This is a genomic window from Galbibacter sp. L-19 (assembly GCF_056857615.1).
The window spans coordinates 1-42,332 of record NZ_JBSXNL010000051.1 but is presented as its reverse complement, the minus strand read 5'-3'; the positions used below and the strand labels follow the sequence as shown (position 1 = coordinate 42,332).

The 42,332-nt window shown below is 33.9% G+C and carries 34 protein-coding genes and 1 tRNA gene; 18 read left to right on the top strand and 17 right to left on the bottom strand.

What is annotated here, in order from left to right; all coding sequences use genetic code 11:
- Positions 1–269: 269 nt before the first annotated feature.
- Positions 270–1,619 (top strand): Trk system potassium transporter TrkA, encoded by a 1,350-nt coding sequence (gene trkA / locus AC13CQ_RS08555; RefSeq protein WP_335588552.1) that lies wholly within the window; start codon positions 270–272, stop codon positions 1,617–1,619.
- Between the two features lie 5 nt (positions 1,620–1,624).
- On the top strand, positions 1,625–3,118 hold the full coding sequence (locus tag AC13CQ_RS08550; protein ID WP_335588553.1) for a TrkH family potassium uptake protein: 1,494 nt from the start codon (positions 1,625–1,627) through the stop codon (positions 3,116–3,118).
- Positions 3,119–3,181: 63 nt separating this feature from the next.
- Here the strand turns inward: AC13CQ_RS08550 and AC13CQ_RS08545 are convergent, their stop codons facing one another.
- A complete protein-coding gene (locus AC13CQ_RS08545) occupies positions 3,182–4,690 on the bottom strand; it encodes a serine hydrolase domain-containing protein (protein ID WP_474507386.1) in 1,509 nt (502 codons plus the stop codon).
- A 972-nt stretch (positions 4,691–5,662) separates the two neighbouring features.
- Here AC13CQ_RS08545 and AC13CQ_RS08540 point away from each other — a divergent pair.
- From AC13CQ_RS08540 to AC13CQ_RS08525, 4 genes are all read left to right on the top strand, one after another.
- Entirely contained in the window at positions 5,663–8,950 is a 3,288-nt protein-coding gene (locus AC13CQ_RS08540; RefSeq protein ID WP_474507566.1) for a SusC/RagA family TonB-linked outer membrane protein, read from the top strand.
- A gap of 18 nt (positions 8,951–8,968) precedes the next feature.
- Entirely contained in the window at positions 8,969–10,681 is a 1,713-nt protein-coding gene (locus tag AC13CQ_RS08535; RefSeq protein WP_474507567.1) for a SusD/RagB family nutrient-binding outer membrane lipoprotein, read from the top strand.
- Positions 10,682–10,695: 14 nt separating this feature from the next.
- The gene (locus AC13CQ_RS08530; RefSeq protein ID WP_474507568.1) at positions 10,696–11,721 is read left to right on the top strand and encodes a hypothetical protein; all 1,026 of its coding nucleotides are present in this window, start codon (positions 10,696–10,698) and stop codon (positions 11,719–11,721) included.
- Positions 11,722–11,874: 153 nt separating this feature from the next.
- Positions 11,875–13,296, top strand: coding sequence for an amidohydrolase (locus AC13CQ_RS08525; RefSeq protein WP_456865235.1), 1,422 nt, complete (start codon positions 11,875–11,877; stop codon positions 13,294–13,296).
- Between the two features lie 70 nt (positions 13,297–13,366).
- Here the strand turns inward: AC13CQ_RS08525 and AC13CQ_RS08520 are convergent, their stop codons facing one another.
- Together AC13CQ_RS08520 and AC13CQ_RS08515 are read right to left on the bottom strand one after the other, a co-directional pair.
- Positions 13,367–14,554: a pyridoxal phosphate-dependent aminotransferase gene (locus AC13CQ_RS08520; protein ID WP_008612163.1), complete on the bottom strand. Its 1,188-nt coding sequence runs from the start codon at positions 14,552–14,554 to the stop codon at positions 13,367–13,369.
- Between the two features lie 15 nt (positions 14,555–14,569).
- Positions 14,570–15,679 (bottom strand): fatty acid desaturase family protein, encoded by a 1,110-nt coding sequence (locus AC13CQ_RS08515; protein ID WP_008612164.1) that lies wholly within the window; start codon positions 15,677–15,679, stop codon positions 14,570–14,572.
- Between the two features lie 236 nt (positions 15,680–15,915).
- Between AC13CQ_RS08515 and rsmG the strand changes: the two genes are divergently transcribed.
- Positions 15,916–16,554 (top strand): 16S rRNA (guanine(527)-N(7))-methyltransferase RsmG, encoded by a 639-nt coding sequence (rsmG, locus tag AC13CQ_RS08510; RefSeq protein WP_337901613.1) that lies wholly within the window; start codon positions 15,916–15,918, stop codon positions 16,552–16,554.
- Here rsmG and AC13CQ_RS08505 read toward each other — a convergent pair whose 3' ends face one another.
- The 5 genes from AC13CQ_RS08505 to AC13CQ_RS08485 all read right to left on the bottom strand — a co-directional run bounded on the left by AC13CQ_RS08505 (position 16,555) and on the right by AC13CQ_RS08485 (position 21,582).
- Positions 16,555–16,818, bottom strand: coding sequence for a hypothetical protein (locus AC13CQ_RS08505; RefSeq protein ID WP_008612166.1), 264 nt, complete (start codon positions 16,816–16,818; stop codon positions 16,555–16,557).
- 297 nt (positions 16,819–17,115) lie between these two features.
- Positions 17,116–18,744, bottom strand: coding sequence for an L-glutamate gamma-semialdehyde dehydrogenase (gene pruA, locus AC13CQ_RS08500; RefSeq protein ID WP_335588954.1), 1,629 nt, complete (start codon positions 18,742–18,744; stop codon positions 17,116–17,118).
- An 86-nt stretch (positions 18,745–18,830) separates the two neighbouring features.
- On the bottom strand, positions 18,831–19,217 hold the full coding sequence (gene apaG, locus AC13CQ_RS08495; RefSeq protein ID WP_008612169.1) for a Co2+/Mg2+ efflux protein ApaG: 387 nt from the start codon (positions 19,215–19,217) through the stop codon (positions 18,831–18,833).
- A gap of 5 nt (positions 19,218–19,222) precedes the next feature.
- A complete protein-coding gene (locus AC13CQ_RS08490) occupies positions 19,223–20,311 on the bottom strand; it encodes a DUF3667 domain-containing protein (protein ID WP_335588953.1) in 1,089 nt (362 codons plus the stop codon).
- A 14-nt stretch (positions 20,312–20,325) separates the two neighbouring features.
- Positions 20,326–21,582, bottom strand: coding sequence for a type IX secretion system plug protein (locus AC13CQ_RS08485; protein WP_040879599.1), 1,257 nt, complete (start codon positions 21,580–21,582; stop codon positions 20,326–20,328).
- 159 nt (positions 21,583–21,741) lie between these two features.
- Between AC13CQ_RS08485 and AC13CQ_RS08480 the strand changes: the two genes are divergently transcribed.
- The 6 genes from AC13CQ_RS08480 to nqrF are packed head-to-tail and all read left to right on the top strand — an operon-like array spanning position 21,742 to position 27,664.
- Positions 21,742–23,085, top strand: coding sequence for a Na(+)-translocating NADH-quinone reductase subunit A (locus AC13CQ_RS08480; protein WP_456865250.1), 1,344 nt, complete (start codon positions 21,742–21,744; stop codon positions 23,083–23,085).
- Positions 23,086–23,097: 12 nt separating this feature from the next.
- The gene (locus AC13CQ_RS08475) at positions 23,098–24,255 is read left to right on the top strand and encodes an NADH:ubiquinone reductase (Na(+)-transporting) subunit B (RefSeq protein WP_008612181.1); all 1,158 of its coding nucleotides are present in this window, start codon (positions 23,098–23,100) and stop codon (positions 24,253–24,255) included.
- Positions 24,256–24,257: 2 nt separating this feature from the next.
- A complete protein-coding gene (locus AC13CQ_RS08470; protein ID WP_335588951.1) occupies positions 24,258–24,980 on the top strand; it encodes a Na(+)-translocating NADH-quinone reductase subunit C in 723 nt (240 codons plus the stop codon).
- A 6-nt stretch (positions 24,981–24,986) separates the two neighbouring features.
- Complete coding sequence (locus tag AC13CQ_RS08465; RefSeq protein ID WP_008612183.1) at positions 24,987–25,709, top strand: NADH:ubiquinone reductase (Na(+)-transporting) subunit D; 723 nt, start codon at positions 24,987–24,989, stop codon at positions 25,707–25,709.
- Positions 25,710–25,734: 25 nt separating this feature from the next.
- Positions 25,735–26,349 carry an NADH:ubiquinone reductase (Na(+)-transporting) subunit E gene (gene nqrE / locus AC13CQ_RS08460; protein ID WP_008612184.1) on the top strand — a complete coding sequence of 205 codons (615 nt, stop codon included), beginning with the start codon at positions 25,735–25,737 and terminating at the stop codon, positions 26,347–26,349.
- A gap of 22 nt (positions 26,350–26,371) precedes the next feature.
- A complete protein-coding gene (gene nqrF, locus AC13CQ_RS08455) occupies positions 26,372–27,664 on the top strand; it encodes an NADH:ubiquinone reductase (Na(+)-transporting) subunit F (protein ID WP_008612185.1) in 1,293 nt (430 codons plus the stop codon).
- 318 nt (positions 27,665–27,982) lie between these two features.
- Here nqrF and AC13CQ_RS08450 read toward each other — a convergent pair whose 3' ends face one another.
- Complete coding sequence (locus AC13CQ_RS08450) at positions 27,983–29,770, bottom strand: vWA domain-containing protein (protein WP_456865257.1); 1,788 nt, start codon at positions 29,768–29,770, stop codon at positions 27,983–27,985.
- Between the two features lie 569 nt (positions 29,771–30,339).
- Here AC13CQ_RS08450 and AC13CQ_RS08445 point away from each other — a divergent pair.
- Together AC13CQ_RS08445 and AC13CQ_RS08440 are read left to right on the top strand one after the other, a co-directional pair.
- Positions 30,340–30,699, top strand: coding sequence for a hypothetical protein (locus tag AC13CQ_RS08445; protein ID WP_008612187.1), 360 nt, complete (start codon positions 30,340–30,342; stop codon positions 30,697–30,699).
- On the top strand, positions 30,680–31,723 hold the full coding sequence (locus AC13CQ_RS08440) for an FAD:protein FMN transferase (RefSeq protein WP_456865261.1): 1,044 nt from the start codon (positions 30,680–30,682) through the stop codon (positions 31,721–31,723). The genes AC13CQ_RS08445 and AC13CQ_RS08440 overlap by 20 nt, the downstream gene beginning before the upstream one ends.
- A gap of 240 nt (positions 31,724–31,963) precedes the next feature.
- Here the strand turns inward: AC13CQ_RS08440 and AC13CQ_RS08435 are convergent, their stop codons facing one another.
- The 6 genes from AC13CQ_RS08435 to AC13CQ_RS08410 all read right to left on the bottom strand — a co-directional run bounded on the left by AC13CQ_RS08435 (position 31,964) and on the right by AC13CQ_RS08410 (position 38,569).
- Positions 31,964–32,731 carry a class I SAM-dependent methyltransferase gene (locus AC13CQ_RS08435; RefSeq protein ID WP_456865264.1) on the bottom strand — a complete coding sequence of 256 codons (768 nt, stop codon included), beginning with the start codon at positions 32,729–32,731 and terminating at the stop codon, positions 31,964–31,966.
- A gap of 7 nt (positions 32,732–32,738) precedes the next feature.
- Positions 32,739–33,554, bottom strand: coding sequence for a type I methionyl aminopeptidase (map, locus tag AC13CQ_RS08430; protein WP_456865267.1), 816 nt, complete (start codon positions 33,552–33,554; stop codon positions 32,739–32,741).
- Between the two features lie 430 nt (positions 33,555–33,984).
- Entirely contained in the window at positions 33,985–36,291 is a 2,307-nt protein-coding gene (locus AC13CQ_RS08425; protein ID WP_474507765.1) for a M1 family metallopeptidase, read from the bottom strand.
- Between the two features lie 63 nt (positions 36,292–36,354).
- The gene (locus AC13CQ_RS08420) at positions 36,355–36,855 is read right to left on the bottom strand and encodes a DUF6702 family protein (RefSeq protein ID WP_335588666.1); all 501 of its coding nucleotides are present in this window, start codon (positions 36,853–36,855) and stop codon (positions 36,355–36,357) included.
- A gap of 222 nt (positions 36,856–37,077) precedes the next feature.
- On the bottom strand, positions 37,078–37,764 hold the full coding sequence (locus AC13CQ_RS08415) for a carboxypeptidase-like regulatory domain-containing protein (protein WP_335588665.1): 687 nt from the start codon (positions 37,762–37,764) through the stop codon (positions 37,078–37,080).
- Between the two features lie 61 nt (positions 37,765–37,825).
- Positions 37,826–38,569, bottom strand: coding sequence for a carboxypeptidase-like regulatory domain-containing protein (locus AC13CQ_RS08410; RefSeq protein WP_008612197.1), 744 nt, complete (start codon positions 38,567–38,569; stop codon positions 37,826–37,828).
- Positions 38,570–39,195: 626 nt separating this feature from the next.
- Between AC13CQ_RS08410 and pepE the strand changes: the two genes are divergently transcribed.
- The gene (gene pepE / locus AC13CQ_RS08405) at positions 39,196–39,897 is read left to right on the top strand and encodes a dipeptidase PepE (RefSeq protein ID WP_456865277.1); all 702 of its coding nucleotides are present in this window, start codon (positions 39,196–39,198) and stop codon (positions 39,895–39,897) included.
- A 21-nt stretch (positions 39,898–39,918) separates the two neighbouring features.
- On the opposite strand, the gene rluF is transcribed toward pepE, so the two are convergent.
- Entirely contained in the window at positions 39,919–40,650 is a 732-nt protein-coding gene (gene rluF, locus AC13CQ_RS08400) for a 23S rRNA pseudouridine(2604) synthase RluF (RefSeq protein ID WP_335588663.1), read from the bottom strand.
- A 58-nt stretch (positions 40,651–40,708) separates the two neighbouring features.
- Positions 40,709–40,781: transfer RNA gene (locus tag AC13CQ_RS08395), tRNA-Gly, on the bottom strand.
- Positions 40,782–40,980: 199 nt separating this feature from the next.
- Here AC13CQ_RS08395 and AC13CQ_RS08390 point away from each other — a divergent pair.
- A complete protein-coding gene (locus tag AC13CQ_RS08390; RefSeq protein ID WP_335588662.1) occupies positions 40,981–41,268 on the top strand; it encodes a GNAT family N-acetyltransferase in 288 nt (95 codons plus the stop codon).
- 11 nt (positions 41,269–41,279) lie between these two features.
- The gene (locus tag AC13CQ_RS08385) at positions 41,280–41,717 is read left to right on the top strand and encodes a GNAT family N-acetyltransferase (protein ID WP_456865282.1); all 438 of its coding nucleotides are present in this window, start codon (positions 41,280–41,282) and stop codon (positions 41,715–41,717) included.
- Positions 41,718–42,332 lie beyond the last annotated feature (615 nt).

Genomic DNA, 42,332 nt, shown 5'->3' with positions numbered 1-42,332 from the left:
ATTTTACAATCCAATTCTTTTAAAACCTTGAGGATTTTGTCGTAATTTGCTTGAAAGTTGTGCATATAAATTATAGTGTGGTTACTACAATTTACTGCATTTTAGCAGTTTGCACAACTTTTTCTAAATGCACAACGGGTATTTAATATATATTTGTATTTTAAGAGTTTGCGTAAATCTATGAAATACTCACTAAAAGTATCTAATCCAGCCATTATTATGAAAAGGGTATTTTATCTGAAGATTGAGAAATTAATAAATATAAACAGATGAAAATAATAATTGCAGGTGCTGGCGAAGTAGGATTTCACTTAGCAAAACTTCTTTCTTATGAATCTCAAGATATAACCTTAATAGATAATGATAAGGAGAGTCTAAATTATGCAGACACGCATTTAGATATTAAGGTATTGAGGGGAGACGCAACTTCTGTTAGTGTTTTAAAAGAAGCAAGAGTAGATTCTTCAGATTTAATGATTGGAGTTACCGCTTCTGAAACTACAAATATTACACTTTGTTTGTTGGCAAAACAATTGGGATGCAAACGAACAATTGCCAGAATTTCTAATACTGAATTTATCCATTATAAGGAGGAGATAAAATTTAATACGCTTGGAATTGATGAAGTAATTTCTCCTGAAAAATTAGCTTCCGAAGAGATACAATTATTATTAGACCAATCTGCATTTAACGATAGTTATGAGTTTGAAGATGGCGCGTTAATTATGGTTGGAACTTCTTTGCAGCGTACCGCTCCTTTTGTAGGTAAATCTGTGCAAGAAGCGGCAGGGATTTTTCCAGAATTACATTTTGTTCCAATTGCTATACAGCGTTTTGGAACCCAATACACATTAATTCCTCGTGGAGATACTGTTTTTAAAGAGGGAGATCAAGCATATTTTGTTACCTTAAAAGAGGGGGTGGATGAACTTTATAAACTTACTGGAAAAACGAGGGAAGAAATAAAGAATGTAATGATTCTTGGGGGAAGTAAAATTGGATTTAAAACTGCCCGAGACCTTTGTAGTAGTAAATTTAGAGTGAAGTTAATAGAGAAAGATAAAAGTAAAGCCTTCGATTTAGCCGATGATCTTCCGAATGCATTAATAATTAACGGAGATGGAAGGAATGTAGATCTTTTGGAGGAAGAAGATATTAGCGAAATGGATGCTTTTATTGCAGTTACAGGAAATTCTGAAACAAATATAATGTCTTGCTTAATGGCGAAATCAAAAAACATTAAGAAGACAATTGCTTTGGTTGAAAATATGGATTATTTCCAGCTTTCTCAATCCATTGGAATAGATACCCTTATTAATAAAAAATTACTAGCAGCAAATAATATATTTCGCCATATTAGAAAAGGAGAAGTAGTAGCTTTAACCAAATTGAATAATCTAAATGCAGAAATGCTAGAGTTTATTGTAAAGCCAACTTCTAATGTAACTGGTAAAGTAATAAAAGATGTCGATTTCCCACGTTCTGCAATTATAGGTGGTGTTATTAGAGATGGGGAAGGTATTATTGCTCTCGGAGACTTTGAAATCAAAGCTGGAGATAGAGTAGTAGTATGTTGCTTGCCAAGATCGATTTCTAGAGTTGAAAAACTTTTTCTTTAAAATTCATGAAAAGACTAAATTCTAAAATAATCTTTCACTTCATGGGGTTGCTATTACTTTGTAATGGTGGTTTTATGATACTTTCAGCTATTGTTAGTGGTCTTTATAATGATGGCGCTACTCTGGAGATTAGTTTTGCAGGAATCACTACAATTTTTGTAGGGATTTTATTGATGTACGGTACTAAAAATCATAAGAAGGAAATAAAAAAACGTGAAGGATACATGATTGTTTCTTTTGGATGGGTTTTTATGACAATTTCTGGAATGTTGCCTTACTTGTTTACAGGCTCAATTCCGTCTGTTACAAATGCTTTTTTTGAAACAATGAGTGGTTACACTACCACAGGAGCCTCCATATTAAATGATATTGAAGTGCTTCCAGAAGGTATTCTTTTTTGGCGAAGTACAACACATTGGATTGGTGGAATGGGAATTATTGTACTTGCCATTGCAATATTACCATTATTAGGAATTGGAGGGATGCAGTTATTCGCAGCAGAAGCTCCTGGTCCTAGTGCCGATAAGTTGCATCCTAGGATTACAGATACAGCCAAACGTTTGTGGTTTATTTATGTAGGATATACATTGGCAGAAACTTTACTTTTAAAACTGGCTGGGATGAGTTTTTTTGATGCTATAAATCATGCTATGGCTACGTTGTCTACAGGAGGTTTTTCAACAAAAAATGCAAGTTTAGCTTATTGGAATGATAATCCGCTTATTCAATATATTGTTATCTTTTTTATGTTTGTGGCAGGTGCAAATTTTGTACTGAGCTATTTTGCGTTTAAAGGAAAGGTTCAAAAAGTAATTAACGATTACGAATTTAGATTTTATGGTCTATTGGTGCTCTGTGTGAGTATTGTGGCTGCACTTGTAATTTATTTTAAGGCAAATGTGCCAATAAGCGAATACCATCCAATGGTTTTAGGGGCTGCTGAGAGTTCTTTGAGGCATGCTCTTTTTCAGGTTATTTCTGTAATTACAACTACAGGTTTTGTTACTGCAGACTATACAAGTTGGACTCCATTTCTGACAATCGTTTTTTTCGGATTGATGTTTGTAGGTGGGTCCGCTGGATCAACTGCTGGGGGAGTGAAAGTAGTACGACATTTATTAATGATTAAAAATGGATTGCTGGAGTTTAAACGAACCTTGCACCCTAACGCAATAATTCCTGTTCGATATAATGGGAAAACTGTTTCAGAAAATATCATTTATAATATCCTTGGGTTTTTTATAATCTATATGTTGTTATTTATTACTGGAGCAGTAGTATTAGGAGCTCTAGGGTTGGATTTTGAATCGGCTATTGGAGGTGCAGCTTCTTCTTTAGGAAACATTGGTCCTGCATTAGGTTCTTTGCATCCGTTAACAAATTACGATTCCCTACCCATGCTTGGCAAATGGTGGTGTTCTTTTTTAATGCTTTTAGGAAGGCTCGAGTTATTTACCGTACTTATTTTATTTTCTCCTTTTTTCTGGAAACGTACTTAAGTAACGGTGTTTTTATATAGTTTCAATAGTGCTATTGAGTTGTATCTGTTTATGAATGCAGTTTTATAGCGCTACTTTTTTGTATATCAAAGATCCTGTTGAAAGTGTCTCATTGTTAATTTCAAAATCTCTTGTAAAAACTCCTAAATTACATAGGTATCCACCTTCTTCTTTTCTGTAAATTTTCCCACTTAGGATTCCCCACTTAAATAAGTAGTAATTGTCTTTTTTATCAATAGAAATGGTTGGCCAATTTTCTGTGTTTTTATAGATTCCTACTATTTTATTTATGGTGTCGTTTTCTGTTAAGAGTTGCGAATTTTTGGGGTATGTAATTTCATTCTCTTTTTTGAAACTTTGATCAAACTTTAGCTTTTCACGCAAAAAAATACTGTCTGCTGGTAATTCATTTAACAAGTTATAAGCGTAATTTGCCATTAGGTGCGGTAATAAGTAGGCTCTGTTGTCATTTGAAAACGCAATAACACCTATTTTTTTCTTTTGCATAAATGACATATGGAAGCTTATTCCTGCCAAATTTCCAAAACGGGTTAGTATTTTTTCTTTCTGATATTCTGCTATATCCCATCCTAGGCTATAGCCAGTTCGATGGTATGTAAAATATTTTTTATTCTGACTGGTAGTCGGATTATGGAGGTCTAGCCAAGAATTTTCATTCAGTAAAATAGTGTCTTCTCTAATGTTTGCGCTTAACCATTTTGATAGATCATTTATAGTAGAAATTATGCCCCCTGCAGCATGCATTGTAATATCTTCTTTATAAAAATCTTTTTTAATGAGACCTCTCTCTTTGGAGACGGTAAGAGATGGATAGATGTTTTTTAAGTGATAGTTACTTACATAAGCACTTGTATTTTTCATTTTTAAGGGATCGAAAATATAATTTTTCATCTCAGATTTCCATGCTTTCCCCGTTACTTTTTCTAGTACTATCCCTGCTATGATTGGGCCAACATTAGAATATCTAAATTCCCTAGACTTGTCATAAAGAAAGTCGGTGTTTAAATCGTGTATTAATTCTTCGTTCTTTCCGCTGTAGCCTAAAAAAGCTGTTTTCCAAGCCATACTTGTGCTAAATGTACCGTGTGTGTGATTTAAAAGACTTTTAATGGAGATTTTCTTTGTATCTACACTGTCCTTATAATTTAACTCGGGAAGGTAATTATTAAGAGATTTGTTTAAACTGAGGATCTTTTTCTGTTCTAATATTTTGAGTAGTGTTCCTGTAAAGGCTTTGGTGCTAGAGGCAATATAGATTGGAGAATCGTTGTTAAAAGATGATTTTTTATCGCTTAAAACAGTGTCATTTATAGTGAATGAATATGCCAATCCATTTTCATCAACTATTGCAAAAATAAAATCTCCAAGTAATCCTTTTTCTTTATAAATGATTTTTACTTGCGCTTCAAGTTTTGATGATAAATCAGGATGTTCTCTGTGGAACTTCCTTAAATTTTTATTTGTAGAATTATTACTTGTCTTGCAAGAAGATAAAAACAGTAAGAATAGGATTATAAAATATGTTTTAATAATTTGATATAGTCTTTCCATAATTAATAAGTTATTTATTGGATGGACGATTAGATATATAAATTGGTTACAGTTTTTTTAGTCCCTCGTAGCTGATTTAATTCCTCAATAGTCTATAATATGTGCTTTTTGAAGAGTTTTACATTAAAATGAGTTGAATTTATGGTATTTGAGGTTTGCTTTGAGATAATTTTAGAGAACTCATATACCCTGTTTTTAGAGTATTAGAAAGGGCTAAATTCCCCTTATTTAGATGTCTTTATTTTGTCATATTTGCTTTAAAATAGTCTTCAAAGCGCAATGATGAAATTTTGAGGGAATTAAGTTAAAAAAGAGGCTGCCTTTTCAGGCAGCCTCTTTTTGTTTTTTACAAAAACCTCTAATTTCAAAATTTACATTTCGATTTATTGTTGTCCGATAAAGGTTAACGAAATTTATAAAACTCCACTTATATCAAGGTTCAAATGATGTTTCTAAAATAGACGCTTACTATTAATAGAAATGCATAAAAAGAGGATTTTAGTAATGTTTTTTTAAACTGAATATTTTGTGGTAGTTAACAATTAGTCTTTTTTCTTATAGCGAAGCGGTCTTGTATTTTAACTCGGACATTATTGATTAAATGTATGGATCAATAAATTTAATTAGTCTTTTATTCAAACTTCATTCGTTTCATAGCCTTAAAAACTCCATAAATTTTTTAATTATAGAATTTTTATTTCCTTTAAAAATTTATTTTCTCATTCTATCAAATAGATTTTATTCTAAAAATAATGATTTTTCAGTTATTCTTAGAATAAATATCATGTAGATGCAAAAAATATTTATTGATTTTAATTCACTATTTGTTTGTTTTTAGTATATTTTTAATGGTTATATTTAATATAATAATAAAAAAAGTATCTTTTTATGTGAAAAATTTATTAATAGTCAAATATTTTTTACTTAACTTTTTTTTAAGAAGTTTATGTTTTATAAACTTATAAATATTCAATGGAAACAAATTGTAATAGAATTTTAGTACTGTCACTATTTTTATTTACTCAATTTATGTTTGCTCAAACTCAAAAAGTAAAGGGAGTTGTTACAGATCAAGACAATATGCCATTACCAGGAGCTAGTATTGTTGTAAAGGGGACTGCTATAGGAACACAAACAGATTTCGATGGAAACTATGATATAGAGGTTTCTATAGGAGATGTTTTAGTTTTTTCTTTTGTTGGTCAACGATCAGAGGAAAGAAAAGTATCAGCTTTTGGAGTTATGAATGTTACTCTTCAAGAAGATGCGCAAGCCTTGGATGAAGTAATTATTACAGCTCAAGGGATTAAAAGAGAGAAGCAAGCTTTAGGGTATTCAGTAGCTGAGGTTGGGAGTGAACAACTGGAGCAGCGAGCAGAAGGCGATATAGGTCGTGTTCTATCAGGAAAAGCATCTGGATTAAATATTACGCAACAAAGTGGTTTGTCTGGTTCTGGAACTAGTGTAGTAATTAGAGGATATAGCTCTTTTAGCGGGAGTAATCAACCTCTTTTTGTGGTGGATGGAGTTCCGTTTGCTAGTGAAACAAATTCTTCTGGAGCTGCTACCGGCAATGCAGATGATGATTTTGTAAATGGGAATACTGGGTCTAGTAGGTTTTTAGATTTAGATCCTAACAATATAGAAAGTGTAAATGTTTTAAAAGGGTTGGCTGCATCTACCTTGTATGGTACAGCAGGACGAAATGGGGTAGTATTAATTACTACTAAAAATGGAGCCACTACAAAAACTGCTAATAAGAATGAAATTACAGTAACATCATCTATATTTTTTAATAAAATAGCTTCTCTGCCAGATTATACCAATAAATTTGGAAATGGTTTTGATCAGGCTTTTGGGTGGTTTTTTAGTAACTGGGGACCTTCTTTTGAAAAAGATGGTATAGCTGGTTGGGCTAATGGAGTTAATGCAAACCCAAATGTAGGGTTTGATGAAAACGGAACTCTAGCGCATCCATATTCTACTGCAAGCTCTTCATCGGGAATTCCGCAGGCTTTTCCAGAATATCAAGGAGCACGATACGAATGGCGGCCTTATAATAGTGTTGAAAACTTTTTCAAGACAGGAACAGCAAAAAACAATTCTATTAATTTTAGAGGAAACTCAAGTGATGGAAAGGTTTCTTATAATGCAAATTTTGGACTCTTGGACGACGAAGGGTTTACTCCAGGAAATAGCTTGAAAAGATACACTTTAGGGGTTGGGGGAAGAGCCGAATTATCCAATAAATTTACTGTATCTGGAACTATTAATTTTACAAATACTAATTATACAACACCTCCTGTAGCAGCGTCAGATGGGAACGGTGCTTTTGGTACAGGGTCATCGGTTTTTGGAGCATTGTTTTTTACGCCTAGAAGTGTTGACTTAATAGGGCTTCCTTATCAAAATCCCTTAGATGGATCGAGTGTTTATTATCGTCAAAATAATAGTATTCAGCATCCGCTATGGACAGTTCACAACGCGCAGGCAAGTCAGATAACAAATAGGGTGTTCGGACAATCGTCTGTTATTTACAATATTAACGATCGTCTAAATGTACTGTATCGTTTTGGTCTTGATGTGTATAGCGAAAACAACGTGAATCAGCAAAACAAAGGAGGTAGAGGACAGAGTGATGCGGCATTGGCAAGTGGAATTTATCAAACATGGAATAACACCAATACAATTCATAACCACGATGTTATAGTAAACGGAGATTATGACCTTTCAGAAAAAATAGGAATGCAGTTTAACTTGGGAGCAACTTCTAAAAGAGAGGAATTAAATAGAGTTGGTGTAGCAAGCTCTGGACAAGAGGTTTTTGATGTCTATAGACATTCTAATTTTTCTAAACAGGATGAAATAGAATATTATCAAGAACGAAATATAACAGGGGTGTATGGTCAGTTTAGTTTTGATTATGATCGTTGGGCTTATTTAACGCTCGCAGGAAGAAACGATTGGGTGTCTAATCTTTCTTCAGAAAATAGATCTATTTTTTATCCTAGTGTAAGTGTATCGTTTGTTCCTACTACAATTCTTAAAGGTATAAAAAGTGAGAAGGGATTAAATTATTTAAAATTTAGAGCAGGGTATGGTACTTCAGCAAACTTTCCTGTAGGGTATCCTACAGTGTCAACCTTAAATATTAATACGCAATTTTTTAATGATCAAGGATTGGATATTGTAACAAATTCGGTATCAAATAGATTGGGGAATCCCGATTTAAAACCTGAGCTTTTAAGAGAATTAGAGTTTGGTTTGGAATCGAAATTTTTTAATAACCGAGTGTCTTTGGAAGCGTCTTATTATACCAGAACTACTACAGATTTAATTATTGACAGACCTTTAGATCCAACCACTGGATATACCACTCAATTAACTAATGTAGGTGAAATAAGAGGAGATGGTGTTGAAGTGGATTTAGGAGTGTCAATTTTAAGAGGTTATGACGATGGATTTAATTGGGATGTAAATGCCAATTTTACAGTCAATAAATCGGAAGTAGTAGATCTAGGTTCTGATACAGATATTATTGTGTACGCTGGTTTTAGCGATTTAGGAAATGCAGCTATTACAGGGGAACCTTTAGGGGTAATTGTAGGGAGTCGAATAAAACGTAATGATGCTGGAGAATTTTTAGTAAATAGTGCCGGAGATTATATAGTTGAAAACGGTCAGTTTATTATTGGAGACCCTAATCCAGATTGGGTTTTGAATATTGGAAATAACCTGTCGTTTAAAAACTTTAATTTTTCATTTTTGGTGAATTATACAAAAGGAGGCGACATTTATGCAACAACAGCCTCTACTTTATTAGGAAGAGGATTAACAACAGATACGGACGACAGATTGAATACTTTTATTTTACCAGGAGTGCAAGAAGTTAGAAATGCTCAAGGTGAAGTAACCGATTATGAAACCAATACGAAGCAGATAAACAACTCTACTTATTATTTTAATAATGTGTTGTTTGGGCCTAATGAGCTAGGAGTTTTTGATGCAACGGTGGTGCGCTTACAGGAAGTTTCTTTTGGGTATTCTTTACCAAAGAGATTTTTGGAAAAAACACCTTTGGGTTCGTTGAGCTTTAATGTGTCTGGTTACAATCTATATTACAAAGCGCTTAATGTACCAGAAGGGACTAATTACGATCCTAATCAAGCAGGTTTGGGAGTAGGAAACGGTCGTGGATTCGACTTTCTTACAGGGCCTAGTTCCAAAAGATATGGGTTTAGCATAAAAGCATCATTTTAATACTAAAAAAATAGCATAATGAAACGCGTAAGAAAATATATATTTCAGTTGTTTTTAATAGGTCTTCTTCCTTTAAATTCATGTGAGACTACAGAACTGGATTTATCAGATAATCCAAACGAATTAGAACTGTCTCAGTCTAGCACCGATTTCTTTTTAAATAGTGTTCAGGTCGATTTTGCAACCTTTACACATTTAATGGGGGCAAATGGAGCACGATTGGTTCGGATTGAAAGTATGTTGGGAAGAAGTTATCAGAATGTTTCTGAGTTTTCACCAGCATTTCTGGAGACAGAATGGAATACAGCATATCAGGCAGATGGGGGAGAAGAATTACCCACTGGACTAAAAATAAATGGAATTTTGTCGAATATAAGGGCTATGAAGTCAGAAGCTGAAGCGCTTGAGTTGTATCATCATATAGCAATGACGCAGGTAATAGAGGCTAGTACTATGGTAACTTTGGTGGATTATTTTGGTGATGTACCTTATTCTGAAGCTTTACAGGCCAATGCAGAAACACCTATATTAAATCCTAAAGTAGATGAGGGGGCAGCTATTTATGCTGCAGCATTAGAATTGCTAGATAAGGCAATTGCAAATTTCAAAAAAGAAGTGGTTCTTGAGCCAGAAAACGATTTTTATTACAATGGAAATTGGGGAAATTGGATAAAAGCTGCTAATACTCTTAAAATGAAGATATATCTTCAAAAAAGATTGGTAGATGGAGCGGCTCTTCTAAAATTCAATACTATTGTATCTTCAGGAAATTACATAAAAGAAAATGATGAAGATTTTGCCTTTAATTGGGGGGTGAATGAGGTTCAGCCAGATTCAAGACATCCTTTTTATGCTAGTAATTACCTCAATACAGGGTCGGGAGCATATATGTCTAATTGGTTTATGAATTTGATGAATTCTTCTCAAGACCCTCGAGTTCGCTACTATTTTTACAGACAAACAAATGCCGTTCCAGGGCAAGAGATTTCACCTAATGAAGAAGCGCTTTCTTGTTCTTTAGAGCCTGTGCCACAGCATTATATAGATGGCGGATTTACCTTTTGTAATTTACCAAATGGCTATTGGGGGAGAGATCATGGCCAGGATGCAGGAGTGCCTCCAGATGGCTTTTTGAAAACTACTTATGGAGTTTATCCAGCAGGTGGAAAATTTGACGATAATAGTTTTGAAGGAGTGTTGCCCGGAGATGGGGGTGCAGGCGCAGGAATTACTCCTATTTTATTGGCGTCTTGGGTGGATTTTATGCAGGCGGAAATAGCTATGGTTAATGGAGATGGCAATGGAGCTAAAGCATTTATGCTTTCAGGGATTGATAAATCCATGCAAAAAGTAATGTCTTTTGGGGAGCTAGATCCAAGCGCATCGACAAGCTTTATCCCAACGCTGCCAGATGTTGTTAATTTTGAAGAAAATATTAAATCTAATTTTGAAAATGCTACCACAGAAACTGAAAAGTGGAATGTTTTAGCAGAACAATACTGGGTGACCTTGTTTGGGAATGGAACCGATGCCTATAATTTTTACAGAAGAACGGGCTATCCAACTACTTTACAACCAAACCTTGAAAAGGATCCTGGAGGTTTTATTCTGTCGCTCTATTATCCGTCAAATTTTGTAAATAATAATTCTTCAACAAGTCAAAAAGCGGATGTAAGAACAAGAGTGTTCTGGGATAATCATAAAGATGTAAACTTTCCTATTGCCAATTAAAATATAGCAAAACAATGAAAAAAATAAGATATATAGTAGTAGGTGTTTTAGGACTCATTTTTGGAGTGAGTTCTTGTAGTACCGACGATAAGATTGTAGATGAAGTACTAAGTAATATTGGTACGGGAGCAATTTTACGTACCATCAGTCAGGATAATAGCTTGCTGTACAACGATGAGGAGAAGATGTTTGAGCCCAATTCTAAATACACTTTAATGTTGGAAGAACAAGACGCTCAAAAAGGAGATTTACTTGAAAGTGTTGAGGTGTATGTTAAATATAAAGCTACAGATGCGGAGCGTTTTCCTCAAGGAGGGCAAGAGGTGTTACTTGAAAAATTATCGGTTTCAGATTTCTCAGAAGGCGATCGAGAACTTCCTGTAACAACAGTTTCTTATTCTTCTAAAACATTAGTAGAAGCTTTAGGAATTGATGAATCCAAAATTCAAGGGGAAGATCGTTTTGAATTTCGTCTAGTTTTAATGCTAACAAATGGAGAGGTATTTACTAATACCGATGTTGGTGGTCCAGTAAGTGGGGGTTCTTATTTCTTGTCTCCTTTTGAATATTTTCCAATTATAAAATGTGCAATTACCGAAAGTTTAGCAGGTACACATACCTATGAGACTATTAATGCCAAGGCTGCACCAGGAGGCGATGGAGTGTGTTCTGGTAATATCTTGACGGGAGAAGTGGTATGGACTGAAAAACAATCGGGTACCTATGCATCTAGTGATATGAGTTTTGGACAATTTGAAGATTGCTATACTAATAGAGGAAAGGCTACTGGAAATGGGATTAGTATTGTTTGGGATTGTACTTCTTTGAATCCAGTTGGAGATGTGTATATAGATGAAGAAGGAATGGTAACTACAAAGGACAAAGCGCAAAGGAGTCTAAGTTATAATTATTCTATTATCAAAGTAGAGGGTTCGGAAATGACTATAAAATTTTCAAATGCCGCAGGAGATGGAGGACAAGTGTTGGTTACCCGTGAGGGAGGAAAAAATTGGCCAGAAATTTTTAGTAGAAATAATTAATCCCTCATAGAGGGTCTAATTCCTTAGAGCCTGTGCTGAGTTTACTGAAGGGCTCTGCGTTGAAATGAATTAAATTTGTTTCCTTTGAATACCTTGTGGGCTTGCCCCGAGGTAGTTGATTAGGATTTCCTATGAATTTTAAATTAAAAACTAATGAGTAAACTATTAATTGTATTATGTATTATCAATTTTAGCTTTTCTTTTGCTCAAGAAACAAAGCAGGGATTATTGGTGGAAATTGATGGGAAAAAGGATTCCTATGGAGAAATAGCTCAACAAATTTGGGATTATGCCGAAATGGGTTATCAAGAAGAAAAAAGCACTGCCTTATTACAAAAAACTTTAAAAGCAGCAGGGTTTACTGTAAAAGCAGGAGTGGCAGGAATTCCAACTGCATTTGTGGCTGAATATGGAAGTGGAGGTCCTGTAATTGGGATTTTAGGTGAGTATGATGCATTACCAGGGTTGTCTCAACAGAGATTGGCTGAAAAAAAATCTGAAGGAAAAGCAGCAGGGCATGGTTGTGGACATCATCTTTTTGGTACGGCATCTATGGCAGCAGCTATTGCAGTAAAAAACTGGTTAAAATCTAATAACCGTGAAGGAAGAGTCCGTTTTTATGGTTGTCCAGCCGAAGAAGGAGGTTCTGGAAAGGTATATATGGTAAGAGCAGGATTGTTTAACGATGTGGATGCTGTTCTGCATTGGCATCCTGGTTCTTCCAACAGCGCTAGTGCTGGAGCAGCACTGGCTAATAAATCGGCTAAATTTAGATTTTATGGGGTTTCTGCACATGCAGCAGGATTCCCAGAAAAAGGAAGATCTGCTCTTGATGGGGTTGAAGCTATGAATATGATGGTAAATATGATGCGGGAGCATATTCCTGAGGATGCTAGAATTCATTATGTAATTACCGATGGAGGAAAGGCTCCTAATGTGGTTCCTGATTTTGCAGAGGTGTATTATTATGCTAGACATACACATCGAGATGTGGTGATTGATATTTTTGACCGAATTGTTAAAGCATCAGAAGGAGCTGCAATGGGCACTGGAACTACTGTAGATTATGAAATGATTGGGGGAACCCATGAGTTGTTACCAAATTTAAGTCTTCAAAAAGTAATGTATGATAATTTGGTTGAGGTAGGAGGAGTTGCCTATACAGACGAAGAAACAAAGTTTGCTAATAAGATAGCTCTTACCTTAGGGTATGAAAAGGCAGATATAGCTGCAGTAAATGGTGTTGAGCCTTATAAAACAGAATCGGAAGCTAGGGGTTCTACAGATGTAGGAGATGTTAGTTTTACTTTGCCTACTGCAGGGTTACGTGCAGCTACTTGGGTATCGGGAACACCATCTCATAGTTGGCAAGCGGTAGCCTGTGGAGGAACATCCATAGGGAATAAAGGGATGGTTGTTGCTGCTAAAACAATTGCACTGACAGCTGTTGATATATTTGAAGATAAAGAATTACTGGAAAAGGCTAAAGAAGAATTTAATAAGCGTAGAGGTGATGATTTTAAATATATCCCACTATTAGGAGATAGAAACCCAGCTTTAGATTACCGAAATTAAACCTGTGTTTCTGTGTAAAAAAAATCCCGCTCTTTTGATAGCGGGATTTTTAACTTTTTGAAGAAATTATTTATGAAAGAACTTCTTTGATTCTTTTAATAGCTTCTATCAATTCTTCTTCTGAAGCAGCGTATGAAATTCTAATACAATTTGGATTTCCAAAAGCTTCGCCAGTTACGGTAGCTACATTTGCTTCTTCTAAAAGTAATAGTGAAAAATCAGATGCATTTTCAATTTTCTTACCTTTTATTGTTTTTCCGAAGAAATCAGAAATATTAGGGAATACATAGAACGCTCCTTCTGGAACATTTAATTGGAATCCTTCTATTTCTCCTAATAGATTTAAAACAAGATCTCTACGTTCATGGAACTTATCAATCATGTATTTAATTTTACTTACGGGAGCTTCAAGAGCGGTAATAGTAGCTCTTTGGGCAATACAGTTTGCTCCACTAGTTATTTGACCTTGCATTTTATTACAAGCTCTAGCAATCCAATCTGGAGCACCAATGTAACCAATTCTCCATCCTGTCATAGCAAATGCTTTTGACACCCCATTTACAGTAACAGTTCTATCAAACATTCCGTCTATAGAAGCAATGCTTGTGTGTCCGTCTCCAAAGTTAATATGTTCATATATTTCATCAGAAACAATAACAATATTTGGGTGTTTTCTCAAAACAGCGGCTAAAGATTCTAACTCTTCTTTGCTGTATACAGAACCACTAGGATTACATGGAGAGCTATACCAAATCATTTTGGTTTTTGGAGTAATGGCAGCTTCTAATTGTTCTGCTGTCATTTTAAAATCGTTTTCAATAGAGGTTTGAACTTCTACTGGAACTCCTTCAGCAATTTTTACAATATCAGAATAGCTTACCCAATATGGAGCAGGTAAGATAACTTCATCACCTGGATTAATAACCGCAAGTGCAACATTGGCCAACGATTGTTTTGCTCCTGTAGATACTACAATCTGATTTGGCGTATAGGTAAGCTTATTGTCTCTTTGGAATTTATTTATAATGGCAGCTTTTAAGTCAGCATAACCATCAACTGGAGAGTAGCTGTTGTAGTTTTGGTCAATAGCTTCTTTAGCAGCCTCTTTAATAAAATCTGGAGTGTTGAAATCTGGTTCTCCTAGACTTAAGCCGATGATGTCTTTTCCTTCAGCTTTTAATTCTCTTGCTTTTGCTGCCATGGCAAGTGTTGCAGAAGTTGCCATGTTTAAAACTCTTTCAGATAATTCTTGTTTCATAAAATGAAAATGGGTTTAGTTGTAAACATATTTAGGTTTTTGACCTAGTGCTTTTAAATGTTTGAAATGCGAAATTATAGCTTTTCTTGTAGTTTTATACTCGTAGTAAGGTAAATTAAACTCCGTTGCAGTTTCTCTAACAATTTTAGCAATATTTGTGTAATGTATATGACTAATATTTGGAAAAATATGGTGTTCTACTTGATGGTTTAACCCTCCTGTAAACCAATTTACAATTCTATTTTTAGTAGAAAAGTTAGTTGTGGTAAATAATTGGTGTATGGCCCATGTGTTTTTTATAGTACCCATATCATCTGGTAGAATAGTGTCTGCATCTTCTACAATATGTGCTAATTGAAATACCATACTTAAAATTAATCCAGCTGTGTAGTGCATTACAAAAAAGCCTATTAGAACTTTCCACCACGCTAGCTCTACAAAAAATAATGGAATAACTATCCAAACAGTAATATAAATAAGCTTAGTAATAATAAGTACGCTCCACTCTTTTGCAGGATTAGGAAATTTACCGTAAGAAAGTTTTCTTTTGAGGTATCTTCTCATTTGCTTAAAATCGGTCGTAATGGCCCAGTTTATTGTTAGCAAGCCATATAAAAAGATAGAGTAGAAGTGCTGAAATTTATGCATTTTGTTCCATTCTGCATGCTCACTAAACCTAATAATTCTCCCTGCGTCTAAGTCTTCATCATGACCAGGAATGTTAGTATAAGTATGATGAAGGACATTGTGTTGCACTTTCCAATTGTATACATTACCAGCTAAAATATAAATGCTAGCACCCATTACTTTATTAATCCATTTTTTAGAAGAATAAGAACCATGGTTTCCATCGTGCATTACATTCATTCCAACACCTGCCATTCCAATTCCTGTTACAATGGTAAGGAGTAATTGCAACCATTGATTCATGTTATCAATAGTTAAGATTAAAAAATAGGGCGTTAAAAAGATAGCAAACATAATTGCTGTCTTAAGATAAAGTTTCCAATTTCCAGTTTTCTTAATTTGATTTTCTTGGAAATAATTATTTACACGACTATTTAAAGTTTTAAAAAACTTTGCAGGATCTTTTCTCGAAAATCTAATATGTTTACTCGTACTCATAGGCTTTAATTCTTTACCTCTCACAGAGGGTTTAATTCCTCAACACTTTTTGTTGAAATGAATTAAGATTATTTCGTTTGTTTACCTTATAGATTTACCTCAAGGTAGTTAACTTTCTTTTATTTCGAAAAAGAAAATATAGATTACAAAAATAGAGATAATTAAAGTGTTTAACGCTGTTAAAAGTTTAAAAGTGCGACATATATTGTCTATTTTTGTTAAAATTTTTGAAAAGAATGCCACTAACTATCATAGAAAAGTATTTTTCTTCTTTAACTGAAGATCAGATAACTAAATTTTCTCAGCTTGAAGATTTGTATACAGATTGGAATAGCAAAATTAATGTTATTAGTCGTAAAGATATTGAAGAGCTATACATACGCCATGTGTTACACTCTTTAGGAATAGCAAAAGTACAAGCTTTTAATCCCGGTGCTTTAATTTTAGATGTTGGTACAGGTGGTGGTTTTCCAGGCATTCCATTAGCAATATTATTTCCAGAAACCAATTTTTATCTAATTGATGCAATTGGAAAAAAAATAAATGTAGTTAATGAAGTTGCATCAGCATTAAATCTTCAAAATGTAAAAGCTGAACAAATTCGTGCGGAAAAGGTAAAATCACAATTTGATTTTATTGTAAGTAGGGCAGTTACTAATATGCCTGATTTTGTAAAGTGGGTAAAAGGAAAAGTGAAGAAAGAATCTTCTCATGAATTAAAAAATGGAATACTTTATTTAAAAGGAGGCGATTTAAGCGAGGAATTAGCGGTTTATAAAACCGCAAAGACCTACGACTTAAAAGATTATTTTGAGGAAGATTTTTTTGAAACAAAAAAAGTGGTTCATCTTCCTTTAAAATATACTGGTAAGTAATTACATTCTCAGCATTGAATTGTACGTATAACGCCAACTTTGTAAAAAGTGCTGTATATATTGAGATTTTCTCTTTATAAAGTTTGGGCGTGGCTTTTTACGAAGTTTATCTTCAAATTCTTGAATCTTTTTAAGAAGCGTGTTTTTGTTTCTCGCAATAAAAACACGTTCAACTTCTGTAGTTTTTGTTTTCTTGTCGTTTGTTGTATCTAATATTGAGTATTTAATACTCAAAATACATCTTTTTTGTTCTTCTATCATCATCTTCGTCTTTTTGTGTTATGTAGCAAAGATAGTGATAATTTACATTTAAGATACAATTTAGTAACATTAAATTAACATTACAAGAGTTTTTATGCTGATAATGAGTTGTTTAAGTTCATCGCTGAGGGGCTATTCCCTAGAGCCTGTCCTGAGTTTATCAAAGGCTCTACGTCGAAATGGATTGTATTATTTTCTTTTAAATACCTCGTATGCTTGCCTCGAGGGAGTTGATTGTAAGTAAAAAGCCCTTTGAAAGTTGACTTTCAAAGGGCTTTAACGACAGTATTTATAAAATTTTTATTCTCCTAAAAAAGGATATCTATAGTCCTCTGGAGAAACAAAAGTTTCTTTAATTAATCTCGGTGACACCCAACGTAGAAGGTTTTGAGAAGAACCAGCCTTGTCATTTGTACCAGAAGCTCTTGCTCCTCCAAATGGCTGCTGACCTACCACGGCACCTGTTGGTTTATCGTTAATATAGAAGTTTCCAGCACAGTTTTGTAAAGCAGTAGTGGCTTCTTCTATAGTATATCTGCATCCAGAGAAAACGGCTCCAGTAAGTGCATACTCAGAGGTTCCGTCTACCAATTCTAAAGTTTCGCTCCATTTGTCGTCTTCATATACATAAATGGTAACAATAGGGCCGAATAGCTCGGTAGTCATTGTTTTGTATTTTGGATCTGTTGTGCGAATAACTGTAGGATGAATAAAATATCCTTTTGATTTATCATAGGTTCCTCCAACAACAATTTCAGCTTCTTTATCTTCTTTTGCTTGGTCAATATAACTAGCAAGCTTGTCAAAAGATCCTTCGTGGATTACTGCAGTAATAAAGTTCTCCATATTATTAGGAGCACCAATTTTAAACGACTCTACATCTGTTTTAACAAAAGCTAGCACTTCATCAGCTAAAGATTTTGGTAAATATACACGAGATGCAGCACTACATTTCTGACCTTGGAATTCAAAAGCACCTCTAGTAATAGCAGTTGCTACTTGTTTAGCATTAGAAGATGGATGAGCGATAATGAAATCTTTTCCTCCAGTTTCTCCAACAATTCTAGGGTATGTTTTATAGGTATCAATGTTGTTACCTATTTTTTTCCATATTCCTTTAAATACATTTGTAGAACCAGTAAAATGAATTCCAGCAAAATCTGGACTAGCAAGAACTGTATCGGTAATCATTTCTGGGTCTCCATAAACAACGTTAATTACGCCATCTGGTAGTCCAGCTTCTTTAAAAATATCTACAATTACTTTAGCAGAAAAAATTTGACTATCACTAGGTTTCCAAATAACTACATTCCCCATCATAGCTGCACTTGCAGGTAAATTCCCAGCAATTGCGGTAAAGTTGAAAGGAGTAATGGCATAAACAAAACCTTCTAAAGGTCTGTATTCTACTCGATTCCATAAACCTTTGTCGGATTCTGGTTGATCGTCGTAGATTTTTGACATATACTCTACATTGAATGTAAGGAAATCAATCAACTCACAAGCACTATCAATTTCTGCTTGATGAATATTTTTTGATTGCGCAATCATAGTAGCTGCATTTATCTTATCTCTGTAAGGACCTGCAATTAAATCTGCAGCCTTTAAGAAAATTGCAGCACGTTGTTCCCAATTTAAAGCAGCCCATTTCTTTCTTGCTTCTAAATTGTTTGCAATAGCTTTTTCAACATGTGATTTTTCCGCTAAATGATATTTTCCTACAATGTGTTGGTGATCATGTGGAGGAGATAAAGGTTTTGTATTACCTGTTTTAATTTCCTCGCTACCGATATACAACGGAACGTCAACGGTGCTATTAAAAAATTCGTCATACTGCTTCAACACAGCCTCTCTTTCTGTTGAGCCTGGAGCATACGACTTTACGGGTTCGTTAACTGCCGCAGGAACATGAAAAAAGCCTTTTCCCATACTTTCTGGATTTAATACATTAAAATTTTATCAAAGGTAGTAAATGCCAGAGGGTTTAAAAAGTAAAATTGTGTTAAAGAGAAGGCTTAATTTAAAGCGAAGGGAGCATGGAGTTTAAATGTAGGAATAATCACTCGAAACCTTCTTGTTGAGGTAAAATTGACCATATTGTAATGACCTCTCATGGCTCCAATTGGGGATGTTAATAAACAGCCAGAACTGTATGTGTGAGATTCTCCTGGTTTTAAAACTGGTTTTTTTCCTATAACTCCTTCGCCATCAATTATTTCAATTTCATTTAAAGCATCAAAAATTTGCCAATGTCGAGAGGTGAGTTGTACGGAATCCTTGCTTTGATTCTCAATAGTAATTTTGTAACCAAAGGCATAGTGAAGCTTGTAGTTTTTGAAGAAAGTGCCTTCAAAACTAGTCTTTACAGAAATCTTTATGCCTTTAGTAATTTGAGTAATCATATATATTAAAACGTAAATGCGCCCACTAAAACTATTATAGTTGTTGATATTGTAGCTAAAATAATGAAAATAGTATTAATGTATATGAATTTAACAATAGTTTTTGTTCTGCTTTCCTTATAAAAACCTCGCATAGATTTATATAGGTATAGAAAGAATATTAAAATTGCCACTCCATGAAGGTTAATATTGAAAAGCCATTTAATAAGCAAAGTAAGGGTTAATAGGATGGTGAAAAGTGTTTGGGTGTGAAAACTAAAAATGATGTGATCTATATAGTGGAATTTTTCTGACGAATATACAAGCCATATAAAAGCAGAAAAAATAGGAAGAAGAATAAAAATAATAAATGGTAATTTAGCTATTAAAGTTGCAAAAAAGCTTCCTGGGTGGTGATATGTTTTGTAAAAGCTTTTAGCTAGTTTAAATGTAATCTTATTTTCAATGCTACTTTCTATTTTTAGGTGTTTTAGCGCTTCATCATATTCATAATATTTTTTTCGCTTAATATCATCATAAAAAAAATCAATCTTATCGTAAGTTCTGTTAATAAAGAGTTTGTTGTTTAACTTTTCAAATTGAATTTTTGGTGCTGTAGTTGTCTCTAGGGCTTCTTTTGGTTGGTATTTTTTTATGAGTTGATCTATTTCTTTTTTGTCTTCATTAGAAATAGAACTTTCTTTTAAGGAGGCAAGAGTGTTTTCAATAAATAAAGAGTCTTTAGTAATATAATCGTTTACGGTATTATCTATATTATCAAAGTCGCTACTGTAGCTTATCATTAAAAAGTAAACAATGGTAACGCTTAAAAAGAAGCGGAATGGATTTGTGTAAGTGGCTCTTTTTCCGCTAACAAATTCCGTAGTTATTTTTCCAGGTCTTAAAATTAAGGCAGTTAGCGTTTTTCGAAGTTTGGAATCGTAAGAAAAAATGCTTGAAAAAAACTCTTCTACCATGTCTAGTAGGGTAAGTTTTTTTGTGCTATTTATTTGTCCGCAATAAGGGCAGTAGGAGTCGCTTTTCTCAAGAGGAAGTTCACAATTCAAACATTTTGTACCCCTATATTTTAAAGATGTTCTGTCGCTTTTGTTCATTGTATAGGGTTTTCTTAATTGGAGATATTTACAGAGGAGGCACTTCCAACCCCAATTAGGCTGTCGTAATTATCTCCAAAGTCTCTATAGTAAACTAAAATAGTGTAATTGTTTTCTGTTTCCCAGAAGCTACCGCTTATAAAATTGAAATCTACAATTCCTTTTTCGTTAACTTTTACAAATTTATAATTGTAAAAACCTTGTTTTAGTAAAATAGCAGTATTAAGGGTGTTTGTTTTATCGTTTAATTTGAGTCGGTTTTCTTCTGTTAATTGGTAGTTATTAAATTTTCCGTATACATAAATATTGTCTAGCCCTATGGCGTTAGTATAAGCTAGGCTAAAGCGAACAAATGAATAATCTGCTTCTCTGTCAACATTCTGTTCAACACCATCAATGGTTCTTATGTAAAAATCTCCATTGATATCTGGATTGTAGGTGTAAGCCTTGTCTTTTCTAGATTCGTTGGTGTATAGGTAATGATTGTATCTATTAGTTAGATCTACTCTTGCAATGGCATTACTAGAAACACGAATTTCCTTAGTGTCGAACCAAAAATATTCATTCCCACCTTCAAAAGAAGTCTCTTTGTCGTATTTGTAAATAAGTTGGTTCCCCGACATAAATTGGGGTTTAATACCAGAAATAATATAGTTGAAGTTGCTGTTTTGAAGAATTGCAATTTTTACTTCTTGTTGCGGATTTATGAGTTCGAAATCTGGATGATTAATTGTGAATTGCAAGCGCTGAAGCTTGTCAATATTTTTCATGTCTCGAGAACGTTTAACAACCGTGCCAACGCCAACAGCATCTTTATAGACCAAAAAGCGCCTAGAGAAAATGAGGTCTCCTTTGTTGTCTTTTACTTTTAGAATGTAATTACCAGTAACGCGTAATTTTGTTTGCTGATTTGGAAGTGTGAGTTGGTAATTAGTATAGGGTTGAATGGTGGCAAGAGAATTTTCATAATTCATAATTCTTTGGTTATCAACACCAGTTAGGAATTGCGATTTCAATAATTTGGAAGGAGTCCAGTTGTAATTGCAATGTTCAATTTCATAATAATAATCTTTTTCATCAGCATATAAATCGTCAAAAGAGAGCGTCATTTTTTCGCCAATTTTAACAATAGGAAATTGGTCTCCTTCTTTGTCCGATTTAAATACAATCGACTTTATGTTTTCGGGCGGAGGAACTTCGTTTTGAATTTGAGAAAAAGAGAAGTTACTCAGGAGTAATATGGTAACGAAAAGGTTGTAGTTGAGCTTCATCAGCAAAAAATATTTTGGGATAAATATACGCAAAATACATTCTGGATTGATTTCAGGTAAATTCACTTTGAAAAATATAGGTTTTTATTATGCGAACTCTGTTTTAATTATTAAATTTGCACGAATTTTTGAGTTAACTAATTTCATTAGATAGATAGCATGTCAAACGACATTAAGATTAGAAAAGGCTTAGATATTAAGCTAAAGGGTGAAGCAGAAAAATTGGTTTCTGACGCGCCAAGATCTAAAAACTTCGCTATTAAGCCAACTGATTTTCATGGTGTTATGCCTAAAATGATAATCAAGGAAGGTGAGTCTGTAAAAGCCGGAGATATTATTTTTTATTCTAAGTACAAAGAGCAGGTGAAGTTTGTTTCGCCAGTTAGTGGTACATTGAAGGAAATTAAGCGCGGTGCAAAGCGAAGAATTTTAGAGGTTGTCATTGAAGCTGATACAACTGATACGTACAAAGAGTTTGGTCAGAAAGACGTAGAAACTATGTCTGGAGACGAGGTAAAACAGCATTTGCTAGAAAGCGGATGTTGGCCTTTTATCAAGCAGAGGCCTTATGATATTATAGCAGACCCAGAGGATGCGCCTAAAGCAATTTTTATTTCAGGAATGGCAACAGCGCCGTTGGCTGCAGATGTTGAATTTGCATTAGGAAAGCGTAAAGAAGATTTCCAGTTAGGGTTAAATGCAATATCAAAACTTACCTCAGGAAAAACCCATCTTTCCATAGATAAAAGATCGGCTTCGTTTTTTAATGAAGTAAAAGGTGTACAGATTCATAAAGTTTCTGGACCGCATCCAGCAGGAAATGTAGGAGTGCAAATACATCATATAGATCCTGTAAATGCTGGAGAGCGTGTTTGGGTTGTAAATCCAGAAGATGTAGCAATTATTGGTTCTTTATTTAGAACTGGTAAGTTTGATGCAACTCGTGTTGTAGCAGTTGCTGGAACTGAGGCACCAAAAGCACAGTATTTTAGATTTAAAATCGGTTCTAATGTAAAAGACATTTTAGGGCAATTGCCAGCAAATGTTAGAATTATTAGTGGAGATGTGCTTACTGGAGATAAAATTGCTAATGATGGTTTTGTTAGCTATTACAGTTCTACAATTTCTTTGATTCCTGAAGGAAATGAATATAGAATGCTAGGATGGTTGCCGTTTAAAGACAACAATATTCCAAGTATGTCTAGAACTTCGTTATCATGGTTGTTCCCTAACAAAAAACACAAAGTAGACACTAATTTGAATGGTGAAGAAAGAGCTTTGGTTGTTACTGGGGAAATGGAAAAAGTATTGCCAATGGATGTATATCCAATGCAACTTCTAAAAGAATGTATGGCGCAGAATATTGAAAAAATGGAAAGCTTAGGGATTTACGAAGTAGCTCCGGAAGATTTTGCATTAATAGACTACGTTAATACTTCTAAGCTTGAAGCTCAAGTTATTCTTAGAGAAGCTTTAGATGTAATGATAAAAGAAGTTGGGTAAATAAAAGAAGATATGAGCGCTTTAAGAAATAAATTAGATCAGCTAAAAAAACCTTTTAATAAAGGAGAGAAGTGGGAGAAATTTGCTCCTGCTTTTAATGCATTCGATACCTTTTTGTATGTGCCTAATCACACCACAAAAAAAGGAGCACATATTCGAGATGCAGTAGATTTAAAGAGAACAATGATTACCGTAGTTATTGCTTTATTACCAGCTTTATTCTACGGAATTTATAATGCAGGTTTTCAACATTACTCTCAGTTAGGAGAAGCATTTACTTTTTGGGATGCTTTTGCACATGGAGCATGGAAAATATTGCCAATGGTTGCGGTTTCCTATATTGTTGGTTTAGGTATTGAATTTGTATTTGCAATATATAGAGGACATGAAGTAAACGAAGGGTATTTAGTTACAGGGTTATTAATTCCAATGATTATGCCAGTAGATATTCCATTATGGATGGTGGCAGTATCTGTAGCTTTTGCCGTTTTAATTGGAAAAGAAGCCTTTGGAGGAACTGGGATGAATATTCTAAATCCTGCGCTTACTGCAAGAGCATTTGCATTTTTTGCATATCCTACTTTTATGTCTGGGAATAAAGTATGGGTTTCTGATGCTACACACATCGATGCCATTTCTGGAGAAACAATTTTAGGAACTCTAGCAGCAGGAAAAGAAGTTACTTATGATGCTTGGACAATGTTTTCAGGAGCAATTCCAGGATCTATAGGAGAAACATCTACTTTATGGATTGTAATTGGTGCTGCTATTTTAATCCTTACTGGTATTGGTAGTTGGAGAATTATGGCAGGAGGTTTAATAGGAGGTGCATTTATGGGCTTTTTATTCAACTTGTGGAGTGCAAACGATTTAATGGCTTTTCCATGGTATCAACAATTATTAGTTGGTGGATTTGCTTTCGGACTCGTATTTATGGCTACAGATCCAGTATCTGCAGCACAAACACAAAAAGGGAAATGGATATATGGAATCTTAATCGGTATTTTCTGTATTATGATACGTGTATTTAACCCAGCTTATCCAGAAGGAGTAATGCTTGCTATTTTATTAATGAATGTATTTGCACCGACAATAGATCATTATGTAATTCAGTCAAGTGTTAAAAGAAGAAAGAAACGTTTATCTACCGCTACGGTTAAATCTGCTTAATTATGAATAGAGATAGTAACGCATATACTTTTATATTCGCTGGAATAATGGTTGTTATTGTGGCATCGGCTTTGGCCTTTGCAGCAACTTCATTGCAACCTATTCAGGCTAAAAATATAAAAATCGAAAAGATGCAAAACATTCTTGCTACTATTGGTATCGAAGCTTCAAAAGAAGAAGCGGAAGAAACATACCATAAGTATATAAAAGAAGAAATTGCTTTAGATAACAATGGAGAGGTAAAAACAGATGTAAAAGCATTTGATGTTGACCTAGCCAAAGAACTTAAAAAGGATGTTGAAAAACAACGTTTTCCTTTGTATGTAGCAGATGTTGAAGGAAAGAAATTCTATGTAATTCCATTACGTGGAGCTGGACTTTGGGATGCTATTTGGGGGTATGTTTCATTAGAAGATGATATCAATACCGTAAAAGGAGCTGTTTTTGATCATAAAGGAGAAACTCCTGGTCTTGGAGCTGAAATTACACAAGCTTGGTTTCAACAACGATTTGAAGAAGAAAAAATATTTGACGAATCAGGGGATTTTGTAGGAATTACAGTTCAGAAAGGATATTCTGGAGGAAGTAATAAGGATGATAATGCTGTAGATGCTATTTCTGGAGCTACCATTACTGGAGACGGTGTTACTAAAATGATACACGACCGATTGGAATTTTATCTTTCTTACTTAAAGAAACAAAATACTAAAGTAGCTTTAAAATAATATATGATGGCCGATACTAAAAACAAAAAAGAGAAATCACCAGTGGTGCTTTTTGTTGCTGAAGAAAAAGAGCCACTTTTCTCTAAGAAAAATAGAAAGTTATTATCTGATCCTTTAAATGATAATAACCCAATTACTGTTCAGGTACTAGGTATATGTTCTGCATTAGCAATTACTGTTCAGTTAAAACCTTCTATCGTAATGGCAATTGCCGTTATGGTTGTAATGGCAGCTAGTAACGTAATAGTTTCTTTAATTAGAAATTTAATTCCTAACCGTATTCGTATTATTGTACAGTTAGTTATTGTTGCAGCTTTAGTAATTTTAGTTAACGAGGTGCTTAAAGCCTATGCTTATGATGTTAGTAAAGAGTTGTCGGTTTTTGTCGGACTTATTATTACTAACTGTATTGTAATGGGGCGTTTAGAAGCTTTTGCACTTGGAAATGGTCCTTGGAAATCTTTCTTAGATGGAATAGGAAATGCTGCGGGTTATGGATTAATCCTTGTTATTGTTGCTTTTTTCCGTGAATTGTTGGGTTCTGGTAAATTATTAGGATTTGAAGTTTTAGGACATAAAGGAGCTACGGTAGCAGAATCTACTGGATTGTATGCTATGGGGTATGAGAATAACGGATTGATGTTATTGTCTCCAGCAGCACTTCTTGTAGTAGGAGTTATTATCTGGATACAGCGTTCAAGAAATAGAGAACTAATCGAAAAAAATTAAGCAATAAGCTAAAAAACATTAAAAAATGGAATACGTAAACCTTTTTGTAAGAAGTATTTTTATAGAGAACATGATTTTTGCCTATTTCTTAGGGATGTGTTCTTACCTAGCGGTTTCTAAAACAGTTAAAACTGCAGTAGGTTTAGGAGCCGCTGTAATTTTTGTTTTAGCAATTACGGTGCCTATTAACTTCTTATTAGATAATTATTTATTAAAACCGGGTGCGTTAACTTGGTTAAGTCCAGAGTACGCAAACATCGATCTAAGCTTTTTGAGTTTTATCATGTTTATAGCCGTAATTGCATCAATGGTGCAATTGGTGGAAATGATAGTTGAAAAATTTGCACCTGCATTATACGGAGCTCTTGGTATTTTCTTACCGCTAATTGCTGTAAACTGTGCTATCCTTGGAGGTTCTTTATTTATGCAACAAAAAGATTTCGGAGGAGTTTCGGAAGCTTTTACTTATGGATTAGGATCTGGAATAGGTTGGTTCTTGGCAATTTTAGCTATTGCTTCAATTAGAGAGAAAATTACTTACTCAAATGTTCCTGCACCATTAAGAGGGTTAGGAATTACTTTTATCATAACAGGACTTATGGCTCTTGGGTTCATGAGTTTTATGGGAATCAAATTATAAATCTTATTAGTTAAATAGCAATATGGATTATTCAGTAATCATAGCAAGTTTAATAGTATTCTTAACACTAATATTTGTGTTGGTAATTATATTATTACTTGCCAAGGCAAAATTGGTGCCTTCTGGTCCTGTAACCTTAAAAATTAATGGTGAGAAAGATGTAGAAGTTTCTTCTGGAGGGACTTTATTGTCTACCTTAGGAAATAATAAAATATTTTTACCATCTGCTTGTGGAGGTGGTGGTACTTGTATTCAGTGTAAATGTATTGTAACCGAAGGTGGAGGACAAATGCTTCCTACGGAAGAGCCTCACTTTACACGTAAAGAAGCTGCTGAAGGGTGGCGTCTTGGATGTCAAGTAAAAGTAAAACAAGACATGGTTATCGAAGTGCCAGAAGAGGTATTCGGTATTAAAAAATGGGAAGCAGAAGTTGTTCGTAACTGGAACGTTGCTTCGTTTATTAAAGAGTTTGTCGTACGTATTCCAGAAGATATGGATTACCAAGCTGGAGGATATATTCAAATTGAAATACCACCAGTTGAAGTAAGTTATTCTGATATAGATATTACTGCACACCCTGAAGAGCATGACGATCCTAAGAAGTTTCAATTGGAATGGGATAAGTTTAATCTTTGGCCATTAACCATGAAAAACACAGAAACTGTAGAAAGAGCATATTCTATGGCTTCTTACCCTGCAGAAGGGAGAGATATTATGCTTAATGTACGTATTGCAACTCCACCATGGGATCGAAATAAAAACGGATGGATGGATGTAAATCCTGGAATAGCTTCTTCTTATATTTTCTCAAGAAAAGCAGGAGATAAAGTGGTTATTTCTGGACCTTATGGTGAATTCTTTATCAACCATAGTGAAGCAGAAATGCTTTATGTTGGTGGGGGAGCTGGAATGGCACCAATGCGTTCTCACTTATATCACTTATTCAAAACTTTAAAAACAGGAAGAAAAGTTACTTATTGGTACGGGGGACGTTCTAAAAGAGAACTTTTCTATATGGAGCACTTTAGAGAATTGGAGCGTGAGTTCCCTAACTTTAAGTACTATATTGCACTTTCTGAGCCTTTAGAAGAAGATAATTGGAAAGTAAAAGAAAGTTTAGATGGAGAAGGAGATGGTTTTGTAGGTTTTGTACACCAAGTGGTTATTAATAACTATTTAAACCACCATGAAGCTCCAGAAGATATAGAATTCTATTTCTGTGGACCTCCATTGATGAATAAAGCAGTTGAAAAAATGTGTGACGATTTTGGTGTTCCACCAGAGAATGTGCGTTTTGACGACTTCGGAGGATAAGCCTCTCATTGTTTATATACAATAGAACTAATGTTCTTTAAATATACAAACGGCTACTGAAACAGTAGCCGTTTTTGTTTTTCTAATTATTTTGCATCTTGTCTGATAAAAGTTAACGGAATTTATTAGACTCCACTTGTGCCAAGGTTTAAAAGAGTTTTTTTAAAATATATACCTTGCTATTAATAAAAATGAATAAAAATAGGAGTTTAATGATGTTGTTTCTTTAAATTGTTTATTTTGTGATAGTTAAGATTTGGTCTTTGTTCTTTTCTCTTAGAGCGAAGCGGTCTTGCATTTTTACTCGGACATTAATGATTATTTTGTATAACTCTTCATCAACCTGATAAATTCTGCTCTATACCCTTCTTCATCTCTCCCTTTATTAGCTTCTGCTAATTTTATAATTTCTTCTTTGGTAGCTCCGTTTAAATATTCAGAATCTCTTAAGAACATTCCCCACATAGCTACTGCTGCTGCAAAATTATAGTCAGTATTAGTTTTGGTAAAGGTATTTTTTACAACATGTACAATTTCCTTACTTGTGTCTTTGTCTGGTTCTTTGTATCTAAATCTTACCGTTAGTAATTCGTCATTGTAACCAGTTGAAGCTTTTGTTTTGGTGTATTTCAACGTGTCGATTTCCTTTAGGTACTTACTATCAACGCCTGTAGGGATAATTTCATACAATGCAGTAACTGTATGCCCACTTCCTAGTTCTCCAGCGTCTTTCTTATCGTCTTTAAAATCTTCATCATTTAGCAATCTGTTTTCATATCCTATTAATCGATATGCAGCTATTTCATTAGGATTGAATTCAACTTGTATTTTTACATCTTTGGCAATAGTGTATAGAGTTCCTCCAAATTCGGTTCCTAGTACACGTTGCGCTTCTTGCATAGTATCTATGTATGCGTAATTTCCGTTTCCTTTATCGGCTAAAATTTCCATTTTAGAATCCTTGTAATTTCCCATTCCAAATCCTAAACAAGTTAAGAACACCCCGCTTTTACGCTTTTCTTCAATGAGTTTCTCCATTTCTCTATCACTGGATGCTCCAATATTAAAATCGCCATCGGTGGCTAGAATAATTCTATTATTTCCATTTTTGATAAAATGCTCTTCAGCAGTTTTATACGCCAATTCTAAGCCAGCACCTCCAGCAGTAGAGCCTCCTGCTTCTAATTTGTCTAAGGCTTCTATGATTTTGGTTTTGTCTTTTCCAGAAGTTGGGGGTAATACAAGTCCTGATGCACTTGCGTAAACTACTATAGCTATCTTGTCTTCTTCTCGTAATTGATTTACTAAAAGTTTAAATGCAGATTTTAATAGAGGTAATTTGTTTTGAGAATTCATTGAACCCGATACATCAATTAAGAACACTAAATTAGAAGGAGGAATGTTTTCTGTTGGAATAACTTTTCCTTGGAGTCCTATTTTTACTAATTCATGTTGATTATTCCATGGCGCTTTGTTTAGAGAAGTTTCAATAGAAAATGGCTCTTCTCCTTTAGGTTGTTTATAATCATAAGAAAAATAATTAATCAATTCTTCAATTTTAATAGCATCTGTTGGGATTTCTTCGCCATTATTAATCATTCTACGCATATTGCTGTAAGAGGCCTTATCAACATCTATAGAAAAGGTAGAAAGGGGTTTGTAGTTTACCTGTAAGAAACCGTTTTCATCAATCTTTGCATAACTCTCGGTACTCTTTGGAATATGCATAGGAGGAGAAATCATTCTAGCATAACTTTGTTTCGTCAGCATTTGATTGTCTTCATATTCAGTTATAACAACTTCATCTAAAACTTGATTATCTGCTTCTAGTTTTACATTAATAACAGTATCATTTTTTGTCACCTTTATTTCTTTAGTTTTCATTCCTATAAAAGAAAAAACCAACGTATCATTTGTTTTAACTTGAATGCTATAGTCTCCGTTAAAATTTGTTTGAGTTCCTTCCGAAGAATTTTTAATAGTTATAATTACTCCCGGAAGTGCTGCTCCGTCGGTAGCATCTGTTACTTTTCCTGTAATGGTTTGTTCTTGTCCCGTTGTTGAGATAGTGGTTAAAAGGAGTATAAAAAGGTATATTGCTTTCATAATTTAAAGAATTACAGTTTTTTAGATGAAAATCAAGTATTGTGCCAAATGTTTTTATTCTTTAAAGGTGCATGCGAATCGTTTTCTAGTCTAGCCTATTTTAGGTGCTATAAATTTTAGCTACAGCTTCCTTCATAAATATGATTACTTTTTGTTGTTAAAGATAGTGGTAGTGTAAGGAAAGAGGGCGGAATATATATTTGTGAATTCTTGGAAAACAGTATTTTAATATGCTAATACTACTACACTTTTAAGTCGAAATTTATTTTTTTTGATATTATTTCAAGGACTGTTAAATGGAACAATACAGAAAGATTTATGTATTTTAGCGAAGTATTATAGAGTTACTAATTTAAATCTCTCAGTGAGGGTTTTATTACTTGATGTTCTACGTGGAAATGGATTAAATTATTCTCTTTTGAATACCTCGTAGGCTTGTCTCGGGATAGCTTATTTTTTCAGAGAGGTTTATTATTCGTTGAAAATGAATTGTATAGTGCTCTTATAATATTCGAGGGTTTATCTTGAAGTAGCTGATTTTATAAAACACAAAAAGTATTTTGATTAGTATGTCGGAAGAATTTACAGAACAAGAGCTTCATAATTTAGCGATGAATGTAGTTGGGAAGGACTTAGAAAAACAAGGATTCGAATTTATGTCGGTAAATAGTCAGTTAAAAAAGGATCCTCAATTTGTATGTTTAAAGAATAAGAAACTTCATTTTATAGTTGTAAAAGCTGTTTTGTACCCCGAAAATCCGCAGAAATACAATGTAACTTACATGGAAACTATGCGAGAGCATGCTTTAAAGTTTAAGGCTCGTACCTATTATGCAGGAGTAGGAATTGCTAATGCAATAAATTATGAAGCACCAATAGAAAAAGGAGAAAAATATATAATCAACTATAATGGAATCATTGAAATCTAAACATTACTTAATACTGTCTTTTGTAGTAAGTCTAATTTTTGTAAGCTGTTCTAGTACGGATAAAGAGGCTAATTTTAAAGTAGAGCAGGGCTATGCTTTGGGAACCACTTACACTATTAAGTATGAGGCAACAGACGAGGAGCAAAATTTAAAACCTTTGATAGAAGCTGTTTTTGATACTGTAAACATGTCTATGTCTACTTATTTACCAACTTCAGATATTTCAGCAATTAATAGGGGAGATTCTACTATTGCGGTGGATAAATATTTTAAAGAAGTTTATGTAACTGCCAAAGAGGTTTATAAAAAAACAGGAGGCTTTTTTGATCCTACAATTGGGGCTTTAGCAAATGCTTGGGGTTTTGGGCCAGAAATGGCTATAGACCATATGAAAAAGAGCGAAGTAGATAGCTTATTAGAGTTTACAGGTTTTGACAAGGTATATATGTCCGATGATCAAAGAGTTATAAAGAAAAATAAAAATATATATCTCGATTTTAATGCGCTTGCTAAGGGGTATACAATTGATTTGATAGGGAGGATGTTTGACCGAAATAAGGTTAAAAATTATTTAATTGAAGTAGGAGGAGAAATATTAACAAGAGGAAATAGTAAAACCACCAATAAAGTTAAGAATTGGGTTGTGGCCATAGACAGTCCAACTCAAGATACCGAACAAAGGGTGTTAATTGCAAAAGTGCAGTTAAAAGATAAGGCAATGGCAACTAGTGGGAACTACCGTAAGTTTAGAGTTGATGAAGAAACGGGAGAGCATTATGTACATATTATAAATCCACTTACTGGATATCCTCAAAAAAGTAATGTGTTAAGTGTATCGGTTGTTGCTCAAACATGTATGGTAGCAGACGCTTATGCAACAGCATTAATGGTAATGCCGTTGGATAAAGCCAAGGAACTTTTAAAGTCTACATCAGAAATTGATGCCTATATTATTAGTGCGGATAAAGATGGAGATTTGGTGGAATATAAAACAAAAGGTTTTCAAGAATTACTTCTTGATTAAGAAATAAATAATAAATGTCCGAGTAAAAATACAAGACCTCTTGCTATTAATAAAAATGAATAAAAAGAGGAGTTTAGTAATCTTGTTTCTTTAAGCTACTCATTTTGTAATAGTTAAAATTTAGTCTTTGTTCTTTTCTCTTGCAGCGAAGCGGTCTTGTATTTTTACTCAGAAATTAATTATATTAATTAATAAAAATACTGCCCTGAAACGAGCTGTTTCGGGGCATTTTTATTGAATTTATTTCCTACAAACAGGGAGGATTTCTTTAGGATTTAAGGCGTATTTTTTTACTTCTTCTGAAGTTAAATTAGTTTTGGCGTAATGAATTTCCTCTACTTCAAAACCAATCTTTCTAAGCTTGTCGAAATAATCTAAACCATAAACACGCACATGGTCATATTGACCAAAAATGGCTGCACGCTCTTTCCTGTCAATAATACTATCATCCTCAAAAGTTGTTGCTCTTTGAATGTCTTGAGGGATTTGAAAAATACCCCAGCCGCCTGGTTTCATAACTCTATAAAGCTCTTCCATGGCTTTTTTATCATCCTTAATGTGTTCCAATACATGATTGCAGAGAATAACATCATAAGTGTTATCTTCAAATGGAAGGTTGCAAATGTCGGCTTTTACATCAGCTAAGGGAGATTCTATATCGGTTGTAGTGTATTTAATATTATCAAGTTTTTTAAACCGATTGTAAAAGGCTTGCTCAGGAGCAAAATGTAAGAGTTTAATTGGTTTTGAAAAAAACTGAGTTTCTTTCTTTAAATAAAGCCATAGCAATCTATGTCGTTCTAAAGAGAGCGTTCCAGGTGCCAAAACATTATTGCGTTGCTGCCCATATCCATACGGTAAAAAAGATTTGTAACTTTTAGTATCGATTGGATCTGTATATGTATTTCCCTTGTAAAGCGCTACAATAAATGGACGTACCCAATAACTTATCTTTATTAGTAAAGGTCGGGGAACGGTATTTAAAAAGAATTTGAAAAGTTTTTTCAAAGGAAAATTATTCGGTTACTACGTTTTTAAATTCGTCTTCTTCATTGCTTGTAATTCCAAGCGCATCATACACGTATTTAAAGGTAGATAAGATTTCTGGCTTTCCATTAATTAAAGCAACATCATGCTCAAAGTGTGCACTTGGTTTCCCATCGGCAGTAACTATAGTCCACCCGTCTTTTAATTGTTTAATGCGCTGTGTTCCCATGTTAATCATAGGTTCTATGGCAACTACCATTCCGTCAACAAATTTTTTACCACGCCCTCGTTTTCCGTAGTTTGGCATTTCTGGATCTTCATGCATTTTCTTACCTAAACCATGGCCAACAAGTTCTCTAACTACGCCATACCCTTCTTTCTCACAAAAGTTTTGGATGGCAAAACCTACATCTCCTACACGATTTCCTATTTTAAACTCTCTAATTCCAACGTAAAGAGATTCTTTAGTAATAGTTAGTAGTTTTTTAGTTTCTGGAGCTACTTCTCCAATTTCAAAAGTATAGGCATGATCTCCGTAGAAACCATTCTTTAATGCACCACAATCTACCGAAACAATATCGCCTTCTTTTAACGGAACATCTGTTGGGAGTCCGTGAACAACTGCTTCGTTTGTACTTGTAAGTAGGGTAGAAGGGCAGCCGTATAAGCCTAAAAATCCAGGTTCGGCTCCTTGATCTCTAATATATTCTTCCGCTATTTTATCTAAATGCTTTGTTGTAACACCTGGCTTTATTTCCTTTGCTAACATTCCTAATGTTTTAGAAACGATAAGGGCACTTTCTCTCATTAATTCAATCTGCTCGAGTGTTTTTATTTTAATCATGTTTCGTTTATTTAAACTGAAAATTATTTTCTGAATTATAATCCTTTTTAGAGGATTAATGTTGGTTTGTAAAATACCCGCAGTTTGCCTAGAGGGAGTTGATTCTTACAACCAAGATGCAAAAATAGTTATTATTTTTTGTTTTGATTACTAGTAAGGTTAGAAACCCATATTGTTTTGCTGTAAAGCTGTAAATCTGAGAAGGTGTTAAGCTGTGAAGTATAGAATTAGCAAATTTTCAAAGTTACCTAATAATGGATACTTTTCCTTTGACTTCTTATTCCTTTAATCATGCTCATCTTACCAGCCTACTATCTTATCAATTTAACGATTCAACAACTTAACTTTTTGTGATACATACTTTTACGTACAACAAAAAAACCGCCTCACTTTAATAGATGAGGCGGTTTTTTATTATTGAAGAAAATAATTAATCCTGAACTTTCTTCTTGAATTTATCGAAATCGGAATCGCCAGTTTGTTTTGGCCAAGAATTATTCTCGGTATCAATATCGGCAGTTTCTGCTTTAGGGTCCACTACAATACTTGTAATTTCTTTATCCGTAGCAATAACTTTTTTCACCTCTTTGTCATTTTTTCTCCAAACCTCTACAGGGTATGTAATTGTATTTGTACTACCGTCTTTGTAAGTATATTCAACAATTAAAGGCATTGGAATTCCACCTGGTTTGTTAAAAGTAACTTCGTAGAAATACTTTGGAGCTTCCATATTACTTCTTTCGGCAGGAGAGAAGTTATCCTTTAAGTACTCGTTTACAGATTTAAAGTTCTCTTGCTCAGATTTTTTAGAAACTTCATTTTTATAATCATCGCTATCTTCAGCAACAAGGTATACTAAATCTGGAAGTTCAGATTCTGCCATACCTCTCTGTTCTAGTATTTCTCTAACTCGTGCATTTGGTGTTGAAGAAACATAGTATTTTTTAACGTTTTGAACTCCTATATCCACATAGTCGGTTGTATAAAACCATCCTCTCCAGTACCAATCTAAATCTACTGCCGAAGCATCTTCCATAGTTCTGAAGAAATCTTCTGGAGTAGGGTGTTTAAACATCCAACGCTGTGCATATGTTTGGAAAGCGTAATCAAATAATTCTGGTCCCATTACAGTTTCTCTAAGAATATTTAATGCAGTTGCAGGCTTTCCATAGGCATTTGCTCCTAATTGGAATACATTTTCTGGGTTGGACATAATTGGAGCAATAAAATCTTGATCTCCTTTCATATAGTCTACAATTTTAGAAGGCTCTCCTCTACGAGAAGGGTATTTTCCATCTGGACCAACTGCTTCAGGATAATTTATAGCAAATTGTTGCTCTGTTAAATACTGACAAAAAGTATTAATTCCTTCGTCCATCCATCCCCATTGGCGCTCATCTGAATTTACAATCATAGGGAAGTAGTTATGTCCAACTTCATGAATAATTACACTTATCATTCCAAATTTCACACGGTCGCTATAAGTTCCATCTTCTTCTGGACGTCCATAATTCCAGCAAATCATAGGATATTCCATTCCTTGATTTTTAGCATGAACAGAAATTGCTTTAGGATAAGGATACGCAAAAGTATGCTTAGAATATGTTTTCAATGTTTGAACAACTGCTTTTGTAGAATACTCCTCCCAAAGTGGATTTCCTTCTTTAGAATAAATAGAAACAGCCATTACTGTTTTTCCATTTGTCATTTTTACTGCTTGTTGTTCCCAGATGTATTTTCTTGAAGTAGTAAAAGCAAAGTCACGAACGTTTTCTGCTTTTAGAGTCCATGTTTTTTTGTCTGTAGAATGTCCTTTTTCATTTTCTCTAGCCTCAGCTTCCGTAACGATGAAAACAGGTTTACTGTAAGATTTTTTTGCCTTTTCATATCGGTCGTACATATCGTCCGTAAGTACTTCCTTAGGATTTTGTAAAACTCCAGTTCCATCTAATATATGATCTGAAGGAACAGTAATGTTTACTTCATAGTTTCCAAAAGGCAATGCAAACTCTCCACTTCCCCAGAATTGGTGATTTTGCCATCCTTCTACGTCATTATAAACCGCCATTCTTGGAAAGAATTGAGCAATTACATAATTTTTATTTCCGTCAGGGAATTCTTCATAACCACTTCTTGCTCTATCTACAAGGTGATTGTTTACGTTGTACCACCATTTGATATTGAAAGAAAATTTATCCCCAGGAGCTAAAGGTTTATCAAGCTCAACACGCATCATAGTTTGGTTGATGGTGTATGGTAAGTTTTTACCTTTAGTATCTTTTACTTCTTGAATATTAAAACCACCGTCAAAAGGAGCTTTGTAATATTTACTAGCAAAAGAAGCAGTTTCTTCTGCTGGAGGAACTCCACCACCATCTCTTAAAGGCGATTTAGAGTCTTTTGCTCTAACATTTTGGTCTAATTGTACCCATAAAAACTCTAATTTATCTGGAGAGTTGTTTGTGTAGGTAATGGTTTCATGACCAGTTAATTTCTGGGTGTCGTCATTCAGTTCGATATCCATTTTATAATCCGCTTGTTGTTGATAGTAAGCAGGACCTGGAGCTCCCGAACCTGTACGGTACATGTTTGGAGTAGCAAACTCCTCGTACATTTGTCTAAATTTGTTTGTGTTTGTGTGGCCTTGTTCTCTCTCTTTCTTATCGTTTTCTTGTGCGAAAACTACACTAAAAGATAAGAAGCAGAAGCCTGCTAATAGGTACTTGAATTTGTGCATAGTTGTTTAGAAATGAATTAAGGGTTGGAAATTAAATAATTTGTCTTTTTTTAGCACTCGAAGTTACAATTTTAACATAGCTTTATCATTTTGTTTTATTAACATAAAGCTTTTTTTATGTTCTCCAGCAGTAATATGTACCACATTTTGTTGTTCTGGATAGATGTCAAATAGAACGCTACTTTGAATCCCTATGGATTCTATTCTCTTTAATTTTACCTTTGGAATCTCTAAATAGCATTTCATTACATCTACATCATATTCTTTACCGATAAAATTCCATTCCACTTCCTCTCCGTCAATAGAAATAATAAATTTATCATGAAGGTATTTCTCAATATAAAAGTCTATGTTTTTAAGTTCCTTTTTAGTTTTTAATGCTGCATTTATTCCATAGCGCTCCTTAAAAAGCTTTTCCATGTCATCTATAAAATAACGAGAAATAACTTGAATGGCTTGGTCTTCTTCAGCATAATTTACATCCGTAACACTGACGTAAAATTTATGATAAATACCAAAACTCATTAAGGGTAAAATTAAAAGAAGGATTATATATTTTTTCATGTAATTAATATGTTTTTTTTATGATGAAGTTTAATCCCTCATTGAGGGTTTAATTCCCCAAAGCCTGTACTGAGTTTACCGAAGTGCTCTGCATCGAAATGGGTTTAATTTGTTTCCTTTGAATACCTCGTAGGCTTGCCTCGAGGTAGTTGATTCTATTAAAGAGGGTTTAATCCTCCAAAGTCAGCCCAGAGTTTACCGAAAGCATTGCCTTGTGGTAGTTTACTCTAAATCATTTAAAACTCTAAAATCGTTACTCTTCGCCTTTAAGTATTCTAAAATGCTAAGAGGGTCCTCACTTTCAATAGTTTCAAAAGATGGATCGGTAGCGCAAAAGTACATAAACCGATCTATATAATCTTCAGGGATTTTTAAATCTTTAACATAAAATTCGATTTCAAAAAGTTCTTTAGTAGTTTCTATTTTTACTTCTTTTTTCTGAAGTTTTATCAGTTTTTTTATTTTCTTTATTTTTCCGTTTAAGGTATTGATGAGTAAGCTCAATGGACCACTTGATGCGGTGTAGAGCATTCGGTGCATATGGTCTTTTTTCTTTACAGTAGCATTTGGAAGGCCTAAACTTACAGCATTGATTACATTTTCAGCGGGATTGTTTTGTAGGTCTCGTGCTAAATTTCCAGATAAATTGTAGGGTGTGACCGTTACTGGGGCCAATTCGTTTATTTTTTCATCTAGCGTAACTTCTAAATACTTATTTTTCAGGACTTCCTCGGTAATAACTACAAACTTAATTTTATACTGTAGCGCAGAAAATACCAACGTATCATTAAACATTACGTTAATTTCAAAGTCTCCTTTTTGATTTGTAATTGTTGAAGTATTAGTAGTTTTATTCAGGATATAGATGCCCTCTACTTCAGAATTTATATTAATAATTTTTCCTTGCAAACTTGTTTTAAAAACTTGTCCGTTGGCTATGCTATATGCAAAAATAAAAAATATGTAGAGGTTATTTTTCAGAGGCTTTTAGTGCATTGAAATCTTTGCTTTGATCTACTAAAAAATCGATAAGCTCAAATTCGTGACTCCTTTTCATGAGGGTTTGAGAAGGTAATTTATCATCCACATAAAACAAAAATTCATCTATTTGGTCTTGAGGAATCTTTAAATCTGCTACAAAAAATTCGTCATCATAAACTTGGCGTAACACCTGACTCGGTAAAATTACTTTTTCTTCTCCCTGTTCTTTGTTAGATTTAAATAACGCTTTGTAAATGTTTACAAAATTAAGACCGTTAACCATCCCTCGCTGACTCACAGGAATTGCATAATTGGTAACCGCAGAAGACTTATCTGTAGTGTAATCTACTTGCTTAAATTCTTCGTTTTTTAATTCAATATAAGCTTGTCTATCTTCTGGAGTAATAATTACTTGATCAAGTTCGGTTACTTTTTCATTTACTTCCACTACCAAACGGTTATTATTTAAAATTTCCTTGGTAATTTCTACCGTTTTTAACTCGTAATTCATAGCAGTAAAAGCTAGTTTATCGCCTTCTTTTACCTTGATTTCGAATTCCCCTGCATCATTTGTAATTGTAGCTCTTTCTGTAGTAATGTTGATAACATTCTCATTAGGAACACTAGTGTTTCTGTAAAGTACTTTTCCTCTTAAAAGTACAGACTCTGCATCTTGAGAAAAAATAAAAATAGGACTTAAAATAAGTAGAAGTATAAGTAATTGCTTTTGCATTAGAGTGGTTTTGTTTAGTAAATAAATAATAAGTCGATTAAAAATAAAAGAAAGTCTTGATAATCTTTTGTTAAATCCCTCATTAAGGGTTTTATTCCCCAGAACCTGTCCTGAGTTTACCGAAGGGCTCTACGTCGAAATGGTTGATTCACATTTTAGATTTTTTTCAATTTAAAAGAACAACAAGCTCTATTTTATGGTTACATTACTATTACATAAATTTACGAAAAATATTGAAGAAAAACATTATGAAACCCTCCTGAAGGGATTTATTATAGTCAAAATATTCACTTCCACAAAAAGGAATGAATAAATTAAAGGCTTTTAAGAAGTAGAGAATTTTCCTTAATTCTATATTAGCCTTAAAGTAACTTTTTAATCATTAATGTCCGAGTAAAAATGCAAGACCGCTTCGCTATAAGAACAAAGAACAAATACTAAATCTTAACTATTATAAAATATGCAGTTTAAAGAAACAACATTACTGAAAACCCTCTTTTTATTCATTTTTATTAATAGCAAGGGGTCTATTTTGAGGATCTCATTTAAACCTTGATATAAATGGAAGCCGATAAATTCCGTTAATTTTTATCGGGCAACAATAATTTTAACTTAAATTTATTCAGATGAAAAATCTTTTAATAGCAAGTACATCTACCGTGCACGGGAGTAGCTATTTAGAATATATATTAGATGATTTAGCGGAGTTTTTTAAAGCTTCGGAAGAAATTATCTTTATTCCGTATGCACGCCCTGGCGGGATTTCTCATGATGATTATACAGCAATAGCTCAAAAAGGATTTGATGCTATAGGAAAACAAGTAACTGGAATACATACTTTTTCTGATCCAATAGAAGCCTTGAAAAATGCAAAAGCAGTTTTTACGGGTGGCGGAAATACATTTTTATTAGTTTCTCAACTGTATAAGCTAGATGTAATGCCAACATTAAGAGCGCGTATTTTTGAAGGAATGCATTATTTTGGAACTAGCGCAGGAGCAAATATTACGGGGCTTACCATGCAAACCACCAATGATATGCCTATTGTGTATCCACCTAGTTTTAAGACATTGGGTGCCATTCCTTTTAATATTAATCCGCATTATCTAGATCCCGACCCATCGAGTACTCATAAGGGTGAAACACGAGAAACCAGAATAAAAGAGTTTCATTCCATAAATACGCAGCCAGTAATAGGCCTTAGAGAGGGGAGTTGGTTAGAAGTAAAAAACGACCGCATAATTTTAAGAGGAAATCTACAAGCTAGAGTTTTTGAACAAAATAAACCTCCTTATGAAATTGAAAGCGGGAGTGAAGTGAGGTTTTAGTAGGGATAAAATATAAATTCATTAATCGCCATATGTTTTCTTAGATTCTTCCGTAAGGGTATTGATTTCTTTAAGTTCTTCTTTTGTAAGATAACGCCACTCTCCAACGGGAACGTCTAAGGAAACATTCATAATACGGATACGTTTTAGTGCCGTAACATTGTAGCCTAAGTACTCACACATTCTACGAATTTGGCGATTTAATCCCTGCGTTAATATGATTTTAAACGTATGCGAATCAATTTTTTCAACTTTACATTTTCGGGTAATCGTATCTAAAATTGGGATTCCATTACTCATCCGCTTTACAAAATCGTCGGTTACAAATTTGTCAACGGTAACTATATATTCTTTTTCGTGTTTGTTACGCCCACGTAAAATTTTATTTACAATATCCCCGTCGTTGGTAAGAAAAATAAGTCCTTCACTAGGTTTATCCAATCTCCCAATTGGAAAAATACGTTTAGGATAATTTATAAAATCAATAATATTATCTTTTTCCACACGTGTGTCTGTAGTACAAACAATCCCGATAGGTTTGTTAAAAGCGAGGTAAACAAAATCTTCTTTGGGTTCTGCAATAAGCTTTCCATCAACTCTAATCTCATCTTCAGCACTTACTTTGGTACCCATTTCTGGAATGGAGCCATTTACAGTAATTCGTCTTTGCTGAATGAGTTTATCGGCAGCACGGCGTGAGCAGTAACCTACTTCGCTTAAATATTTATTGATTCTTGTTAATTCCTTTTCCATTTCGCTTCAAAGGTACATATTTCCCATAAAAAAAGCCTAACGTTATGTTAGGCTTTAGAGCGGGAGACGAGGTTCGAACTCGCGACATTCAGCTTGGAAGGCTGACGCTCTACCAACTGAGCTACTCCCGCATTTATTTGTGGGGGCAAATATAAAGAAACTCTTAATTTGTTTCCAAAGAAAATCGTGATTATTTTTTTAATTATCCTTAAATACCTCAAATAAATTTAATCTCCTAAAGTTATTTTGAGGAGGTAAATGAGGTTGTAAATTATAGTTTTTCTATTTAAAGATTTATAGTACTTTTAATTGGTATAAAATTTTTTACAAATGGAATTAGAAATTAAGCATGAAGCGTCTGCAAGTAAAGGACGCTTTTATATGGAGAATAACAATAAGACTTTAGCAGAAATGACCTATTCGGTAGCGGGGAGTGATAAAATAATTATCGACCATACCGAGGTGGACGATTCTTTGCGTGGTCAAGGAGCGGGACATAAATTGTTGGAAGCATTGGTAACTTATGTTCGAAGTAATAATGTAAAAGTTATTCCGTTATGCCCATTTGCAAAAGCACAAATTGATAAAAATGAATCCTATCACGATATTCTAGTTTAAATAATAATATTTTGTATACCGTAAAAGAAATTAGTTCGGCAGAGGCACAAGCCGTACGTCATCCTGTTTTAAGAGAAGGGAAGCCATTGGAATCGGCTATTTTTCCTGATGATGATTTAAAAGATACTTTCCATGTGGGCGTTATTTATAAAGGAAAGCCTGTTGGAACTGTTACTTTAATAAAGAAAAATAATGAAAATTTTTCTGCTGAAAATCAATACCAACTTCGGGGAATGGCAGTATTGCAAGCACAGCAAAAAAAAGGTCTTGGTGCACTAATGGTTAAAAAAGCTGAAGCTTTATTGCTTGAAAGAGGGGGCGCTTTTATCTGGTTGAATGCCCGAGAAGTAGCGGTGTTGTTTTATGAAAAAATGGGATATGAAACTTATGGAGATTCTTTTGTTGTTCTAGGAATTGGACTACACTATTTAATGAAAAAATCTTTTTAATCCCTTATAGTGGATTTAATTCCCATGATGCCTGTCCTACTTTTATCGAAGGAGTTGCATCGATATAAGTAATGTTGTTCCTTTTGAGTATGTATCATGATTTTCAGCCACTAATCTCACAGATTTATGCCATTTCATTCCTTGAAGAGATATTCAGTAGGGCGATACAATAAAAAAAATATTAGTGAATCCGTGGCAATTTTTTATATGTTATAAATTTTAGCCACTAATACCACAGATTTATGCCATTTCATTCCTTGAAGAGATATTCAGTAGGGCGTATACAATGAAAAAAATATTAGTGAATCCGTGGCAATTTTTTTATACGTTATAAATTTCAGCCACAAATATCACAGATTTATGCATTTCATTCCTTGAAGAGATATTCAGTAGGGCGTATACAATGAAAAAATATTAGTGAATCCGTGGCAATTTTTTATATGTTATAAATTTTAGCCACTAATCTCACAGATTTATGCCATTTCATTCCTTGAAGAGATATTCAGTAGGGCGTATACAATGAAAAAAATATTAGTGAATCCGTGGCAATTTTTTTATACGTTATAAATTTCAGCCACAAATATCACAGATTTATGCCATTTCATTCCTTGAAGA

Excerpts from the sequence above, each read along its gene's own strand:
- trkA (WP_335588552.1), top strand. The coding sequence starts at position 270 with ATGAAAATAATAATTGCAGGTGCTGGCGAAGTAGGATTTCACTTAGCA.
- AC13CQ_RS08550 (WP_335588553.1), top strand. The coding sequence starts at position 1,625 with ATGAAAAGACTAAATTCTAAAATAATCTTTCACTTCATGGGGTTGCTA.
- AC13CQ_RS08545 (WP_474507386.1), bottom strand. The coding sequence starts at position 4,690 with ATGGAAAGACTATATCAAATTATTAAAACATATTTTATAATCCTATTC.
- AC13CQ_RS08540 (WP_474507566.1), top strand. The coding sequence starts at position 5,663 with ATGGAAACAAATTGTAATAGAATTTTAGTACTGTCACTATTTTTATTT.
- AC13CQ_RS08535 (WP_474507567.1), top strand. The coding sequence starts at position 8,969 with ATGAAACGCGTAAGAAAATATATATTTCAGTTGTTTTTAATAGGTCTT.
- AC13CQ_RS08530 (WP_474507568.1), top strand. The coding sequence starts at position 10,696 with ATGAAAAAAATAAGATATATAGTAGTAGGTGTTTTAGGACTCATTTTT.
- AC13CQ_RS08525 (WP_456865235.1), top strand. The coding sequence starts at position 11,875 with ATGAGTAAACTATTAATTGTATTATGTATTATCAATTTTAGCTTTTCT.
- AC13CQ_RS08520 (WP_008612163.1), bottom strand. The coding sequence starts at position 14,554 with ATGAAACAAGAATTATCTGAAAGAGTTTTAAACATGGCAACTTCTGCA.
- AC13CQ_RS08515 (WP_008612164.1), bottom strand. The coding sequence starts at position 15,679 with ATGAGTACGAGTAAACATATTAGATTTTCGAGAAAAGATCCTGCAAAG.
- rsmG (WP_337901613.1), top strand. The coding sequence starts at position 15,916 with ATGCCACTAACTATCATAGAAAAGTATTTTTCTTCTTTAACTGAAGAT.
- AC13CQ_RS08505 (WP_008612166.1), bottom strand. The coding sequence starts at position 16,818 with ATGATGATAGAAGAACAAAAAAGATGTATTTTGAGTATTAAATACTCA.
- pruA (WP_335588954.1), bottom strand. The coding sequence starts at position 18,744 with ATGGGAAAAGGCTTTTTTCATGTTCCTGCGGCAGTTAACGAACCCGTA.
- apaG (WP_008612169.1), bottom strand. The coding sequence starts at position 19,217 with ATGATTACTCAAATTACTAAAGGCATAAAGATTTCTGTAAAGACTAGT.
- AC13CQ_RS08490 (WP_335588953.1), bottom strand. The coding sequence starts at position 20,311 with ATGAACAAAAGCGACAGAACATCTTTAAAATATAGGGGTACAAAATGT.
- AC13CQ_RS08485 (WP_040879599.1), bottom strand. The coding sequence starts at position 21,582 with ATGAAGCTCAACTACAACCTTTTCGTTACCATATTACTCCTGAGTAAC.
- AC13CQ_RS08480 (WP_456865250.1), top strand. The coding sequence starts at position 21,742 with ATGTCAAACGACATTAAGATTAGAAAAGGCTTAGATATTAAGCTAAAG.
- AC13CQ_RS08475 (WP_008612181.1), top strand. The coding sequence starts at position 23,098 with ATGAGCGCTTTAAGAAATAAATTAGATCAGCTAAAAAAACCTTTTAAT.
- AC13CQ_RS08470 (WP_335588951.1), top strand. The coding sequence starts at position 24,258 with ATGAATAGAGATAGTAACGCATATACTTTTATATTCGCTGGAATAATG.
- AC13CQ_RS08465 (WP_008612183.1), top strand. The coding sequence starts at position 24,987 with ATGGCCGATACTAAAAACAAAAAAGAGAAATCACCAGTGGTGCTTTTT.
- nqrE (WP_008612184.1), top strand. The coding sequence starts at position 25,735 with ATGGAATACGTAAACCTTTTTGTAAGAAGTATTTTTATAGAGAACATG.
- nqrF (WP_008612185.1), top strand. The coding sequence starts at position 26,372 with ATGGATTATTCAGTAATCATAGCAAGTTTAATAGTATTCTTAACACTA.
- AC13CQ_RS08450 (WP_456865257.1), bottom strand. The coding sequence starts at position 29,770 with ATGAAAGCAATATACCTTTTTATACTCCTTTTAACCACTATCTCAACA.
- AC13CQ_RS08445 (WP_008612187.1), top strand. The coding sequence starts at position 30,340 with ATGTCGGAAGAATTTACAGAACAAGAGCTTCATAATTTAGCGATGAAT.
- AC13CQ_RS08440 (WP_456865261.1), top strand. The coding sequence starts at position 30,680 with ATGGAATCATTGAAATCTAAACATTACTTAATACTGTCTTTTGTAGTA.
- map (WP_456865267.1), bottom strand. The coding sequence starts at position 33,554 with ATGATTAAAATAAAAACACTCGAGCAGATTGAATTAATGAGAGAAAGT.
- AC13CQ_RS08425 (WP_474507765.1), bottom strand. The coding sequence starts at position 36,291 with ATGCACAAATTCAAGTACCTATTAGCAGGCTTCTGCTTCTTATCTTTT.
- AC13CQ_RS08420 (WP_335588666.1), bottom strand. The coding sequence starts at position 36,855 with ATGAAAAAATATATAATCCTTCTTTTAATTTTACCCTTAATGAGTTTT.
- AC13CQ_RS08410 (WP_008612197.1), bottom strand. The coding sequence starts at position 38,569 with ATGCAAAAGCAATTACTTATACTTCTACTTATTTTAAGTCCTATTTTT.
- pepE (WP_456865277.1), top strand. The coding sequence starts at position 39,196 with ATGAAAAATCTTTTAATAGCAAGTACATCTACCGTGCACGGGAGTAGC.
- rluF (WP_335588663.1), bottom strand. The coding sequence starts at position 40,650 with ATGGAAAAGGAATTAACAAGAATCAATAAATATTTAAGCGAAGTAGGT.
- AC13CQ_RS08390 (WP_335588662.1), top strand. The coding sequence starts at position 40,981 with ATGGAATTAGAAATTAAGCATGAAGCGTCTGCAAGTAAAGGACGCTTT.